The sequence below is a fragment of the Massilia scottii genome, from assembly GCF_030846495.1.
In the GTDB taxonomy this organism is placed as follows: Bacteria; Pseudomonadota; Gammaproteobacteria; order Burkholderiales; family Burkholderiaceae_D; genus Telluria_A; species Telluria_A violaceinigra.
Genome location: NZ_JAVCWM010000010.1, coordinates 55573 through 113243 on the forward strand (window position 1 = coordinate 55573; position 57671 = coordinate 113243).

At 64.8% G+C, this 57671-nt stretch carries 49 protein-coding genes and 1 riboswitch (2 of these 50 only partly in view); of the genes, 26 read left to right on the forward strand and 23 right to left on the reverse strand.

The features are described 5' to 3' along the window. The 7 genes in view from RBA41_RS15810 to RBA41_RS15840 are tightly spaced (at most 11 nt apart) and all read left to right on the forward strand, a layout consistent with a single transcriptional unit that may run on beyond the window. Positions 1-250, forward strand: partial view of a type II secretion system protein M gene (locus RBA41_RS15810; RefSeq protein WP_306625022.1) — the final stretch only. 272 nt of this gene lie to the left of the window's left edge; only the last 250 of its 522 coding nucleotides appear in the window; the start codon falls outside the window, past its left edge; its stop codon occupies positions 248-250. Continuing rightward, positions 247-1026: a type II secretion system protein N gene (gspN, locus tag RBA41_RS15815; RefSeq protein ID WP_306625023.1), complete on the forward strand. Its 780-nt coding sequence runs from the start codon at positions 247-249 to the stop codon at positions 1024-1026. The genes RBA41_RS15810 and gspN overlap by 4 nt, the downstream gene beginning before the upstream one ends. Continuing rightward, positions 1026-3275 (forward strand): type II secretion system secretin GspD, encoded by a 2250-nt coding sequence (gene gspD, locus RBA41_RS15820; protein ID WP_306625025.1) that lies wholly within the window; start codon positions 1026-1028, stop codon positions 3273-3275. Before gspN ends, gspD begins: the two co-directional genes overlap by 1 nt. Positions 3276-3285: 10 nt before the next feature. Beyond that, positions 3286-4731: a type II secretion system ATPase GspE gene (gspE, locus tag RBA41_RS15825; RefSeq protein ID WP_099873683.1), complete on the forward strand. Its 1446-nt coding sequence runs from the start codon at positions 3286-3288 to the stop codon at positions 4729-4731. Between the two features lie 10 nt (positions 4732-4741). After that, positions 4742-5962 (forward strand): type II secretion system inner membrane protein GspF, encoded by a 1221-nt coding sequence (gene gspF / locus RBA41_RS15830; protein WP_306625027.1) that lies wholly within the window; start codon positions 4742-4744, stop codon positions 5960-5962. 11 nt (positions 5963-5973) lie between these two features. Continuing rightward, complete coding sequence (locus RBA41_RS15835) at positions 5974-6573, forward strand: hypothetical protein (RefSeq protein ID WP_306625028.1); 600 nt, start codon at positions 5974-5976, stop codon at positions 6571-6573. A gap of 7 nt (positions 6574-6580) precedes the next feature. Further along, positions 6581-8815: a patatin-like phospholipase family protein gene (locus RBA41_RS15840; RefSeq protein WP_306625029.1), complete on the forward strand. Its 2235-nt coding sequence runs from the start codon at positions 6581-6583 to the stop codon at positions 8813-8815. A 24-nt stretch (positions 8816-8839) separates the two neighbouring features. On the opposite strand, the gene RBA41_RS15845 is transcribed toward RBA41_RS15840, so the two are convergent. Then, a complete protein-coding gene (locus tag RBA41_RS15845) occupies positions 8840-9574 on the reverse strand; it encodes a helix-turn-helix domain-containing protein (RefSeq protein ID WP_306625030.1) in 735 nt (244 codons plus the stop codon). 143 nt (positions 9575-9717) lie between these two features. On the opposite strand from RBA41_RS15845, the gene RBA41_RS15850 reads away from it, so the two are divergent. Continuing rightward, positions 9718-10290: an outer membrane beta-barrel protein gene (locus RBA41_RS15850; RefSeq protein ID WP_306625032.1), complete on the forward strand. Its 573-nt coding sequence runs from the start codon at positions 9718-9720 to the stop codon at positions 10288-10290. Positions 10291-10495: 205 nt separating this feature from the next. After that, on the forward strand, positions 10496-10981 hold the full coding sequence (locus RBA41_RS15855) for a DUF695 domain-containing protein (protein ID WP_306625034.1): 486 nt from the start codon (positions 10496-10498) through the stop codon (positions 10979-10981). A gap of 42 nt (positions 10982-11023) precedes the next feature. On the opposite strand, the gene RBA41_RS15860 is transcribed toward RBA41_RS15855, so the two are convergent. The 10 genes from RBA41_RS15860 to RBA41_RS15905 form a co-directional block, all read right to left on the reverse strand. Next, positions 11024-11224, reverse strand: coding sequence for a hypothetical protein (locus tag RBA41_RS15860; protein ID WP_054265693.1), 201 nt, complete (start codon positions 11222-11224; stop codon positions 11024-11026). Between the two features lie 12 nt (positions 11225-11236). Continuing rightward, the gene (gene hslU, locus RBA41_RS15865) at positions 11237-12577 is read right to left on the reverse strand and encodes an ATP-dependent protease ATPase subunit HslU (protein WP_208640244.1); all 1341 of its coding nucleotides are present in this window, start codon (positions 12575-12577) and stop codon (positions 11237-11239) included. 23 nt (positions 12578-12600) lie between these two features. Then, positions 12601-13137 carry an ATP-dependent protease subunit HslV gene (gene hslV / locus RBA41_RS15870; RefSeq protein WP_306625037.1) on the reverse strand — a complete coding sequence of 179 codons (537 nt, stop codon included), beginning with the start codon at positions 13135-13137 and terminating at the stop codon, positions 12601-12603. Between the two features lie 141 nt (positions 13138-13278). Next, positions 13279-14610, reverse strand: coding sequence for an STAS domain-containing protein (locus RBA41_RS15875; protein WP_306625038.1), 1332 nt, complete (start codon positions 14608-14610; stop codon positions 13279-13281). A gap of 293 nt (positions 14611-14903) precedes the next feature. Next, positions 14904-15353, reverse strand: a complete 450-nt coding sequence (gene dksA / locus RBA41_RS15880) for an RNA polymerase-binding protein DksA (protein ID WP_167076385.1) — start codon at positions 15351-15353, stop codon at positions 14904-14906. 199 nt (positions 15354-15552) lie between these two features. Continuing rightward, a complete protein-coding gene (locus RBA41_RS15885; RefSeq protein WP_306625040.1) occupies positions 15553-16632 on the reverse strand; it encodes a CobW family GTP-binding protein in 1080 nt (359 codons plus the stop codon). 141 nt (positions 16633-16773) lie between these two features. Beyond that, a complete protein-coding gene (locus RBA41_RS15890; protein WP_306625218.1) occupies positions 16774-17721 on the reverse strand; it encodes a tyrosine recombinase XerC in 948 nt (315 codons plus the stop codon). A gap of 1 nt (position 17722) precedes the next feature. After that, entirely contained in the window at positions 17723-18385 is a 663-nt protein-coding gene (locus tag RBA41_RS15895; protein WP_306625042.1) for a DUF484 family protein, read from the reverse strand. Between the two features lie 135 nt (positions 18386-18520). After that, positions 18521-19804 carry a porin gene (locus tag RBA41_RS15900; protein ID WP_306625043.1) on the reverse strand — a complete coding sequence of 428 codons (1284 nt, stop codon included), beginning with the start codon at positions 19802-19804 and terminating at the stop codon, positions 18521-18523. Between the two features lie 276 nt (positions 19805-20080). After that, positions 20081-21142 carry a porin gene (locus tag RBA41_RS15905; RefSeq protein ID WP_306625044.1) on the reverse strand — a complete coding sequence of 354 codons (1062 nt, stop codon included), beginning with the start codon at positions 21140-21142 and terminating at the stop codon, positions 20081-20083. A 444-nt stretch (positions 21143-21586) separates the two neighbouring features. Between RBA41_RS15905 and RBA41_RS15910 the strand changes: the two genes are divergently transcribed. Beyond that, positions 21587-23227 (forward strand): SEL1-like repeat protein, encoded by a 1641-nt coding sequence (locus RBA41_RS15910; RefSeq protein WP_306625045.1) that lies wholly within the window; start codon positions 21587-21589, stop codon positions 23225-23227. 127 nt (positions 23228-23354) lie between these two features. On the opposite strand, the gene dapF is transcribed toward RBA41_RS15910, so the two are convergent. The 3 genes from dapF to RBA41_RS15925 are packed head-to-tail and all read right to left on the reverse strand — an operon-like array spanning position 23355 to position 25960. After that, positions 23355-24215 carry a diaminopimelate epimerase gene (gene dapF / locus RBA41_RS15915; protein WP_306625047.1) on the reverse strand — a complete coding sequence of 287 codons (861 nt, stop codon included), beginning with the start codon at positions 24213-24215 and terminating at the stop codon, positions 23355-23357. Between the two features lie 24 nt (positions 24216-24239). Continuing rightward, positions 24240-25112 (reverse strand): LpxL/LpxP family acyltransferase, encoded by an 873-nt coding sequence (locus tag RBA41_RS15920; RefSeq protein WP_306625048.1) that lies wholly within the window; start codon positions 25110-25112, stop codon positions 24240-24242. After that, the gene (locus RBA41_RS15925; RefSeq protein ID WP_306625049.1) at positions 25109-25960 is read right to left on the reverse strand and encodes a lysophospholipid acyltransferase family protein; all 852 of its coding nucleotides are present in this window, start codon (positions 25958-25960) and stop codon (positions 25109-25111) included. Before RBA41_RS15925 ends, RBA41_RS15920 begins: the two co-directional genes overlap by 4 nt. Before the next feature lie 187 nt (positions 25961-26147). On the opposite strand from RBA41_RS15925, the gene metK reads away from it, so the two are divergent. The 4 genes from metK to metF all read left to right on the forward strand — a co-directional run bounded on the left by metK (position 26148) and on the right by metF (position 30351). Continuing rightward, a complete protein-coding gene (metK, locus tag RBA41_RS15930; protein WP_099873702.1) occupies positions 26148-27314 on the forward strand; it encodes a methionine adenosyltransferase in 1167 nt (388 codons plus the stop codon). 239 nt (positions 27315-27553) lie between these two features. After that, a riboswitch (S-adenosyl-L-homocysteine riboswitch) is annotated at positions 27554-27627 on the forward strand. 26 nt (positions 27628-27653) lie between these two features. Next, positions 27654-29078 carry an adenosylhomocysteinase gene (gene ahcY, locus RBA41_RS15935; RefSeq protein ID WP_306625051.1) on the forward strand — a complete coding sequence of 475 codons (1425 nt, stop codon included), beginning with the start codon at positions 27654-27656 and terminating at the stop codon, positions 29076-29078. Between the two features lie 96 nt (positions 29079-29174). After that, positions 29175-29528 (forward strand): phage holin family protein, encoded by a 354-nt coding sequence (locus RBA41_RS15940; RefSeq protein ID WP_099873704.1) that lies wholly within the window; start codon positions 29175-29177, stop codon positions 29526-29528. Further along, positions 29515-30351, forward strand: coding sequence for a methylenetetrahydrofolate reductase [NAD(P)H] (gene metF, locus RBA41_RS15945; RefSeq protein ID WP_306625053.1), 837 nt, complete (start codon positions 29515-29517; stop codon positions 30349-30351). The genes RBA41_RS15940 and metF overlap by 14 nt, the downstream gene beginning before the upstream one ends. 125 nt (positions 30352-30476) lie before the next feature. Here metF and RBA41_RS15950 read toward each other — a convergent pair whose 3' ends face one another. Then, positions 30477-31103: a 5-formyltetrahydrofolate cyclo-ligase gene (locus RBA41_RS15950; protein ID WP_306625054.1), complete on the reverse strand. Its 627-nt coding sequence runs from the start codon at positions 31101-31103 to the stop codon at positions 30477-30479. An 18-nt stretch (positions 31104-31121) separates the two neighbouring features. Here RBA41_RS15950 and RBA41_RS15955 point away from each other — a divergent pair, with 18 nt between their 5' ends. From RBA41_RS15955 to RBA41_RS15980, 6 genes are read left to right on the forward strand one after another with little or no spacing between them, the layout of a single operon-like run. Next, on the forward strand, positions 31122-33086 hold the full coding sequence (locus tag RBA41_RS15955; RefSeq protein WP_306625056.1) for a lytic transglycosylase domain-containing protein: 1965 nt from the start codon (positions 31122-31124) through the stop codon (positions 33084-33086). Between the two features lie 38 nt (positions 33087-33124). Continuing rightward, a complete protein-coding gene (locus RBA41_RS15960) occupies positions 33125-34087 on the forward strand; it encodes a complex I NDUFA9 subunit family protein (protein ID WP_306625057.1) in 963 nt (320 codons plus the stop codon). Positions 34088-34139: 52 nt separating this feature from the next. After that, entirely contained in the window at positions 34140-34862 is a 723-nt protein-coding gene (locus tag RBA41_RS15965; protein WP_306625059.1) for a glutathione S-transferase family protein, read from the forward strand. Positions 34863-34890: 28 nt separating this feature from the next. Continuing rightward, positions 34891-36174, forward strand: a complete 1284-nt coding sequence (locus RBA41_RS15970; RefSeq protein ID WP_306625060.1) for a multifunctional CCA addition/repair protein — start codon at positions 34891-34893, stop codon at positions 36172-36174. 31 nt (positions 36175-36205) lie between these two features. Then, on the forward strand, positions 36206-37201 hold the full coding sequence (locus RBA41_RS15975; RefSeq protein WP_306625062.1) for a cytochrome-c peroxidase: 996 nt from the start codon (positions 36206-36208) through the stop codon (positions 37199-37201). Then, entirely contained in the window at positions 37198-38766 is a 1569-nt protein-coding gene (locus RBA41_RS15980; RefSeq protein WP_306625063.1) for a DAHL domain-containing protein, read from the forward strand. The genes RBA41_RS15975 and RBA41_RS15980 overlap by 4 nt, the downstream gene beginning before the upstream one ends. Positions 38767-38933: 167 nt before the next feature. On the opposite strand, the gene RBA41_RS15985 is transcribed toward RBA41_RS15980, so the two are convergent. After that, positions 38934-40133, reverse strand: a complete 1200-nt coding sequence (locus RBA41_RS15985; protein WP_306625064.1) for an ATP-binding protein — start codon at positions 40131-40133, stop codon at positions 38934-38936. 379 nt (positions 40134-40512) lie between these two features. Here RBA41_RS15985 and RBA41_RS15990 point away from each other — a divergent pair, with 379 nt between their 5' ends. After that, positions 40513-41175: a GNAT family N-acetyltransferase gene (locus RBA41_RS15990; RefSeq protein ID WP_306625065.1), complete on the forward strand. Its 663-nt coding sequence runs from the start codon at positions 40513-40515 to the stop codon at positions 41173-41175. 7 nt (positions 41176-41182) lie between these two features. On the opposite strand, the gene RBA41_RS15995 is transcribed toward RBA41_RS15990, so the two are convergent. Continuing rightward, the gene (locus RBA41_RS15995; protein WP_306625067.1) at positions 41183-41692 is read right to left on the reverse strand and encodes an Lrp/AsnC family transcriptional regulator; all 510 of its coding nucleotides are present in this window, start codon (positions 41690-41692) and stop codon (positions 41183-41185) included. Positions 41693-41817: 125 nt separating this feature from the next. Between RBA41_RS15995 and hppD the strand changes: the two genes are divergently transcribed. The 3 genes from hppD (at position 41818) to RBA41_RS16010 (ending at position 47037) form a co-directional block, all read left to right on the forward strand. Next, entirely contained in the window at positions 41818-42939 is a 1122-nt protein-coding gene (gene hppD / locus RBA41_RS16000; RefSeq protein WP_306625069.1) for a 4-hydroxyphenylpyruvate dioxygenase, read from the forward strand. A gap of 42 nt (positions 42940-42981) precedes the next feature. After that, positions 42982-46554 carry an indolepyruvate ferredoxin oxidoreductase family protein gene (locus RBA41_RS16005; protein WP_306625071.1) on the forward strand — a complete coding sequence of 1191 codons (3573 nt, stop codon included), beginning with the start codon at positions 42982-42984 and terminating at the stop codon, positions 46552-46554. A gap of 81 nt (positions 46555-46635) precedes the next feature. Further along, positions 46636-47037 (forward strand): DUF3224 domain-containing protein, encoded by a 402-nt coding sequence (locus tag RBA41_RS16010; protein ID WP_306625073.1) that lies wholly within the window; start codon positions 46636-46638, stop codon positions 47035-47037. 26 nt (positions 47038-47063) lie between these two features. On the opposite strand, the gene RBA41_RS16015 is transcribed toward RBA41_RS16010, so the two are convergent. Next, positions 47064-47459, reverse strand: a complete 396-nt coding sequence (locus tag RBA41_RS16015) for an MAPEG family protein (protein ID WP_306625074.1) — start codon at positions 47457-47459, stop codon at positions 47064-47066. Between the two features lie 161 nt (positions 47460-47620). Between RBA41_RS16015 and RBA41_RS16020 the strand changes: the two genes are divergently transcribed. Next, the gene (locus RBA41_RS16020; RefSeq protein ID WP_306625075.1) at positions 47621-51475 is read left to right on the forward strand and encodes a M48 family metallopeptidase; all 3855 of its coding nucleotides are present in this window, start codon (positions 47621-47623) and stop codon (positions 51473-51475) included. 104 nt (positions 51476-51579) lie between these two features. Next, positions 51580-53346, forward strand: a complete 1767-nt coding sequence (locus RBA41_RS16025; RefSeq protein WP_306625076.1) for a M14 family zinc carboxypeptidase — start codon at positions 51580-51582, stop codon at positions 53344-53346. A gap of 25 nt (positions 53347-53371) precedes the next feature. Here the strand turns inward: RBA41_RS16025 and yjjJ are convergent, their stop codons facing one another. The 5 genes from yjjJ to RBA41_RS16050 all read right to left on the reverse strand — a co-directional run. Next, positions 53372-54721, reverse strand: coding sequence for a type II toxin-antitoxin system HipA family toxin YjjJ (gene yjjJ, locus RBA41_RS16030; RefSeq protein WP_306625077.1), 1350 nt, complete (start codon positions 54719-54721; stop codon positions 53372-53374). Positions 54722-54883: 162 nt separating this feature from the next. After that, positions 54884-55786 carry a tRNA 2-thiocytidine(32) synthetase TtcA gene (gene ttcA / locus RBA41_RS16035; RefSeq protein WP_099873722.1) on the reverse strand — a complete coding sequence of 301 codons (903 nt, stop codon included), beginning with the start codon at positions 55784-55786 and terminating at the stop codon, positions 54884-54886. Continuing rightward, complete coding sequence (locus RBA41_RS16040) at positions 55783-56181, reverse strand: dihydroneopterin aldolase (RefSeq protein WP_099873723.1); 399 nt, start codon at positions 56179-56181, stop codon at positions 55783-55785. The genes ttcA and RBA41_RS16040 overlap by 4 nt, the downstream gene beginning before the upstream one ends. Positions 56182-56201: 20 nt before the next feature. After that, positions 56202-56981, reverse strand: coding sequence for an SDR family oxidoreductase (locus RBA41_RS16045; RefSeq protein ID WP_306625079.1), 780 nt, complete (start codon positions 56979-56981; stop codon positions 56202-56204). A gap of 115 nt (positions 56982-57096) precedes the next feature. After that, positions 57097-57671 carry the 3' portion of an ABC transporter ATP-binding protein gene (locus RBA41_RS16050; RefSeq protein ID WP_306625081.1) on the reverse strand. 556 nt of this gene lie beyond the right edge of the window, so only the last 575 of its 1131 coding nucleotides appear in the window; its start codon lies off the right edge, out of view; the stop codon is at positions 57097-57099.

The window sequence follows — 57671 nt, forward strand, 5'->3', positions numbered from 1 at the left end:
GTCGCGCGAGACGCTCTCGGCCAGCCTGACGGCGCGCGGCATCAAGCCCGAGTCGCTCAGCATGACGGGCGAATACGCCAAGCTGCAGGTGTCCGGCGTCGCCTTTTCCAATCTGTTCGCCTGGCTTGAAGCGCAGCGCCTGGAAAACCGCATCAGCGTGCTGGAAGCGGCCATCACGGCCTCGACCCCGGCCGGCCAGGTCGACGCCACAGTCACCTTGCGCCAGAACACGGATGCGAGTTCGCGATGATGCGCGCCGTGCTATGGTTGGGCGCGATCGTGCTGGCCGTGGCCCTCACCGTGCTGGCGTTCGCGCCGGCCTCGTGGCTGGGCGACGTGGTCGAACGCCAGACCGGCGGACGTTTGACTCTGGGGGATGCGCAGGGTACGCTTTGGCGCGGCTCAGCCTTTATCGGCGGGGCGGCCGGGCCGGGCGGGGCGGTCACGCCGCTGCTGCCGGGGCGCTTCGACTGGACCTTGTCGCCGCTGGCGCTGATCGGCCAGGTCGACATGAGCCTGGCCAATCCGCTGGCGCTGACCCAGCCGGTGACATTGAGCGGCAGCTGGTCGCAGTGGCAGGTCAGTCCGTCGGCGCTGCTGCTGCCGGCCGGGGGCCTGGCCGGTTTGGGCGCGCCGCTCAATACGCTGGCGCTCTCGGGCGACATGCGCCTGTCCTGGACCACCCTGGGCCTGGCGCGCGCGCCGGACGCACGCGGGGTGGCGGTGGACGGGGTGACGACCCTGGAATTGAATGACATGGGCTCGCGCATGGCGCCGATCAAGGTGCTGGGCAGCTACAAGATGACCATGGATTGGCAGGGCCAGCAGGCAAAGTTGAATTTGAAGACGGAACGCGGTGCCTTGTTGTTGGCGGGAAAGGGCAGCCTGAACCAGGGCCGCTTCCAGTTTTCCGGCACGGCACAGGCCGCCGATGGATATGAAGAAACGCTGGGCAATCTCCTGAATTTACTGGGCCAGCGCCGAATGGTTGACGGCAAGAAAACTATCGCCTTAGAGTTTAAATGATGAAAAAACAGTCACTGAGCACTTCCACTTCCCCGGCGTTGCGCCGCATTGCCGCCGGCGTCCTGCTGTGCTGCGCGGTCGCGGGGGCGCCAAGCCCCGCGCTGGCGGCCCCGAGCGAGTCGGCCGCCCTCAATTTCGTCGGCGCCGACATCGAATCGGTCATCAAGGCGGTGGGCCATTACACCGGCATGACCTTCATTATCGATCCGCGCGTCAAGGGTACCCTGACCGTGACGTCGGAAAAGCCGGTCACCAAGGCCCAGGCCTTTGGCCTCTTGACCTCGGCGCTGCGCCTGCAGGGCTACGCGGTGGTCACCGGCGACGGTTTCGCCAAGGTGGTGCCGGAAGCGGAAGCGAAGCTGCAATCGTCGCCGACCCAGGTCGGGGTGGGCGGCTCGAGCGTCAAGGGCGACCAGATCGCCACCCAGATTTTCCATCTGAGCCACGAATCGGCGGCCAACCTGACCGCGGTGCTGCGTCCGCTCATTTCGCCGAACAATTCGATCATGGCCAATCCGGGCAATAACAGCCTGGTCATCACCGATTACGCCGACAACCTGCGCCGTCTGGCCAAGATCGTCGCCGCGCTCGACGCCCCGGTGGCGGCCGACCTCGACGTCATTCCCGTGCGCCACGCGATTGCGTCGGACCTGGCGACCATGGTCAACAAGCTGATGGAACCGAGCGCCGGCGGCGATTCGGGCCGCATCTCGGTGGTGGCCGATCCGCGCACCAACGCGGTGGTGCTGCGCGCGCCATCGCCGGCGCGCGCCAACCTGGCCAAGTCGCTCATTTCCAAGCTGGACCAGCCGACCTCGCAGGCCGGCAACGTCCATGTGGTCTACCTGAAAAACGCCGACGCCACCAAGCTGGCGCAGACCTTGCGCGCGGTGGTCTCGTCCGACTCTTCGTCCCTGCCCCAGCAGCAGCAGGGCACCTCCGGCGGCAGCATAGCCAGCGGCGGCGGCGCGTCCAACAGCAATATGAACAGCAATAACCAGAACAGCGGCGCCGGCAACAGCATGGCCCAGCAAAGCCAGACCAGCGGCGGCAGCGGCGGCAGCGGGGCCGGCTTCATCCAGGCCGACGCCTCCACCAACACCCTGATCATCACCGCCCCGGACGCGGTCTACCGCAACCTGCGCGCCGTCATCGACCAGCTCGACGTGCGCCGCGCCCAGGTCTACATCGAGTCCCTGATCGTCGAAGTCAATTCCGACAACGCGGCCGAATTCGGGGTGCAGTGGCTCGGCCTGTCGGGTACGGAGAACAGCAAGTACCGGGTCGGCGCGATCCAGCATTCGACCGGTGTGGCCAAGGCCAACAACCTGCTGGAGCTGGCTGGTGCCGGCGTTGCCGCCAGGCCAGGTGCCGGGCTGACCATCGGCCTGTTCAAGCAGGTCGCGGGCGAACTTGGCCTCGGTGCGCTCGCGCATGCGATGCAAAACACGGGCAACGCCAACATCCTGTCGACGCCGAACATGCTCACGCTCGACAATGAACTGTCGACCATCAAGGTCGGCCAGAACGTGCCGATCATCACCGGCAGCTTCACCACCAACACCGGCGGCGCCGCCGGCGGCAACCCTTTCCAGACCATCGAACGCAAGGATGTCGGCCTCACGCTCAAGGTGCGTCCGCAGATTTCCGAAGGCGGCACCATCAAGATGGCGATTTACCACGAGACCTCGAACGTGGCAAGCAACTCGGCCGCGGGCGTGATCACCAACGTGCGCTTCATCGAAAACAATGTCATTGCCGACGATGGCCAGATCATTGTGATTGGCGGCCTGATCAAGGACGATACGACTGAAGACGAAGAGCGCGTGCGCGGCCTGGCCGATATTCCAATTCTCGGCAACCTGTTCAAATACCGCAGCCGCAAGCGCAACAAGACCAACCTGATGGTGTTCCTGCGCCCGGTGATCGTGCGCAGCAAGGAAGACAGCAACGCCATCGCCAGCGACCGCTACGACTTCATGCGCTCGGCAGGCCAGGCTACGGGCGGACCGAAGGACAGCATTGTGATGCCCGACTACGGCACCCCGGTGCTGCCGCCGCTGAGCAACGGCCAGCCGCCGGCCGGCGGCGCCATGGCGCCGATGCCGCCGCGCCCGGTTCCGGCACCGGCCACCCCGGCCCCGGCCCCGGGCAGCACGACCGAGCGTCCCTTGAGCGCCCCGGCCACGATCAACCCGGCCGACGTGAATATGTACCGCCCGGCCAAGCCGGTCCCGGCGACCAAGTGATGACAGAGCGATGAGCAATCTTTTACCTTACGCTTTCGCGCGCGATTTCGGCGTGCTGGCGCGCTCGCCCGACAATGGCGAGCATCCGATCGAAGTGTGGGTCTCGGGCGCCACCGCGCCGGCGGCGATCGCCGAAGTGTCGCGCCGGTTCGGGCGCATCGCGCTGCGCTCGATGGACCGCGCCGACCTGGAAGCGGCCATTGCCAGCGCCTACGCCGGCGCCGGCGGCGACGCTTCGCAGGTGGCCGACGAATTCGATGCCGACCTCGACCTGACCAAGCTGCTGCAGGACGTGCCGGCCATCGAAGACTTGCTCGAATCGTCCGACGACGCGCCGGTGATCCGCATGATCAACGCGCTGCTCACCCAGTCGCTGCGCGAAGGCGCTTCCGACATCCACATCGAGCCGTTCGAGCAAACCTCCGTGGTGCGCTTTCGCATCGACGGCTCCCTGCGCGACGTGGTGCGTCCGCGCAAGGCCATCCACGCCTCGCTGATCTCGCGTATCAAGATCATGGCGCAGCTCGACATCGCCGAAAAGCGCTTGCCGCAGGATGGCCGCATCACCCTGCGCGTGGGCGGCAAGCCGGTCGACGTGCGCGTCTCGACCCTGCCGACCGGCCATGGCGAGCGCGCCGTATTGCGTTTGCTCGACAAGGAAGCCGGCCGCCTCGACCTGTCGCACCTGGGCATGAACGCCGCCCTGCTGCCGCAATTCGATGAACTGATCAACCAGCCGCACGGCATCGTGCTGGTCACCGGGCCGACCGGTTCCGGCAAGACCACCACCCTGTACGCGGCCCTGACCCGCCTGAACGCGTCGACCACCAACATCCTGACCGTGGAAGACCCGATCGAGTACGACCTGATCGGGGTCGGCCAGACCCAGGTCAACGCCCGCATCGACATGAGCTTTTCCAAGGCCCTGCGCGCGATCCTGCGCCAGGATCCGGACGTGATCATGATCGGCGAGATCCGCGACCTGGAAACGGCGCAGATCGCGGTCCAGGCCTCGCTCACGGGCCACCTGGTGCTGGCCACCCTGCACACCAACGATGCCGCCGCCGCCGTCACGCGCTTGCTCGACATGGGGATCGAACCGTTCCTGCTGTCGTCGTCGCTGCTGGGCGTGATGGCGCAGCGCCTGGTGCGAAAACTGTGCGAGCACTGCAAGGTGCGCGACGAGGTCGAAACGCCGCAGGGCCGCACGGTGCAGTGGAAAGCGGTCGGTTGCGACAAGTGCGGCCAGACCGGTTACCACGGCCGGGTCGGCGTGTACGAGCTGCTGGAAACGAACGACAAGATCAGCGCCCAGATCCACAACCGCGCTTCCGAAGCCGAGATCCGCACCGCGGCCCAGGCCAGCGGCATGAAGACCATGCGCGAAGATGGCCAGCGCTGGCTCGACAACGGTACCACCACGCAGGCTGAATTGCTGCGCGTGACCAAGGACTAGGCCGACCACGATGCCCGCATTCCGTTATGAAGCCGTCGATGGCGACGGCGCCACCCGCAAGGGCGTGGTCAACGCCGACAGCGCCCGTTCGGCGCGGGCCGACCTGCGCCTGCAGGGCCTGACCCCGCTCACGGTCGACGCCATCGCCGCCCAGCTCGATGCCGCCGGCGTCGAGAAAAGCCGCGGCTTCGGCGAGCGCCTGTCGCAGGTCGAACTGGCGCTGTTCACGCGCCAGCTGGCCAGCCTGCTGGAGGCCGGCCTGCCGCTCGAACAGGCGTTTACCGCGCTGCTGGAACAGGCCGAGCGCCCGTATGTGCGCGACCTGGTGGCCTCGATCCGCTCGGAAGTGATGGGCGGCGCCTCGTTTTCCGACGCCCTGTCGCGCCACCCGCGCGACTTTGCCGAGATCTACCGGGCGCTGGTCGCCTCGGGCGAGCAGATCGGCCACCTGGCGCGCGTGCTCTCGCGCCTGGCCGACTACATCGAACGGCGCAACGCGCTGGTGCAGAAGGTGCGCCTGGCGTTCACCTACCCGGCCATCGTCACCGTGGTGGCGTTCGCGATCGTGATCTTCCTGCTCACCTACGTGGTGCCGCAGATCGTCTCGGTGTTCGCCAACACCAAGCAAAAGCTGCCGCTGCTGACCGTCATGATGCTGGCCGTGTCCAATTTCGTGCGCGCCTACGGCATTGTCGTCGGCATCCTGCTGGTGGCCGCCTTCTGGCTGTGGCGGCGCGCGCTGCGCAATCCCGTGCTCAAGCGCCAGTGGCACACCTGGCTGCTGACGGCCCCGGTGTACGGCAAGTTCGAGCGCAGCCTGAACACGGCGCGCTTCGCCAGTACCCTGGCCATTACCACCGGTTCGGGCGTGCCGATCCTGCGCGCGCTCGACACCAGCCGCGACACCTTGTCGAACGTGGCGATGAAGGAACTGGTCGAGCAGGCCAGCGCCAGCGTGCGCGAAGGCGTCAGCCTGGCGCGCGCGCTGTCGGCCCAGAAGCACTTTCCGCCGATGCTGATCCACATGATCCGCGCCGGCGAGATCACCGGCGAACTGCCCGCCATGCTGGAACGGGCCGCCAATTCGCAGCAGCAGGACCTTGAGCGGCGCACGCTGACCATCGCCGGCCTGCTCGAACCGGTGCTCATCCTGGCCATGGGCGTGGTGGTGCTGCTGATCGTGCTCGCGGTGCTGATGCCTATTATTGAAATCAATCAGCTGGTGCGGTAAAAAGGAATGTAATGAAGCGTTTGCCAATAGTTGTTAGCCTGATTGCCGTGGTCTTCCTGTCGGCCTCGATCGCGTACTGGGCCATGCAGTTCTTCCGGGGCGAGCAGCGTCCGATCGTGGCCGTGGCCAGCGCGCCCGACCCGGTGCCGGCGCCCGACGCCGCCGCCACCCTGTTCGGCGGCCAGGCCGCCACCGTGGTGGTCAGCAATTATCAGCTGACCGGCGTGGTCTCGGCCGGGCGCGACAGCGTCGCCATCCTGGTGTCCGACGGCCAGCCGCCGCGCGCGCTCAAGGTGGGCAAGGAGATCGCCCCGGGCGTGACCGTCACCTCGGTGTTCCCGCGCTATATCACCCTGTCCGAAGGCGGGATCGAGAAACGCATCGAGCTGGCCACCGACCCCAAACCTGGTGCCGAGATGGCGCCGCCGATGCCGATGCCGCAGGGCGAGAACGACGTCCAGGGCCAGCAGCCGCCGCCGTCCGAACCGCCCCAGGCCCCCGGACTGAGCCCGGAACCGCCGCAGAACGCGCCGCCGTCGGCGCCGCCGCCGCAGATGCCGGCCCCGACCCGCACCATGGTCGGCCCCGGCAACCAACCCGCCACCCAATAAGCGGCGCATGAAGCGTTTGCGCATCCTGGCCGCGGCCTGCGCCCTGGGCTGGCACGCCGGCGCGGCGCTGGCCCAGTCCGTCGCTCCGGCCACGCCGGCCGGCGCCGCGGTGCCTGCCCGTCCGAAAGTGGCGCTGGTGCTCTCGGGCGGCGGCGCGCGCGGCTTTGCCCACATCGGCGTGCTGCGCGTGCTGCGCGAACTGCACGTGCCGGTCGACATCGTGGTCGGCACCAGCATGGGCAGCGTGATCGGCGGCGCCTTTGCGGCCGGCTCCTCCGTGTCCGACCTCGAACAGATGGCGCGCCTGACCGACTGGGACCGCGTGGTGGCCGACCGCCCGGCGCGCGAAGACCTCGAATTCCGGCGCCGCGAAGAAGACGTGCTGCTGCCGTCGCGCATCGAGTTCGGCGTGCACCGCGACGGCATTTCGCTGCCGCCGGCCGCCGCCGGCAATGCCGCGCTCGAACTTGCCCTGGCGCGCCTGCTGCCGGCCGGCACGCGCGACCGCCCCGTCAATCAACTCAGCTTGCCGTTTCGCTCGGTCGCCTCCGACCTGGTCACCGGCGAGCTGGTCGACCTGGTCGACACCCCGCTGTTCCTGACCATGCGCGCCTCGCTCGCCGTGCCGGGCGTGTTCGCGCCGGTGCGCGTGGACCAGCGTCTGGTGGTCGACGGCGGCCTGGTGCGCAACCTGCCGATCGACCTGGCGCGCAAGATGGGCGCCGACATCATCATCGCCGTCAACGTCGGCACCCCGCTCGCGCCCGAGAAAAACCTCGGCAGCGCGCTCGGCGTGGCGCAGCAGATGATCAATATCCTGACCGAACAGAACGTGCAGCGCTCGATCCGCGAACTCGGTCCCAATGACGTGCTCATTTCGCCCGAGCTGAGCGGCATCAGCTTCCTGGATTTCCGCAATATCGACAGCACCATCAAGGGCGGCGAGCTGGCCACGCGCGAACTGTCGCAGCGCCTGGCGGCGCTGGCGCTGCCGGCCGGCGAGTATGCGCTGTTCGAAAACAACCGGCTGGCCACGCCGCCGCTGTCGGACACGGCGTTGCCGCTGGCCGAGGTCAAGGTCGAGAGCAGCGGGCGCATCAATCCGAAAATCCTGCAGGTGCAGTCGGGCCTGGCGCAGGGACAGACGCGCACGCGCGAGCAGGTGCGGCGCGCCGCCAACAGCCTGTACGGGCGCGGCGACCTGGAGCGGGTCGAAACCGACATCGAGGATGAGGGCGGCCAGCGCGCCGTCGCCATCCGCGCCACCGAATCGAGCTGGACCAACAGCCGCCTGCGCGTGGGCCTGGAACTGGCCAGCGACTTCGACGACGCCAACCGCTTCGCCCTGAAGGTGATGCACGTGCGTTCGTCGATGAATCCGTGGGGCGGGGAATTGCGCACCAGCGCCCAGATCGGCGACGAGCGCGGCATCGGCGTGCAGTTCCACCAGCCGCTCGGCGCCGGCTCGCCCTGGTATGTGGCGCCCGAGGCCCAGTACAGTTCGAGTTCGTTCGACCTGTTCAAGGAAGGCCGGCGCCAGAGCCGCTACGCCTATTCGCAGCGCTCGGTGCGCTTCGTGGTGGGGCGCGAGCTGGGCACCTGGGGCGACGTGCAGGGCGGCATGGTGCGCCAGCACCTGGGCGCGCGCGCCGTGATCCCCGAGCAAGAGAACGGCGAGCTCGCGGCCAGCACCTATCACTACCTGCGCTACCGGGTCGACACGCTCGATTCGCTCGGCTTTCCCAGCCGCGGCTACCTGCTCGACGCCCAGCTGGCGGGCAGGGGCAGCGGGGCCGATGGCGCCGGCGCAATGGCGCAGTTTTCCCTGCTCGGGCTGGGCGCCTTCCGCACGCGCGACTGGGCCGGCCACGTGTACGGCGAATACGCGATTTCCAGCAGCGGCGCCGCGCCGCTCAGCCTGGGCGGCTTCTTGCGTCTGTCCGGCTCGCTGCCGGAATCGCTCGAAGGCAACCGCATCGCCTTCGGGCGGCTGGTCATGGCGCGCCGCATCGGCGCCTTGCCCGTGACCCTGGGCGGCACCGTGCGCGCCGGCTTTTCGCTGGAAGCCGGCGGCGCCTTCGACCGCTCGGAACAGGAAGCGGCGCAGAGCGGCGCGGCCTTCAAGCAAGCCGTCAGCGGCTTCCTGTCGGTCGATACGCGCTTCGGGCCGGTGTATGTGGGCGCCGGCAAGACCGTGCGCGGCGGCGGCACCGCCTACCTGTTTCTCGGGCCGATCTGGTAGGCACGGGCCGGCCCGGGCACAGGCCTAGGTGCGGCGCAGGGCGGTGAAGGCGCTCGACTCCCACGATTGAAAGCCGAGCAGCAGGGTTACGCCATTGCGCTCCTCGCTGGCCAGGCGGCGGTCGGCCTGGTGCAGGCGCGCCAGTTCGGCCGCCAGCTGCTGGATTTTCACCAGCAGTTCGCGCGAACTGCCCAGCGACAGGCGCGCGGGCAGGCACATCAGCGTTTCGCCGGCGCCATCGAAATGGCCGCGGAAGTAATCCTCCACCACATGCTCGCGGAAATACTGCTGCACCGGCCCGTCCGGCAGCCAGCGGAAGGTGGTCGACACGCGCATGCTGTAGCGGTTCAGGGGCTTGAGTTCGATCAGGCCGAGGCGGTCCAGTTCCACCATCAGGCCGATGCATTCCGGTTCGCTGACATTGTAGGTTTCGACGATCTGGTCGAGCGTCCAGTTGCCCAGGCAGCAGATGGCGACCAGCAGCAGGCGCGGATTGGCCATCAGCGACTTTTCCTGGGTCGGGGTGAGGGTATCGGCCTGGGGACGGGCGTCGGCGGCGCGGCGCAGCACGTCTTCGAGCGGCACCCCGGCCGCCTTGCAGATTTGCGCCAGGCGCGACAAGGCCATATCCTTCTGGCCGAACATGCGTTTGACGCTCGACTCGCTCATGCCGATGCGCGCGGCCAGCGCCTTGTAGGTGATGCCCGCCGCGCGCAACTCCGCGCGCAACACTTGTATGACCAGCTCAGGTGAGCTCATGCGATTCCTTTGAGGGCGAAATGTACAGTTATCCGATACTCAATGTACCGAATTTCAGTGCTTCGCACAAGCAGATAGGACTTTTTGAGGAAAAGCAGGACACTGTATTCATACCAGAAACGCCCACGCCTGAAAGTGAACCGATGCCGAAAACCCCGCTGCTTGCCGCCCTCCTGCTGACTGTGTTCAGCGGTGCCGCCAGCGGCGCCAGCTACGGCGACACCAGCCCGATCTATGCGGGCGGCGGGGCAGGGCGGATGCAGTTCAATGCGGACTGTGGCGGCCCTCGGCAATGCAAGGGGCAGGACAATGGCAGCGGCAAGCTGTTCGCCGGCTTCAACTTTGCGCCGTTCAGCGTGTGGCAGGGTTCCGAGCTGACCAGTTCAGTTGAACTGGTGGGCTACCGCGGCGGCAAGGCGGGCCTGGGGCGGCGCGGCGCGGCCTCGTTTGGCGGTGCCGGGCTGTCGTACCGGATCAGTTCGCGCGAGACCGATACGGTGTCGGTGCATGCAAGGGCAGGGCTGACGCGGCTGTCGGGCAAGTTCGACGGCGCCTCCAGCGCATCGACGGGTGTGACGGGCGGGGTGGGGATGGCGTATGCGCTCGACAAGCATCTGTCGCTGACCGCCGACTATGATTTGCTCAGGGCCGGTTTTGGCGCCTTGGCACGCACGCATGTGCATTTATTGACGTTAGGCGCCGCCTACAAGTTCTAGGCGGCGCGCACACAAGGATGGCCTGATCGCGGGCGCCCGCCGGGGCGCCCGCTGGCGGCCCCTGAATTCGTTCAACAATCATGAGAGGACGGCCGCGCCGTCATCGCTGCGCTGTACCGTGCCGGCTTCGAGCAAGCCTGGGCGTGCATTGCGGTCGGGCCCATTTCGCTGCCCATCCAGGGCGGAATTTCCGAGGGACTTTGCTATGGAACAAGTAACGACATATTTGCCGGTCACCTGTTTGGCGGAAGCTGGCGAAAGCTGGTACCGCGGTCTCGATTCCAACACGTCCGAATACCTGCTGGCCAGGGTCAACCTGGCGGCAGAGCGATGGGCGGCACATCCCTTGCTCGATATCAGGCTCAATGTCGCCACATTATTTAACCAGGCTAACCCTGGCGGTCAGCCGGACGAGCAGGAAAATAGCGAAGTAGAGATGATCGGCCAGAAAATCTATGCTTATCTCAAGGACGCCGGTCCAGTCCTGCATGTGGCGACGTTTACTACCGGAATACTCAAGGAATGGGTTTTTTACCTGGGTAATCGTCAAGCGGTCCCGGCAATCCATGAAAAAATTCAGTCCGAGATCAGTTCGCACGACGTGGAATGCGCGGGGCAGTCCGATCCCGCGTGGAAGGAATTTGCGGCTATTCTGAGCAAATGCCATATCCGCAAGAACGTGCATTCATAGGGGACCGGGCATGCGCCCGCTGGCATGAAAGCGCGCGCCCGGTTAATCCGGCTCCGGTTCCAGCTTGGCCTTCTTGAGCGCGCGCTTGGCCGCCTGGCGCTCCTGCGCCGGACCCTTGGCATGCGGTCCGGCGGCGCGCAGCTTGGCGGCCACGGCCACCGGATTGCGCACCTTGGCAACCTGCTGCGTCGGCTTGACCGTGATGCGCATCTTTTGCCGCGTCGCCAGTGCCTTGTTTGCCATCGCGCGCCCTCCTTACAGCACGTAGCGCGACAAGTCTTCGTTGTCGGCCAGTTTGTCCAGACGCTCGTTCACATACGCGGCGTCGATCGCCACCACGCTGCCGCCGGTCTCGCTGGCGGTGAACGAGACTTCCTCGAGCAGCTTTTCCATCACCGTGTACAGGCGGCGCGCGCCGATGTTCTCGGTGCGCTCGTTGACCGAAAACGCAATCTCGGCCAGCCGCGTGATGCCGCCCGGCGCGAATTCGACCTTGACGTCTTCGGTGGCCAGCAGCGCTTCGTACTGCTTGGTCAGGCAGGCATCGGTGCTCGTCAAGATGCACTCGAAATCGGCGATCGACAGCGATTCGAGCTCGACCCGGATCGGAAAGCGGCCCTGCAGTTCGGGAATCAGGTCCGAGGGCTTGGCCAGGTGGAACGCGCCCGAGGCGATGAACAGAATATGATCGGTGCGGATCATGCCGTACTTGGTGTTGACCGTGGTGCCCTCGACCAGCGGCAGCAGGTCGCGCTGCACGCCGGCGCGCGACACATCGGCCCCGCCCATTTCGGAGCGCGAGGCGATCTTGTCGATCTCGTCCAGGAACACGATGCCGTTCTGCTCGACGTTGGCGATCGCCTTCTGCTTCAACTCGTCGTCGTTGACCAGCTTGGCCGCTTCTTCATCGATCAGGATCTTCATCGCTTCGCGGATCTTGATCTTGCGCGGCTTCTTGCGCGCCGCGCCGATGCCGGAAAACATGGACTTGATCTGCTCGGTCATTTCTTCCATGCCGGGCGGGGCCATGATTTCCATCTGCGGACCGGCCTCGGCCAGTTCCAGCTCGATTTCGCGGTCGTCCAGCTCGCCTTCGCGCAAGCGCTTGCGGAAGGTCTGGCGCGTGCCTTCGCCTTCCTTGGTTTCAAGCGGCGGCGGGGTGACGTTAAAGCCGAAGTCGCGCGCCGGCGGCACCAGGATGTCGATGATGCGGTCTTCGGCCGCGTCCTCGGCGCGCTGGCGCACCTTTTTCATTTCGCTCGCGCGCGTCTGCTTGATGCCGATGTCGATCAGGTCGCGGATGATGGTGTCGACATCGCGTCCCACGTAGCCGACCTCGGTGAACTTGGTCGCTTCGATCTTGATGAACGGCGCGTCGGCCAGCCTGGCCAGGCGCCGCGCGATCTCGGTCTTGCCCACGCCCGTGGGCCCGATCATCAGAATGTTCTTGGGCGTGATCTCGTGGCGCAGCGGCTCGGCCACCTGCTGGCGGCGCCAGCGGTTGCGCAGGGCGATGGCGACCGCGCGCTTGGCCTTGCCCTGGCCGACCACGTGCTTGTCGAGTTCCGAAACGATTTCACGGGGCGTCATATTCATGGTGCTTGGCATGGTGCTTCCCCTTAATCCAGTGTTTCGATGATGTGCGACATATTGGTGTAGATGCATAGCTGGCCGGCGATGGTCAGCGATTTTGTCACGATCTCGGCCGGCGACAAATCGGTATTTTCCTGCAGGGCCTTGGCGGCCGACTGGGCATAGGTGCCGCCGGAACCGATGGCGCCCACGCCGTCTTCGGGTTCGAGCACGTCGCCGTTGCCCGTGATGACCAGGGTCGACTCATGGTCGGCCACCAGCAGCATGGCTTCGAGGCGGCGCAGCACGCGGTCGGTGCGCCAGTCCTTGGCCAGTTCCACCGAGGCGCGCAGCAGGTTGCCCTGGTGCTTTTCGAGCTTGCCTTCGAAGCGGTCGAGCAGGGTGAAGGCGTCGGCGGTGCCGCCGGCGAAGCCGCACAGCACCTTGCCCTGGTACAGCTTGCGCACCTTGCGGGCCGTGCCCTTCATGATGATGTTGCCGAGCGTGACCTGGCCATCGCCGCCGATGGCGACCTGCTTGCCGCGCCGTACGCACAGGATGGTGGTGCCGTGAAATTGTTCCATTATCGTTGCCTCTCAGTTAGTGAGCCGCCGCCAGGCCAGGAGGTCACTCCCGGGCCGGGCCGGCTGCTTGCATCCCAGAAATGGGGATGCTAAACGAAATTGCAAGATAGCTGCCGGCACCCGCACTGGCGCCGGCGAGGGTCAGTACTTGTGGGGGAACAGCTTGGCCACTTCCGTGAAGCCCAGTAGTTTGAACAGTGCGGCGACCAAATGGTTCAATTCGCGCAGCTCGATTTTTTTGCCGGCCGCGATCGGGCGCAAACGGTTGAGGAGGGCGGCGGCGGCCGAATAGTCGACCCGCGCCAGGCGCGAGCAGTCCAGCAGCACCGTCTCGTCGCAGGTCGCGGCGTAGGCGTCGATGGCATCGAACAGGGCCGCGGTGCTGCCTTCGATGACCGAGGGCAGCATGAAGCGTTCGGTGGCCGGCGCCGCATGCAGGATGCTGACCGCGGTGGCCACTTTCGAGGGCGGCTCGAACGAGGGCGGCGACACCTCGTAGGTGACGCAGTAATCCATCGCCGTTTCCTCGAAATCCTTTTCGCGGTCGAGCAGCTGGAACAGCGCCAGCAGCAGCAGCCACGGCGCTTCGCTGGCATCGCGCTTGCCGATTTCGATGGTCGAGTGAACCAGCTCGGCCAGTTCGGCGGCGCCGGCCACGATCAGTTCGCGTTCGCTGGCGCGCAGGCGCTTGATGGTTTCGAGCAGCAGGGCGCAGCCGTCCGGGGTCACGGTCTGGATGCGCGCAAATTCAAGGCGCAGCACCGGGTTTTCGCCGGCGCGCTGCAGCAGCCGTTCCAGGCGCGGGGCCACTTCGCCGTCGAGCACGCCGGAAAACACTTCGGTCGGGGTGACGCCGGAAAAGGTGCGCTCTTCCATGCCGTGCGGCAGCAGCGGCGGCGACCAGGACGGCGGCGAGGTTTCGAACTGGCTGGCGTAATCGATGGCGATATTGTCGAAGTCGTCCTGGCGCCCGCCCACCTGGTACAGGTCGAACAGCATCCACCAGATGGTGCGGTCGTCCTTGCCCAGCTCGGCCAGGCTGTCGAGCAGCATGTGCTCGGTCACGGCCATCTGGTCGTTGGCGAACATGATGGCGATTTCTTCGATGACGGGGGCGGTCTGGGGCGACACCGGCGCGTCCGGCAAGTCTTCGTCGGCCAGCAGCTCGGTGGTGGCCAGTTCCAGCATCGGCAGGGTGGCGGTCGGGGCGCCATCGGCCACGGGCGGCTTGGCCTTGCGCGGACCGCTGCCCCAGGCCGGTTCCGGCGTGTTGAAGATGTCGTTCGACATGGCCGACTCGATCGCATCGATCTTGGCGGCCGTGGCGCGGGCGATTTCGCGCTGGCGCGCGCGGTCGGCGTCGGTGTCTTGCGCCAGGCGCGACGGTTCGCCGACGCGCAGGCGCGAGTCCGGCGCCGCCTTGGCGCCGGGCTGATCAGTTTTCTTCTTGTTGAAGATGGAGAAGATACCCACGTCGTTCCCTGTCTCGTTCTAAGCTGCGCACTGCGCCGACCATACCGGGCGCCCGACCGCGGCGGGCGCCCTCATTGAACCAACCGCGGCACCCGCCCGCGCCAAAGCGCACGGTAGCATGCCGACCCGCACCGCGTCACCCACCGCCATGCCGCGCATTTCCGGCCGCACTGGACATCCAAGCATAGTGTAGCCGATAGGCAAGCTTCGAGTCGGTTTGGCAGGAGCGGCAAAACAAAAAAGCATGCGGGGGCGAACCCGCATGCTTCTTCGGAGGTGGCGTGCAGCGATGATCAATCGCCGTACAGTTTTTGTTTCAGCTCGCGCCGCTGCTGCGCTTCGAGCGACAGGGTAGCGGTCGGGCGCGCGATCAGGCGCGGAATGCCGATCGGCTCGCCCGTTTCTTCGCACCAGCCGTAGTCGCCCCCGTCGATGGCGGCGATCGACTGCTGCACCTTCTTGAGCAGCTTGCGCTCGCGGTCGCGCGTGCGCAGTTCGAGCGCGTGCTCTTCTTCGATGGTGGCGCGGTCGGCCGGGTCCGGCACGAGCACGGTTTCGCGCAGGTGCTCGGTGGTCTCGCCTGCATTCTTGAGCAAGTCTTTTTCGAGCTGCTGCAGGCGGGCCTTGAAAAACGCCAGCTGCGCCGGATTCATATAGTCCTTCTCGCCCATGGCCCGAATTTCGTCTTCGGAGATGAGATGGCCTTCTGTATTGACGGCGGTCGATTTAGTTGTTTTAGTCATGACTTCACTTACCTTCGATACGACAGTGGTTTTCATTTTATCAGCTAACTCGGCCGCGGCACCGGTAAAGCGGCGGTGCCTGCGCCCGAAGCGCCTACCTTGACGGCTTGCTGAACTGCCGCCTTGTTCGTGTCTTCCCGCACCTGGATGACTTTTTACTGCCGGTGCGATAAAGCGGGCATCTTAAAACCCGGATAGTTTATACCAAACATTGTTCCAAACCGCTGACAAAGACATCTTTCGGTAAATTTTTGCCAATAAAAACCATTTTGCTGCCACGTTCCTCGTTTTCACCCCATTTTGCACCCAGATCGCTGCCCATCATCTGGTGCACGCCCTGAAATACCACCTTGCGCTCGGCCCCCTGCATCAGCAGCACGCCCTTGTAGCGCAGCATGCGCGGACCGAATACATTGACCAGGCTGGCCAGGAATTCGTCCAGCTTGGCCGGATCGAAGGCACGCTTGCTCTTGAAGACGAAGGCGGCGATGTCGTCGCTGTGGTGGCCGTGATGGTGATTATGCTCGTGGTCGTGGTCGTGCCCGTGTTCGTGGCGGCAGGCGTCGGTGTGCACGTGCCCGTGCTCATGTTCATGCCCATGGTCGTGCCCGTGCGCTTCTTCGGCCTTGAGGAAGTCCGGGTCGATCTCGAGCTTGTCGTTCAGGTTGAAGCCGCGGATGTCGAGCACCTCGGCCAGCGGGGCGCGCCCGAAGTCGACCTGGCTGATCGGCGCGCGCGGGTTGATGCGCATCAGGCGCGCCTTGAGCGCATCGAGCTGGGCCGGCTCGACCAGGTCGGTCTTGGAAATGAGCAGCTTGTCGGCGAAACCGACCTGGCGCTGGGCTTCCTCGTACTCGTCGAGCTGGGTCATGGCATGGCGCGCGTCGACCACGGTCAGCACGGCGTCGAGCATGTAGTGCACGCCGACTTCCTCGTCCATGAAGAAGGTCTGCGCCACCGGGCCCGGATTGGCCAGGCCCGTCGTCTCGATGATGATGCGGTCGAAGTGCAGTTCGCCGGCTTCGCGTTTTTTGGCCAGCGCCGACAGCGCCACGATCAGGTCGCCGCGCACGGTGCAGCAGATGCAGCCATTGTTCATTTCGACGATCTGTTCGCTGCTGTCCTGCACCAGGATCTCGTTGTCGATGTTTTCCTGGCCGAATTCATTCTCGATGACGGCAATCTTCAGCCCGTGGTCTTCCTGCAGGATGCGGTTCAGGAGCGTGGTTTTGCCTGCGCCGAGGAAGCCGGTCAGGATGGTGCTGGGTATCAGGGCCATGTTTGTCATCAGTCAGTGTGGCGCCCGGGCCGGGCGAATAATCGAGCGATTATGCCGGATTTCGCCATTTGCTTCCAACTACCGCCACATCGCTTGATGCGGATCATGCCGCAAGCGGCACGAAACGGGTGTTTGGTGTGCTTATTTGGCCTTGGCGCGCGGGTGCGCCTGGTCGTACACGGCCGCCAGGTGCTGGAAGTCGAGCGCCGTGTAGACCTGGGTCGAGGTGATGCTGGCGTGGCCGAGCATGTCCTGCACGGCGCGCAGGTCGCCCGACGATTGCAGCACGTGCGAGGCGAACGAGTGGCGCAGCATGTGCGGATGCACGTGCACCGGGGTGCCGGCCGCGATCGCGTGCTGTTTCAGGCGCAGCTGCACCACGCGCGGCGACACCCGGCTGCCGCGTTCGGACAGGAACAGGGCGCCGCTGCCGTCGGCCGGCGGCGGGCGCACCGCCAGCCAGGCCGCCAGCGCGGCGCGCGCATGGCTGCCGATCGGCACCGTGCGCATCTTGTTGCCCTTGCCGGTGACCAGCACATCGCCCGAGGCCAGGTCGATCCAGCCGAGCGAGGCGGGTTCGCCGTCGCGGCCCTTGCTGTAGAGTACATCGAGCCCGGCCAGTTCCGCCACCCGCAAGCCGCTCGAATAGAGCAGCTCGAACATGGCGCGGTTGCACAGCTCGGCGCAGGTGAGGGTGGCGCGCCCGGGCGGTGCGCTCGAGACCAGCTGCACCGCGTCGTCCACCGCCAGCGCTTTGGGCAGCGGGCGCGGACGCTTGGGCGCGCGCACGCCGTCGGTGGGGTTGGCCGCCAGGCTCACCTGGTGCGACAGCCAGCCGAAAAAGCCGCGCCAGCTCGACAGCTTGCGCGCGATCGAGCGCGGTCCCAGTTCCTGCCCGTGCAGGATCGAGGTCAGGCGGCGGATGTCGGCCTGGCGCACCTGCTGCCATGGCATGCCCTTGGCGAGGGTGTGCAATTGCCGCAGGTCGCGCCGGTAGGCGCTGATGGTGTGCGGCGAGAGCTGGCGCTGGGTTTCGAGCTGGGCCAGGTAGCGTTCGACCCAGTCCGGTTCAGCGGCGCCGCTATCCATTTCAGGCACGCAGCGCCGCCAGCGCGGCGCTGGCGGTGTCGCCGATGTGGACCAGGAAATCGGTGCCCATGCTGGCGGTGAAGCGTTCCGGATCGGGCGAACCCAGGATCAGCAGGCCGAAGGCGCTGCCGTTGCTGCGCAGCGGCAGGATCACGGTCGACTGCACCGCGGCGGCGTCGGCCAGCCAGCGCACCGCTTCGAAGTCGTGGTTGCTGCCGCAGTAGGGCGCCAGCAGGCTGTTGGCGAACAGGCGCGCATCTTCCGACACGCCGTTCACATACCAGCTGCCCGCATGCGCCGGCGCCAGCTGCCACAGGCGCAGGGTGGCCTGGGGCACGCCGAAATGGCTGGCCAGGCCCTCGACCAGGGCGCGCGGCATGTCGCTGTCGTGGCGCGTCTTGAGCAGGGTCTGGGTCCAGCCGTGGAATTTGTTGGCGATGGCGGCGTTCGCTTCGGCCAGGCGCACCAGGTCCGACATGCGCAGTTCGAGCGCCTTGTATTTATCGCGCATCACTTCCATCTGGCGTTCCTGCAGCGAGACGGCCTTGCCGGTCAGGGGGCTGGACAGCTTGACTTCGCCCAGCAGCTTGGCGTGTTCCTGGAAAAAGTGCGGATGGTCGGCCAGGTAGTCGGCGACGGCGGTGGAATCCAGTGTGGCGGTCATTGAAGTCTTTACGTGAAGTCTTGGTGCGGGTGAAAAACGTCCCGCAATTCTAACCTAAGCGACCGCTTGCGCGCGCCCATGCAAAAAGACGCCCGCAGGCGTCTTTTTTGCAGAGCTGCCAGTGCGGCGCCGTGCTTAGAAGCGGTGACGCACGCCGATCTGGATGGCGTGGCTGTCTTCGCCAGCGACTTTGGTGAAGCCGCCCGGCGAACCGGCCGCGCCCGGCGTGTACTGGCCGTCGTTCTGGTTCTTGATGTGCGACAGCACGCTGTAGACGTCGGTACGGGCCGAGATGTTGTAGTCGTAACCGACGGCCACCAGGGTGGCATCGCTGTTCGATACGGTACGGTCGTTCTGGCGCGCTGCCGAGGCCATCAGACGGCCCTGGCCCAGGCGGTAGTGCATGCCGAGCTGGTAGCTGCTGGCATCGACCTGGCTGTTGCGGGTGATGTTGTCGTTGTAGATCTTGTTCAGGGCGGCGATGTTGGCAGCCGGAACGCCAGCGGCGCGCAAGCCCGGCGCGACCGAGCCGGTGAACACGTTGAAGTAGTCGGCCAGCAGGGCCGAATTGCGGTTGACCTGGTCGTGGTAGCCGGCGAACAGCTTGAAGTCGCCCATTTTCACCGAACCGCCCACGGTGGTGGTGGTCAGGCTCTTGCGGCCTTGCAGGTCTTCACCCTGGTTGTGGCCGACGCCGAGGTCGAAGTTACCCTTCTTGTAGGTGACCGCTGCGCCCAGGAACTTGTTGTAGCGGCCCAGGTAGCCGGAATTCTTGGTGCCGTACATCAGCGAGCCGCCGAAGCCGGACTGGGTGGCGATGCGGTACTGGATCGATTTTTGCGAACGGATATCGGCGCCCAGTGCGGTAAAGCCGGCGGTGCCGCCGGTGATGCCGCCCCAGGTGCCGCCGGTGCCGGTCTCGAACGCGTCAGCCGCGGCGAACACTTCATAGCCCGGGGTGTACATGCGGCCGATCATGATGGCGCCCACTGGCGTGACCAGGCCGACCATGGCGGTGCGGTCGAACAGGGCTTTCTCGGAATTGACGGCCACGGCTGGCTGCAGGCCGGCGCGCAGGCTGGCCAGGGTCGATGCCAGAGCCGGGCTCTTGAAGGCATCCATGCCTTTGGTCAGGTAGTAACCTTGGTTCGCGGTGACCAGGCCAGGACTCTGGGTGCCGGTGTCGAGTTCGACGCGCGCTTCCAGATTGAAGATGGCCTTGAAACCACCGCCGATGTCTTCGGTACCTTTGAGACCGATGCGCGAACCGTCGGCGATGCCACTGACGAGTTTGGCCGATTCACCCTTGGTTTTCATAAAACCAGCATCGGCGATACCGTAAATGGTCACGCTGGACTGGGCCAGGACCGGGGCTGCGAAACAGGTAGCGATTACACCAGCGATTAATTTTGTTTTCATTGTGTCTCCAGGAGATTATTTTGTCTAAAAACGAACGTGCGTACTAATTCGTTTTAACCAATATGCCATCGTTTTTTAGCCTTGTACAGAAAGCCGGGACCGCACGCAAGTACTGGTTGCGAAAAAGACACAGACGAGGCAAAAACGTCAATACCGTCTTATCTTAAACACCACAGCATCACGCGGATGCGACAAGGGCGTCGATGGTTACCCATTCGCCGCCCTTTGTTTTATCTGACCGACTTATGTCGGGCGCGGTGTACACCGCACCTTATATCAGAAAGCGTGATTCACGCCCAGTGCATAGATATTCATGCTCGACGGAACGGTCGGGCCTTTCTTGTTGGACGCGTCGGCATACACATAGGTGCGTGGCGACAGGCTGTACTCGTAGCCGATCGACATTTGCTTGGTCTTCTGCATGCCCTGGTTCAGTGCGCCCTGGTTCTTCTGGCCGTAACCGGCGAGAATCTTGCCTGAGCCCATCTTGTAATTGGCGCCGACCACCCACGAACGGGCTTCCTCGCTGTTAAAGAAGGTGTGGCCGCGGTCTTGCTGGACGCGCGTGGCCATCAGTTTCAGCTGCGGCGTGGCCATGACGTAGCCGGCGATCGACAGCAGGCGCGATTCGACCGCGTTGCGTTCGGCGGCCAGCATCAGCGAGCCGGCGGCGCCGGTGTAGGTGGCCGAGACCGAGTACGGATTGGCCGACGCTTCCGAGCCAGGACGGTATTGCGGATTGGCCAGGGTACCGCGGCCGACGATGGCTGCCGAACCCGAGCTCGCTTCCTTGGTGCCGACCGTGGCATTGATCTGGAAGCCGTTGATCACGTTCGAGTTATAGAACACGGCGTTGGAGAAGCGGTTGGTCGAATTGCCTACCAGGCCGAGCGGGTCCGAGGTATAGCCGGCGACCATCAGGTCGGTCTGGAAACCGGCAGGGCTAGGCACGCCGTGGAAGGGCTCGAACTGGGTGCTGCTTTCCTGGAATGCGGTCAGGCCGCGGCCGATGCGCACCATGCCGAAGCCGCCTTGCAGGCCGACCCGGCTCTGGCCCTGGAACAGCGGACGCTGGACGCCGCCGCCGCCCTGCTCGATGGTGCCCGAATCCGGTTCATAGCGAATTTCCAGCTGGAACAAGGCTTTCAGGCCGCTGCCGAGGTCTTCGACGCCTTTGAAACCGAGCGTGTTATTGGCGCGCTTGCCGATGGCCAGCGATTGGTCGGTACGCTTGATCATGCCGGCATCAACCGTGCCGTAGATGACCACAGACGATTGCGCTTGTGCAAAGCCGGCGCTTGCGCCGAGAAGTGCCAGAGCGACCAGTGATTTTTTCATGTACACGTCCTTAAAAAGTGAATCCGTCGAATCCGACAGTGCGTTGAGTTTTCAATTGTCTGAACACTCGGATTAAGAAACCTTAATTGCTTGGCCTTCTGCTAATGGCCGTCGTGGTTGATTATGAGGGGTAGAATTGGTTGAAAGCCAATGATTCCAGCAGTGTTGTTGTATTTATGAAACGTGGCACTGTATTGATACAGGCAAGTGACCGTGCATTTAAATGAAAAGCTTTCATGCGGTATTCCACCTATTCTTACTAACAAGCTTTGTGCGAAATCAAGGAAGTGGCCATCAGCGTCCCCCCGCCTGCGCGCCTGACGTAGACTTTAAAACGTCGGCTGCCCCCGCATCAGCCAAGCAAATGTTGTATATTGGCAACCAAACCGGTGCCATGCAGGCTCAGCGGATTGATCTCCTCCAATCAACGTGATGGCATGAACCATGGCAAACCGTGAAGAACTAGCGCTCATCCGTGGCGCGCGGGCCGGACGCGCTCCGGCCCAGCTCGAACTGGGCACGCTCTATCTGTTCGGCAGCGCGGGCTTGCCCAAAAGCTTGCCGACGGCGCTGCACTGGCTCGACCGCGCCGCCCAGCAGGGCTGCGCCACCGCCTGCCAGCTGATGGGCACCCATATTCCGTTCGACGTCGCAGTGCAGAGCCAGCGCCCGGTGGCGTGCTGGTTCGGGCAAGCCTTCGCCGAGGGCAACCTGCGCGCCGGCCTGGTGCTGGCCCAGCTGATCCTGGGCGGGCATGGCGGCGAGGTGCCGGCTCCCGCGCGGCGCGAACAAGCCTTCGCCGCGCTCGAGGCGGGCGCGGCGGGCGGGCTGGCCGAGGCCCAGTGGCTGCTGGCGCAGCACCGGCGGCTGAGCGGCACGCTCGCGGAAGCGGGGGCGCCGGCCGCGGGCGCAGCGGCCGCAACCCCTGTGCGGGCGGCGCCGGCGCCGCTCGCGGCCGCCTTGGCGCCGCGCGCGGCCGACCCGCGCTGGCTGCAGCGCGCCGCCGACAGCGGCATGCCGCAGGCCCAGCTCTCGCAGCTCGACAATGACTGGGAAGACGGCCTGATGGACGCCTACGCCAGCCGCGCCCTGCCGCTGGCCAGGGCCTTGGCGCGGCAACTGGGCGCCAGTCCGCGCTTGGGCGGCCAGCTCAGTGCGGCCGACGTCACCCTGCTGTCGCGCTGCGCCCGGGCCCTGGCCGCCGGCGCGGTCGCGGGCGAAGGGGGGAGCGGCGCCGACGAAGCGGAAATCCGCCATTTCTTCGAACTGGCCGCGGCCGAGCACGATGCCCACGCCCAGATGGCGGTCGGCTTGTGGTGCGCGCGCATGCAGGTCGACGGCAAGCGCATCGTGGTCGGCGAAGGGTCGGCCAACTTCAAGAAGGCGATCCGCTGGCTGACCCTGGCCGGCAACCAGGGGCTGGCCGAAGCCTGGTATGCACTCTCGCGTATCTATATCAAGCCGGAATTTTCCCAGCGCAATGTGCTCGACGCCCAGCGCTATCTGGAGCGCGCCGCCGAAATGGGATACCGCGACGCCCAGCTCGAATGCGGCAACAGCGCCTGGCGTGCGCGCCGCGAAAACGAAAGCAACGATGTGCGGGCCGTGTACTGGCTGCAAAAGGCGGCGCTGCAGGGTTGCCCGCAGGCGGCTGCGGCATTGCACAAGATCGCCCCGCGCTGCGAGGGTGCGGCCTACAGCGAAACCGGAGCCCTGAGCGCGTATGGCCTGGGCAGCACGCATCCGCTGCTGGCGGCGCGCCTGGAGCTGGCGGCCTTGTTCGGGCTTACGCGCGCCGAGGCGCTGCTGCTCGACGTCACGGCGGCCGACCAGGGGCATTGCCTGGTGGTCGATATTCGCGGCAGTTACGGGCGCAGCAAACGGCGCCTGGTAGTGATCGATTCGATGCACGAGCGCCACGCGCTGGACCGCATCGTGCGCCTGTTCGATGGCATCGATTGTGGTCCGGGCGGTCCGGAGGGCAATTACCGGCAGCGGCTGTACCGCCTCAAGACGCTGGTGCCGGAGTCCGAGAGCGGGCATGCGGAGCACGGTGAGGCGGAAGCTTACGAAATGGCGGCGTGAGCTGAAAGCTAGCCAATGCCGTTGACCTGAGAGCAACTGCGGGCCCAAGGGCGCGGCCCAAGGGCGCGGCCCAAGGGCGGGGCCCAAGGGCAAGACCGCATGTCGCGGCCGGTGCTAAGGCGGCAGGCTAGACCGTGATTTCCCCGTCAAACACCGTCACGGCCGGACCGCTGAGCATCACCGGCTGGCCATCGCCTTCCCAGGCGATCGACAATTCGCCGCCGCGCGCGCTCACGCGCACGGGCGAATCGAGCAGGCCGCGGCGGATGCCGGCCACCACGGCGGCGCAGGCGCCGGTGCCGCAGGCCAGCGTTTCGCCGGCGCCGCGTTCGTACACGCGCAGCCGCACATGCTGCCGGTCCACCACCTGCATGAAGCCCGCATTGACCTTGTTCGGAAAGCGCGCATGCGCTTCGATCAGCGGCCCGGTCTCCTGCACCGGCGCCAGGTCGACATCGTCCACCACCTGCACCGCGTGCGGATTGCCCATTGATACGACCGACACGAACACCGTCTTGCCGCCCTGATACTTAATCGGCAGCGGCCACAAGGTATCCCGGCCCTCGGCCCAGCCGCCCAGGCCGGCCGCGTCGAACGGCACCAGGGCCGTTTCCAGCACCGGCGCGCCCATGTCGACCGTGATCGTGCCATCGGTTTCCAGGCGCGGGGTGATGACCCCCTTCATGGTTTCCACGCGGATGCTGCTCTGGCGCGTCATGCCCTTGTCGGTCACGAACTTGACGAAAGCGCGCGCGCCATTGCCGCACTGCTCGACTTCGCCGCCATCGTTATTAAAGATCCGATAACGGAAATCGCATTCCGCATTCTGTGCTCTTTCCACCACCAGAATCTGGTCGGCGCCGATGCCGAAACGCCGGTCCGCCAGGCGTTGCCACTGGGCGGGGCTGAAATCGACCTGCTGGCTGATCGCATCGATCACGATGAAATCATTGCCGGCGCCATGCATCTTGGTAAATTTGAGTTTCATATTGTCAGTATATTCCTGGCGCTATTATTTTTTCAGGTAAGGCGAAGGCTCGCCGGGCGGACGGGTCTTGAAACGCTTGTGCGTCCAGAAATACTCGGCCGGCGCCTCGCGCACCCGCTCCTCGATAAACGCATTCATGCGGCGCGCCGACTCGACCATGTCGTCGCCCGGATAATTCTCCCAGGCCGGGTAAAACGTCACTTTCCAGCCCGTGTAATTGGGCAAGAACGTCGCCACCACCGGAATCACTTGCGCGCCGGTGGCGGCCGCGATGCGCCCGGGAGCGGTCAGGGTGGCGGCGGGAATGCCGAAAAACGGCACGAATTCGGCATCCTTGTCGCCGAAATCCATATCCGGCAGCATGAAATAGGGCAGATGCTCGCGCATGGCGCGGATGATCGGCTTGACGCCCTCCTTACGCGAAAACAACTGCACCGGGCGGAAGCGCGACCGTCCCTTGCGCAGCACCTCGTCGAAAGCGGCATTTTTCTGCGGCACGTACATCGAGCACAAGCTCGTTTCCAGCATGACCGCCACGCCGGCCACGTCCAGGCTCACGAAGTGCGGGCACAGCAAGATGGTCGGGCTGGCCGCGATCTGCGCCAGCGGCACACAAGGCTCGACCTGGATCAGGCGCCGCAGGCGCGCTTCCGGCGCCCACCACAGGATGCCGCGTTCCCACACGCTGCGCGAATACGACTGGAAATGCTGGCGCGCCAGCACCACCCGTTGCGCCTCCGTCAGTTCCGGCATGCACATGCGCAGATTGGTCAGGGCGATATGGCGGCGCGTCTTGAGCACCATGAACAGCAGGCTGCCCACGCCCGTGCCGACCCGCCCCAGCAGGGGCAGCGGCAACCAGTGCATCAGCCACATCAGGCCCAGCAGGAACTTCATGCGTCCACCTGGGCATCTGGCGCGGCCACGCCGCCGGGCTGCTTGTAGCGGTTATAACTCCAGAAATACTGGGCCGGGCAGCGCGCGATCAACTGCTCCATGGCGCGGTTGATCGTCGTCGCCTGCCCGGCGGCGCTGCCGTCGAGCGGCTGGTCGAAGGGCACGAAGCGCACGATGAAACCCTTGCCCCGCGCTCGCCGCTCGGCGTACACCAGGATGATCTCGGCATTGCCCATCTGTGCCAGCTTGGCCGGCAAGGTCATGCTGTAGGCCGGGCGTCCGAAAAACGGCGCCCACACGCCTTCGCCTTCCTGCGGCACCTGGTCCGGCAGCACGCCGATCGGCTCGCCGCGCTTGAGGCATTTGGCCAGGATGCGCACGCCCGACAGATTGGCCGGCGCCAGATGCAGATTGTGGCGCGCGCGGGCGCCCTCGATCAGCGGCTTGAGGGCGGCCTGCTTGGGCGGGCGGTACATCACGGTCAGCTTGGTGCGCAGCGCGATCTGCTGGGCGGTGATCTCGAAGCAGCCCAGGTGTGGCGTGAGGAACACGATGCCGCGGCCGGCGTCGAGGACCGACTGGACATAGTCCCAGTTCTCGTCGGTGGCCAGGCGCGCCACTTTGTCGGGCGGCGCGCACCACACGAAGGCCAGTTCGATGATCGACTTGCCGGACTCGGCGATAGCGGCCGACAGGTGCTGGCCGAAGCCGGCCGTGCGCAGATTGGTGCGCATCAGCTTGCGGTAGGAAGGGGAAGCGAGATACACGAACCAGCCCAGCGCGGCGCCCATGACATGCAGGACCGGCAGCGGCAGCTTCGATAAGGTACGGAAAAGGGGAACTAACATGATTTTTGACGGTCGTTCAACAAACGGCTAGTTGCTTAGCCAAAATTTCTCAAGGAGCGTAAAATACCACGTATGCAGGATCCGCCGAGTTAATAGACAACTTGCGAAGCGGAATATAAATGTCGCTAAAGCGTCGCAGGCAACCCGGTTACTGCGACTTCAATTTCAACAGTAACAGGAGCATTGCATGTCAAACGACTATCTCTTCACGTCCGAATCCGTCTCCGAAGGCCATCCAGACAAGGTTGCCGACCAGATTTCCGACGCCATCCTCGACGCCATCCTTGAGCAAGACCCGAAAGCACGCGTTGCCGCCGAGACTTTATGCAATACGGGTCTGGTGGTGCTGGCCGGTGAAATCACCACCCACGCCAACGTCGATTATATTCAGGTCGCGCGCGAAACGATCAAGCGCATCGGCTACGACAATACCGACTACGGCATCGACTACCGCGGCTGCGCCGTGATGGTCTGCTACGACAAGCAGTCGCCCGACATCGCCCAGGGCGTGGACGAAGGCGCCGGGCTCGACCTGGACCAGGGCGCCGGCGACCAGGGCCTGATGTTCGGCTACGCCTGCGATGAAACGGCCGAGCTGATGCCAGCCGCCATCCATTATGCGCACCGCCTGGTCGAGCGCCAGTCGCAGCTGCGCAAGGATGGCCGCCTGCCGTGGCTGCGTCCGGATGCCAAGTCGCAAGTCACCCTGCGCTACGTCGACGGCCGCCCGGTTGGGGTCGACACCGTGGTGCTCTCGACCCAGCACGCGCCGGAAGTGACGCACGCCCAGATCGAAGAAGCGGTGATTGAAGAAATCATCAAGAAAGTGCTGCCGGCCGAGTGGCTGCACGGCACGCGCTACCTGGTCAACCCGACCGGGCGCTTCGTCATTGGCGGCCCGCAGGGCGATTGCGGCCTGACCGGGCGCAAGATCATCGTCGACACCTACGGCGGCGCCGCTCCCCACGGTGGCGGTGCGTTTTCGGGCAAGGATCCCTCCAAAGTCGACCGTTCCGCGGCCTACGCGGCGCGTTACGTGGCCAAGAACGTGGTTGCGGCCGGACTGGCGCGCCAGTGCCAGGTGCAGGTCAGCTACGCCATTGGCGTGGCCAAGCCGATCAACATCACGGTCTATACCGAAGGCACGGGCGTGATTCCCGACGAAAAAATCGCCGCCCTGGTGATGGAGCACTTCGACCTGCGTCCGAAAGGCATCGTCCAGATGCTCGACCTGCTGCGTCCGATCTACCAGAAGAGTGCGGCGTACGGCCACTTCGGCCGTGAAGAGCCGGAATTCACGTGGGAGCGCACCGACAAGGTCGCGTTGCTGCGCGCCGAAGCCGGCCTGTCCTGATCGACGCCCTGCAAACCGCCCCGCGCGGTTTGCAACCCTCAACCGGGGTCAGACCTCCGAATCGAAACTTTTTTGTTTCTTAACCGGGGTCAGACCTCCGAATCGAAACTTTTTTGTTTCTAATCGGAGGTCTGACCCCGGTTAGGAAATTTTCTGAATGCATAATTTTGCGCTGCGGTGTTTTTGCCGCACGTGTGAAATTTGGCTGGCGCAACTTGGCGTTAGCGGCTAAACTTCTCTGTTCCGAGGAGCGTTGCGACGAAATTCCCATTTCGCCAGGCTCGGAAATCCACCGCAACCGCGCTCACGTTACTTTTTTCTAACTGAAAGGAGGGCGTGATGAACGCCGTACTCAAATCTTCGCAAGACTTCCACATCGCCGATATTTCCCTCGCTGCCTGGGGCAACAAGGAAATCAAGATCGCTGAAACCGAAATGCCGGGCCTGATGGCTATCCGCGAGGAATTCGCCGCGGCCCAGCCCCTCAAGGGCGCGCGCATCACCGGTTCGCTGCACATGACCATCCAGACCGCCGTGCTGATCCAGACCCTGGAAGCCCTCGGCGCCAAGGTCCGTTGGGCATCGTGCAACATCTACTCGACCCAGGACCACGCCGCCGCCGCCATCGCCGCCGCCGGCACGCCCGTGTTCGCCGTCAAGGGCGAAACCCTGGACGAATACTGGGATTACACCCACCGCATCTTCGAGTGGCCAAGCGAAGCCGGCCAGCCGGTGTATTCGAACATGATCCTCGACGATGGCGGCGATGCCACCTTGCTGCTGCACCTGGGCACGCGCGCCGAAACCGATCTGTCGGTGCTGGCCAACCCGGGTTCGGAAGAGGAAATCTGCCTGTTCAACTCGATCAAGGCGCATCTGGCCAAGGATGCCACCTGGTACTCCAAGCGCCTGCCGCACATCCTCGGCGTGACCGAGGAAACCACCACCGGCGTGCACCGCCTGTACCAGATGCACAAGGAGGGCAAGCTGGCCTTCCCGGCAATTAACGTCAACGATTCGGTCACCAAGTCGAAGTTCGACAATCTGTACGGTTGCCGCGAATCGCTGGTCGATGGCATCAAGCGCGCCACCGATGTGATGATCGCCGGCAAAGTGGCCGTCATCGCCGGCTACGGCGACGTGGGCAAGGGCTCGGCCCAGGCCATGCGCGCCCTGTCGGCCCAGGTGTGGGTCACCGAAATCGATCCGATCTGCGCACTGCAGGCGGCGATGGAAGGCTACCGCGTCGTGACCATGGATTACGCCGCCGAACACGGCGATATCTTCGTCACCTGCACCGGCAACTACCATATCCTGACCGAACAGCACATGCTGGCCATGAAGGACCAGGCCATCGTCTGCAACATCGGCCACTTCGATAACGAAATCGATGTCGCATCGATCAAGAAATACGAGTGGGACAACATCAAGCCGCAGGTCGATCACATCATCTTCCCGAGCGGCAAGCGCATCATCCTGCTGGCGGAAGGCCGCCTGGTCAACCTCGGTTGCGGTACCGGTCACCCGTCGTACGTGATGAGCTCCTCGTTCGCGAACCAGACCATCGCCCAGATCGAACTGTTCGCCAACACCGACAAGTACCCGGTCGGCGTGTATGTGCTGCCCAAGCATCTGGACGAGAAAGTGGCGCGCCTGCAGCTCAAAAAGCTCAACGCGCAACTGACCGTGCTGACCGACGAGCAAGCGGCGTACATCACCGTCAGCAAGGAAGGCCCTTACAAGCCTGACCACTACCGCTATTAATCAGTAGCACCGGCGCGCGGCCTGCACGGCAGCGCGCGCGCCGGCTTGCGTGCCTGACGTTGTCTATTTCTTATCAACCGGACTTTCGCTTCCCTTATGCGCTTACTTTTGACGTGGTTGATTAACGCAGCGGCGCTATTCGCGCTGCCATTCCTGATGAGTTCAGTTGAAGTCACGAACATGGGGACGGCCCTGGTTGCCGCGCTCGTGCTCGGACTGGTCAATACCCTGATCCGTCCGGTGCTGGTGCTGCTGACCCTGCCCGTAACCCTGCTATCCATGGGGTTGTTCATCCTCGTGATCAATGCGCTGCTGTTCTGGGCAGTCGCGAACCTGGTCGGTGGATTCCAAGTGGCAGGCTTCTGGTCGGCTTTTATTGCCGCCATCCTGTACAGCATCATTTCGTGGGCGCTGTCTACCTTACTCCTCAAAAAAGATGGCAACTCCTGACTTCAGCATCGAATTCTATCCGCCCAAGACGCCTGACGGGGCGGACAAGCTACGCGTGGCGCGCGCCAAACTGGCGCTGCTGCAACCTAAATATTTCTCGGTAACCTTCGGCGCCGGCGGCAGCACGCAGCAGGGCACGCTCGACACGGTGGTCGAGATCCTCGGCGAGGGCCACGAGGCCGCACCCCACCTGTCGTGCGTGGGCGCATCGCGCGAATCGATCCGCACGATCTTGAAACAGTTCCAGTCGCACGGTATCCGGCGTCTGGTGGCCTTGCGCGGCGACTTGCCGAGCGGCTACGGCGGCGCGGGCGAGCTGCGCTATGCCAGCGAGCTGATCGAGTTCATCCGGGCAGAGACGGGCGACTGGTTTCATATCGAAGTGGCGGCCTATCCCGAGGTGCATCCGCAGGCCAGGTCGCCGCAGGATGATTTGCAAAACTTCGCGCGCAAGGTGCAGGCCGGGGCAAATTCCGCGATCACCCAGTATTTTTACAACGCCGACGCGTATTTTGCGTTCATGGACCAGACCCGCAAGCTGGGTATCGATATCCCGGTGGTGGCTGGCATCATGCCGATTACCAATTACACGCAGCTGATGCGGTTTTCGGACATGTGCGGGGCGGAAATTCCGCGCTGGGTGCGCCTGAAGCTGGCCAGTTTCGGGGATGACAGTGCCTCGATCAAGGCCTTCGGGCTCGATGTGGTGAGCCAGTTGTGCGAGCGCTTGCTGGCCGGCGGCGCACCGGGCTTGCATTTTTACAGCATGAACCAGGCGGTCGCGACGACGGCCTTGTGGGAGCGCTTGACTGCCGGGAAATAAGACGGCGTGTCCCGCGTCTGCGCCGCCGGTCAGTCGCTGGCGATAGCACGACGCCGGCTGGCATATCAGCCGTCGTTCCTGCCACCGGCAGAAACGACGGTGCGCATATGCGTGGTGAAAGCAATTCACGCCTCCGTAATCACCACATCGAGCGCCACATCATGCTGCGCGCCGGCAAACGCCACCTGATCCCCCGCATACGCGATCCCCACCGTGTACGGCCGCGGCAGCGCCTCCAGGGTGCGGTCGTAATACCCCCCGCCATACCCCAGCCGATACCGTTCGGCGGTAAATCCCAGGCACGGCACCAGCAGCACCGGCGGCCGCTCCAGCACCCGCTGCACAGCCGGCACCGCCACCCCCATCCTGTCGCTCAGCATGTCTTCGCCCGGCACCCACTCCACGAACGCCAGCGCGGTGTCGGGCGCCACCACCAGCGGCAGCGCCAGCCGCACGCCCGCGCTGGCCAGTTCGGCGTAGACCGGATGCAGATCGGGTTCGCCCCGCAGCGGCCAGTACACTCCCAGCACCGCAGCCGCGCCGCCAGCCGTGCGACCCTGCCACCACGCCAGCACGCGCGCCGCGATCGCCGCATCGCGTTGCGCCTTTTGCAAGGGATCGAGCGCACGCCGGGCCGCCTTCAGCACGGCGCGCAGCGCCGCCTTGTCCGCCCCATGTGCGAATGCAGCATCTGAGTTCGCCGATGCTGGCAGGGCGGCATGCCCGCATGGTATTCTAGGTTCGCTGGTCATGTGTTAAATGAAGTATCCATGGAGAGTCGCATACTGATGTACCTGCCGAAATTGTTTGCCGTCGCGATTGTCGCCGGAGCCTGCCTGATTCCCGCCTACGCCCAGGCGCCAGTGCCCCCGTACGACCCGCGCGCCGACGACGATACCTTCCTGCTGCTGCGCGAGGCCGCGCGCCAGGACGACGCGGCCAAGGCCAACGCCTACGCCTCGCGCCTGCAGAACTATCCGATCCCGTCGTATGTCGATTATTATCGGCTCAAAACCCGGATGCGGGTCGCATCCAGCGATGAATTCCGCGATTTCCTCACCCGCTACCAGGGCCTGGCCATCGCCGACCGCCTGCGCAACGACTGGCTGCTGGAACTGGGCCGCGCGCGCGACTGGGCCAATTTCGACCAGCAACTGCCCCTGTTCGTGCTCAACGACGATACCCAGGTCAAGTGCTACGCCCTCATGTCGCGCGTGGCGCGCGGCGAAAAAGTGGCGGACGACGCCCGTGCGCTGCTGACCAATCCGCCCGGTTACGGCGAGGCGTGCGGCGCCCTGATCTCCACCCTGGCCCAGTCCGGCCAGTTCGATGCCAGCGACCTGCTGGCCCAACTGCGCCTGGCCGGCGAGTTCAAGGCCACCGGCCCGGCGCGCCGCATCGCCGCGCTGCTCGGCGTGTCCGAACTGCACGCCTCGCAAGCGGTCGACCTGCCGGCGCTGGCCATGGCACGCGGCATCGGCGACACGCGCGCCGACCACGAAGTCTATTTAATGGCAGTGAGCCGCATGGCGCGCACCACCCAGAAGCTGGCTGTGGTCGCCCTGGAAAAGAACGCGCCGCGCCTGTCGCCCCAGGAGCAAGCCATCGGCTGGGCCGGCATTGCGCACGCCGCCTCGCTCACGCTCGCGCCCGAAGCCTACGACTACTGGCGCAAGAGCGCCGGCGCGCCGCTCACGGCCGAACAGATTCAATGGAAAACCCGCATCGCCCTGCGCCGCGCCGACTGGAAAACCGTCAAGGCCACCATCGAATCGATGCCGGCCCCGCTGCGCGCCCAACCCGGCTGGACTTACTGGCTGGGCCGCGCGCTGCAGGCCGAACACGGCGCGCACGACGCGGCCGTCGCCCTGTACCAGCGCATCGCCGACCAGAACAGTTTTTATGGCCAGCTGGCGCTGGAAGAACTGGGCCAGCTCATTTCGATTCCGCCTCCCGGTCCCGCCCTCACGCCCGAGGAAATGGCGCCCATGGCCAGCAACCCGGGCCTGCGCCGCGCACTCAAGTTCTTCAGCCTGCGCCTGCGCCCCGAAGGCACGCGCGAGTGGAACTGGGAACTGCGCAAGTTCAGCGAACGCGAACTGCTGGCCGCGGCCGAATTCGCGCGCATGAACCAGATCCTCGACCGCATGGTCAATACCTCGGACCGCACCCGCACCCAGTTCGACTACACCCAGCGCTTCCCGTCGCCGCACAACGACATCCTGCATCCGACCGCGCAGCAGCTCGGCCTGGACCGGGCCTGGGTGTATGGCCTGATCCGCCAGGAATCGCGCTTCATCATGGATGCGCGGTCGAGCGTGGGCGCCTCCGGCCTGATGCAGGTCATGCCCGCCACCGGCGCCTACGTGGCGCGCAAGATCGGCCTGGGCGACTACGTCAAGAACAAGCTGACCGACGTGCGCACCAATATCCTGCTCGGCGCGAACTACATGAGCATGGTGCTGGCCAACGCCGACGGCTCGCAGACCCTGGCCACGGCCGCCTACAATGCCGGACCGGGACGCATGCGCAACTGGCGCGGCAAGCTCGACGAGCCGATGGAAGGAGCCATCTTCGCCGAGTCGATCCCGTACATGGAAACCCGGATCTATGTGAAGAATGTGATGTCCAACGCGACCAACTATGCCGCGCTGTTCGAGAACAAGCCGCAGTCGCTCAAGGCGCGCCTTGGCAAAATCACGCCGCGCAGCGCCCAGGGCAACGACCTGCCCTGATGCGCCGGCCGCGGCGCCATCATTGAGGAGCGTGCACGATGAAAGAGATGACGGTAGTGGTGTTCGGCGGTTCCGGCTTCATCGGCAGCCACCTGGTGGCGCGCCTGTCGCAGGAGGGCGCGCGCGTGATCGTGCCGACCCGGCGCGCCGAACGCGCCAGGCACCTGATCTTTTTGCCGCGCGTGGACGTGGTCGGCGCCAATGTCGGCGACGACGCCACCCTGCGCCGCCTGCTGGCCGGGGCCGACGCCGCCATCAACCTGGTGGGCGTGCTGCATTCGCGCCGCGGCCAGCCGTACGGTCCCGATTTCAAGCGCGCCCACGTCGAACTGCCGCGCCGTATCGTCGCCGCCTGCGCCGCCACCGGGGTCACGCGCTACCTGCACATGAGCGCCCTGGGCGCGGCCGCCGACGGCCCGTCGATGTACCAGCGCTCCAAGGCCGACGGCGAAGTGGCCGCGCGCGCCGAAGCGTCGGTGGCGGCCACGATCTTTCGCCCGTCGGTGGTGTTCGGCCCGGGCGACAGCTTTCTCAATACCTTCGCGCGCATGCAGAAGTGGCTGCCGTTTATTCCGCTGGCCGGCGCCGCCAGCGACTTCCAGCCGATCTACGTGGGCGACGTGGCCGACGCCCTCACTCATGCGCTGGCCGACCTGAAAACGCGCCACCAGGTGTACTCCCTGGGCGGGCCGCAAATCTATTCGCTGGCCGAACTGGTGCGCCTGGCCGGCCGCTACGCGGGTCACCGGCGCCCTGTGTTCGGCATTCCCGACCCCTTGGCGCGTCTTCAAGCCTTGCTGTTCGAACTGCTGCCGGGCGAGCCGGTCATCAGCCGCGACAACCTCGATTCGATGAAGGTCGATAACGTGGTCGATCCGGCCATCCAGGCCACCACCGCCGCCGCCCTCGGCCTGCAACTGCGCTCGCTGGAAGCGGTGGCGCCGCGCTACCTGGCGCCGCACGAGCGCTTCGACGATTACCGCGCACGCGCGGGACGCTGACGAGGCGCTCGCGCCGGGCGCTTATTTTTTACTTTTCTCCGGGACCGTAACAATGCAAACCACCGAACTCGATCCGACCCTCTCGCAGACCCTGGACGAGGCCCGCAAGGCCGGCCTGACGCTCATCATCGGCAACAAGAACTATTCGTCCTGGTCGATGCGGCCGTGGGTGGCGGCCACCGCCTTCGGCATTCCGTTCAACGAAGTGCGGGTGCTGCTCGACCAGCCCGACACCTCGGCGCGCATCGCCGAGTATTCGGGCGCCGGGCGGGTGCCGGTGCTGGTCGCCGGCGAGATGACGATCTGGGACAGCCTGTCGATCTGCGAATACCTGGCCGAGCAGTTCCCGGAAAAGCACATGTGGCCGCGGGACGTGGCGGCGCGCGCCATGGCGCGTTCGGTCACGGCCGAAATGCATAGCGGCTTTGCCGACCTGCGCACCGCCATGTCGATGAATATCCGCATGAGCCTTCCGGGGCGCGGGCGCACCCCGGGCGCCCAGGGCGACATCGGCCGCATCAGCGAGATCTGGGAAGAGTGCCTGTCGCGTTTCGGCCACCACCAGTTCCTGTTCGGCGACTTTTCGATCGCGGACGCGTTTTTCGCGCCGGTGGTGATGCGCTTTAAGATTTACGGCGTGGCGCTGGCGCCGGCCCTGCAAGCGTATTGCGAGCGTGTCCAGGCCCACCCGGCCGTGGCGCGCTGGGTGCGCGAAGCGCTGGCCGAAACCGAAATCGCCGCCCACCACGACGAAGAAATCCGCGGCAAGCCATAATAGCGTTTCAGTCAACACCATCTTCAGCATGAAAACATACATCGTTGGCGGCGCCGTGCGCGACGGCCTTCTGGGCCTGCCGGTGCAGGACCGCGACTGGATCGTGGTCGGCGCCACCCCCGAAGACATGCTGGCCGAAGGCTTTCGCCCGGTCGGCAAGGACTTCCCCGTCTTCCTGCATCCCAGGACGCAGGAAGAGTATGCGCTCGCCCGCACCGAGCGCAAGACCGCGCCCGGCTACCGCGGCTTCGTGTTCCACACCTCGCCCGACGTCACGCTCGAAGAAGACCTGGTGCGGCGCGACCTGACCATCAACGCCATCGCGCGCGACGCCGACGGCGGCATCACCGATCCGTTCGGCGGCCAGCGCGACCTGGAAGCGAAAATCTTCCGCCACGTCTCCGATGCCTTTGCCGAAGACCCGGTGCGCATCCTGCGCCTGGCGCGCTTCGCGGCGCGCTTTCCCGACTTTACCGTGGCCCCCGAAACGCTGGCGCTGATGCGCAGCATGGTGGCGGCGGGCGAGGTCGATGCGCTGGTGGCCGAGCGGGTCTGGCAGGAAGTGGCGCGCGGCCTGATGGAGCAAAAACCGTCGCGCATGCTGGCCGTGCTGCGCGAGTGCGGCGCGCTGGCGCGCATCATGCCGGAACTGGACGCCCTGTGGGGCGTGCCGCAGCCGCCGCTGCACCACCCCGAAATCGATACCGGCGCCCACATGATGCTGGTGATCGACTACGCGGCCGAACGCGGTTTCGATTTGCCGGTGCGCTTTGCCGCCCTGATGCACGACCTGGGCAAGGGCGCCACGCCGGCCGGGCACTGGCCGCGCCACCACGGCCACGAGCAGCTTGGCCTGGCGCTGATCGACGCCGTCTGTGCGCGCCTGAAGGTGCCGGGCGAGTGCCGCGACCTGGCCGTGATGACTGCGCGCGAGCACGGTAACCTCAGCCGCGCCCGGGAACTGCGCGCCAATACCCTGGTCACCCTGTTCGAGCGCTGCGACGCCTTCCGCAAGCCGGTGCGTTTCGAACAGATGCTGCTGGCCGCCGAATGCGATTTTCGCGGGCGCGGCGGCGAGGGCGACGATTTCCGCACCCGGCCGTATCCGCAAGGCCCGTACCTGCTCGGCGCCCTGGCCGCCGCGCGCTCGATCAACGCCGGCGAAGTGGCGCTGCGCTGCGGCGAGAACAAGCAGCAAATTCCCCACGCCGTGCATACGGCGCGGGTCTCGGCGGTCAAGGCGGCGCTGCGCCTCGGCGACGAGCCAGGTCAGGCGGACGACAGTGTCGGTGCGAATCCTGCTATTCTTTGATCCGATATTGGCATTGACACGGAGAAACGGGATGCTGTCCACCTTGCGCCGGTCCCTGGGTCGGGCCCTTGCCGCGCTCGCCTCCTGCTGGGCAGGCGTCGCCGCGGCCCAGGCGCTTGTCAATGAGCCAATCCGTCCGCTGCCCATGAAGGCGGTGGGCGACCCCGCGCGCATCGCGCTGGGCGCGCGCCTGTTCCAGGACCTGCGGTTTTCGCGCGACAGCACGCACAGCTGCGCCACCTGCCACCAGCTGCGCCGCGGCGGCGCCGACGGCAAGGCGATTTCCACGGGCGCGGACGGCAAGCCGGCGCTGTTCAACACCCCCACTGTCTATAACAGCAGTTTCAACTTCCGCCAGACCTGGACGGGACGCTACAGCGGCGCCGAGCAGCTGCTCGACCACGTCATCACCAGGCCCAAGGCGTTTGCCGACAGCTGGGATCTGATGGCCGAGCGCCTGGCCAAGGACGAGGCGCTGTCGGCCCAGTTCATGGAAGTCTACGGCGACGCCCTGCGCCCGGCCTATGTGCGCGACGCGCTCGACCAGTTTCTGCGCTCGCTGGTGACGCCATCGCGCTTCGACCGCTACCTGCGCGGCGACGCCGGCGCCATCACGGCCGAGGAAGAACGCGGCTACCTGCGCTTCAAGAGCTTTGGCTGCGCGGCCTGCCACCAGGGCATCAACGTGGGCGGCAACCTGTTCCAGAAAATGGGCGCCATGCGCGAGATGCCGGGACTGGAAACGAGCGGCGCGGACCTGGGCCGCTATCAGGAGACCAAGCGCAACGTCGACCGCCACGTGTTCCGCGTGCCGGGCCTGCGCAATGTCGCGCTGACGGCGCCGTACTTCCATGACGGCTCGGTCAGCACGCTCGATCAGGCGGTGGAGCTGATGTTCAAATACCAGCTGGGACGCACCGCCTCGCAGCAGGACAAGGAACTGATCGTGCGCTTCCTGCACACCCTGAGCGGCGAGAAGCTGGTGCCGGCAGCGCCGCCTGCAGCGCCGCCGGGAGTGACGCCGTGAGCGGCGCCCTGGGCAGCTGGCGCCGTGTCGCCGCGCTGCTGCTGCTGATCGCGCTGATGGGGGTACTCGGCGTGCTGTTCAACCGCACCCAGGCCGTCGACATCGAAGCGCAGAACCGGGTCATGCTCAACCTGCGCGAGCTGGAAAAGCTCGATTCGGAGTGGAACGTCAACATCCTGCGCTCGCACATCGGCTTGAACACCAATTACGATCCGCTGTCGGCGCCCCTGCCGCGCATGCGCGAACTGCAGCTGCGTCTGGCCGCGGCGCTGCCCATGACCGGCAATCCCAAGGCGGAGGAAGCGCTTGACCAGGTCAAGCGCGCGCTGGTGAAGAAGGAAGAACTGGTCGAGCAGTTCAAGACCCAGAACGCGATCCTGCGCAATTCGCTGATCTTTTTTCCGCCCGCGATCACCGATCTGAAGACCGAGTTGAATGGCATCGAAGGCGCGATCGTTCAGGCGCGCACGGTGCTGGCGCTCGACAGCGCCCTCAATAACCTCCTGAGCGACATCCTGCGCTACAACCTGGCGCCGTCGCCGGCGCTGGCGGCGCAGATCGAACGCACGATCACCTCGATGCAGCCGCTGCGCGGCGATTTTTCGGACAGCGTGAGCGACACCATCGACGAACTGGGTCGCCACGCGCACGCCATCCTGCGCTACCGCCAGATGGAAAACGAACTCGAAATGCATATCGCGAACAGCCGCACGGCCGAAGCGATGGAAAAGCTGGGTAACCTGTTCGACACCTCGTTCGACCAGGTGCTGATCGAAAAGCAGCGCTACCGGACGTATCTGTTCGCCTATTCGGGCTTGCTGCTGCTGCTGTTGATGTACGTGGCGCGGCGCCTGCTGCGCAGCTACAGCATCATCGGCGAGGTCAATCGCAGTTTGCAGGCCGCTAACGAGACGCTGGAGCATCGGGTGGCCGAGCGCACGGCGGCGCTGGAAGCGCAGTCGGAACGCCTGAAGCAATTGGCCCAGCATGACAGTCTGACGGGCCTGATCAATTACGGGGAGCTCACGCGCCTGCTGGCGCACGCGCTGGTGCGGGCCGGCCGGCGCGGCGACGTGGTGGTGGCCATGTTCATCGACCTCGATGGCTTCAAGGCGGTCAACGACACCTACGGACACGCGACCGGGGACCTGGTACTGTGCGAGGTGGCCAGGCGGGTGCAGGAGAAACTGCGCAAGGAAGACGCGCTGGCGCGCCTGGGCGGGGACGAATTCGTGATCTTGCTGGAAGAGGTCAGCGGCCGCGAGGGCGCGCTGCGGGTGGCGCAGCAGACGCTCGAAGCGATCCGCTCGATCACCGAGGCGGGCGGCTGCCCGGTGCGGATTTCGGCCAGTATCGGCGTGGCCAGCGCCAAGGGCAAGGAAGGCTTCATGCGCGGCGCGCCGGCGTTGCTGGCCGATGCCGACCAGGCCATGTACCAGGCCAAGCAGGGCGGCAAGAACGGGATTTCGTTCAGTTCGCAGGCGCAGTGGAATGAGACGGCGCCGGCCGAGGTGCCCATGGCGGGCAGCGCGCAAGCGAAAACCGTGGTGCCCGCACAGGACTAACGTTTTGAACTGAAGGCCGGAGGCAGGGCTCGCCAGGCGCCTATCCGTTCCAGCCGGTAGCGCATTTCCGCAGCGATTCCTTCATTGAGAGAAAATGCGCGTTCCCGCATCAGCGCAAGCGATTCGGGATTGCCGCACATTGCCCGTCGCATTGCCGACATACGCGGTCAGACCTCGCCAGTGATCCAGGCATCGCCTGGCATGATGCGTCGCATAAATTCATCAAAAAGCGGGACCGTAAATGCTGTGTCACCATGCGTCGGGCTCCAGATCATCCCCTTGACAATGAGGTTGCTACGAATAGGCGCCAACGATGTACTATCCCGACTCAATACGGCGGCAATATCGCCCGAACGATGCGGACCTGGACCTAATTTTGCCATTGCACGCAAATAGCGCTTTTCGGTAGGTGTGAGTCGATCGAAACGTACCCGGAAAAAGCTCTCATCCAAAGCGGCAATGGCTACAGTCGACGCTTCAGCTACATCAGCCTTGGTAATGGGACTTTGCGATGCAATGTCCCAGGCATGTTTACCCCATTCCTGTAAGAAATACGGATATCCTTGGGTATGTGAAATGATGAGGTCGACTGCGTCAGCGTCAATTTGGACACCTTCTTGCTGAACAGGTTTTTCGATAGCGTCCCGGGCTTCTGCCGGCAGCAGCGGACCCACGGAGGGGAACTCGAACAGTCTTTCAGCGTAGGATTTCGCTTCACCCATTCGCCCACGAAGCTGCGGGAGGCCGGCGCCCACGACAGTGACGGGAAGTTGTAACTGGGAGCATCGATGCAGTGCCGATATGAGTGCCGCCATCTGCGGTTCTTCTACATACTGAAGTTCGTCGATATAGATGGCAACCAGTGTATTGGCTGCCGCCGCCGCATACCCAACTTGCTCCAGAAGAGTAGTCAGATCTCCCTCCAGGTCACCGTTATCGGCCAAACCTGGCTCTGCCTCATAATCAAGCCCAACTTCGATATCGTTGTATGTCACTTTGAGTTTGCTGGCGAAACCTGCTAATGCACGCAAACCACGCACAGCAAGGTCTTTAGCCGCTTCCACTTTACTTAACTTCAGTAAGCCAAGCCTCAGTTGTGGAGCTAGCATTGCAGGTAAAGAACGCCCCTCAGGCGCTTCGATGCGGATCGTAATAACGCCATCTGCTTGCGCATCCTTCATCATTTGATCCAATAATACCGTCTTCCCTACCCCGCGTAGACCCACGAGCATCATACTCTTGGCAGGACGACCTTTCCGGAGACGCTGAATGCATACAGTTATTTGTTTGCGCACGGCATCTCTGCCAGCCAGCTCGGGCGGAGGGCTCCCCGCCCCAGGCGCAAACGGATTGTCTACAGGATTCATAGTCGTACCCTTTAGGGAGTTTATGAGAAAAAGATAAATTACCTAAACTTAGTAGCTCCGTCAAGTTCCCTCTGGCGCCCGTACACTTACATGTTTCTGTAGCAAGGCCTCGATGGCTGACTGTGGTTTGAGTCGTTACGTCCATGCGTCAGTAACGCAAGCTCACTGTATGCATTCTTGCTCCTCCTTGGCGAAACCTGACACACTGAAGCGCGGGATCGCCGCCGTCGTGTTTATACTTGGAGCAGCTTCGTCCTGCCAATGGCATGTACGGCGGCGTCCACGGGCACGGCTCGCAGAGAGGACACTAGCGCCAAATGAGCTACAATGGCTAAATTGGTGCACTGCACAATCGACGTAACGGATAACGGCCGCAATCATGTTCACAAACCCATTCAGCAGCTGGCTCAACGCCCGCAGCGGCCGCAAGACCCGCCGTACGGTGCTGGTCAAGCAGCTCCACGAACGCGACCGCCGCCGTGTGCTCAAGCATTTCCTCGCGCTCGACGACAGTGACCGCTTACTTCGATTCGGCACCAGGCTGCCCGACGAGCTGGTGGAAGCCTACGTCGCCAAGATCGATTTCGCCCACGACACCGTCTACGGCGTCTACAACCCGGTCTTCAAGCTGGTTGCCGTCGGCCACCTGGCGTTCGGGCCCAGGGAAGCCTCGACCCACGCGCTGAGCAGCACCACCAAGGACATCGTGGCCGAATTCGGCGTGTCGGTGTCGGCGTCGGCGCGCGGGCTGGGTATCGGCTCCAAGCTGTTCGAGCGCGCCGCCATCCGCTGCCGCAACCTCGATGTCGACACTTTATATATGCACTGCCTCTCGTCCAACCAGACCATGATGCACATCGCTAAAAAGGCCGGCATGGAGATCCAGCGCGATTATGGCGAAGCCGACGCCTACCTGCGCCTGCTGCCGCCCGACCCGGCCAGCATGCTCAGGGAAGCCATCGACGAGCAGTTCGCCACCATCGACTACACCCTCAAGGCCAACACCCGCGCCGCCGTCAAGTTCTTCGTGCCGAAGAAGTAGGCCGGCCTTACATCAGCGGCAGCGCGGTCGTATCCTTGATCCGCTGCAGCGCGAAGCTCGACTTCACGTCGGCCACCGCCGGGTGGCTGAGCAGGGTCTGCATCATGAAGCGCGAGAAGTGGTCCATGTCTTCCACGTGCACGCGCAGCAGGTAATCCATTTCCCCCGTCATCGCATAGCAGGCCACCACTTCCGGCCAATGCTCGACCGACAGCGCAAAGTCGGCATGGGGCGAGCTGGTGGCGCGGCGCGCCCCGGCCGCGTTGCTGGACCCCTCGCTGTGCTTTTCCAGGCGCACGTTCACATACGCCAGCAAACCGAGGCCGATCTGGGCCGGGTCGAGCAGCGCCACGTACTGGCGGATCACGCCCGCTTCCTCCAGCCGCTTGATGCGGCGCAGGCAGGGCGAGGGCGACAGGCTGACCCGGTCGGCCACGTCCTGGTTCGACAGGCGCCCGTCCGCCTGCAGAATCGCCAGAATCTTCCGATCTGTTTTATCGAGCACAATTTTTGGCATATTTTCTCCGAAAGCCGCATTCCAACGCAATATTATTGCTCAAATCGTCGGACACGGGGCAGTGTTTGAAATTTAATGCTGGTGTCGCAGGACTATACTGTGCCCTATTAAAATAGGAGACTGTCATGCAATTTACGCCTTGGGAAAACCCGATGGGGACCGATGGATTCGAGTTCGTGGAGTACGCGGCGCCGGATCCGAAAGCGCTCGGCGCCCTGTTCGAGCAGATGGGCTTCACCGCCATCGCGCGCCACCGCCACAAGGACGTGACCTTGTACCGCCAGGGCGACATCAACTTCATCATCAACGCCGAAAAAGACTCGTTCGCGCAGCGCTTCGCGCGCACCCACGGCCCGTCCGTGTGCGCCATCGCGATCCGCGTCGACGACGCCGCCATGGCCTACCGCCGCGCGCTCGAACTGGGCGCCTGGGGTTTCGACAACAAGACCGGCCCGATGGAACTGAACATCCCCGCCATCAAGGGCGTGGGCGATTCGCTCCTGTATTTCGTCGACCGCTGGCGCGGCAAGGGCGCCAACGCCGGTTCCGCGCCGGGCACCATCGGCGACATCAGCATCTATGACGTCGACTTCGTGGCCATCCCGGGCGCCATCGCCAACCCGATCGGCAACGGCCTGACCTACATCGACCACCTGACCCACAACGTGCACCGCGGCCGCATGAAGGAATGGGCCGAATTCTACGAGAACCTGTTCAACTTCCGCGAAGTGCGCTACTTCGACATCGAAGGCAAATTGACGGGCCTGAAGTCGAAAGCCATGACTTCCCCGTGCGGCAAGATCCGCATTCCGATCAATGAATCGTCGGACGACAAATCGCAGATCGCCGAATACCTCGACGCCTACCACGGCGAAGGCATCCAGCACATTGCGCTCGGCACCGACCATATCTATACCTCGGTCCAGGGCCTGCGCAACAGCGGCATCGTGTTCCAGGACACGATCGAAACCTACTATGAGCTGATCAACCGCCGCCTGCCGGGCCACGGTGAGAACCTCGAGGAACTGCGCCGCCTGCGCATCCTGATCGATGGCCACAGCAACGAGACCGAGCGCGAACTGCTGCTGCAGATTTTCACGCAGACGGTGATCGGCCCGATCTTCTTCGAGATCATCCAGCGCAAGGGCGACCAGGGTTTCGGCGAAGGCAATTTCCGCGCGCTGTTCGAGTCGATTGAACTCGACCAGATCAAGCGCGGCGTGCTGCAGGATACGACCGCGGCTTAAGCCCGGCGCAGCGACGCACAAGAACATACGGAGACAAAGACAATGAACGCACCGCTAGACCGGGCACAGCTCGACGCTGAGCCGTCGCACGAGATTTCGCTCGACGACAAATGGACGCTGGAGCGCGGCCGCGCCTTCATGACCGGCACCCAGGCGCTGATCCGCCTGCCGATGATGCAGCGCGAACGCGACCTCAAGGCCGGCCTGAACACCGCCGGCTACATCACCGGCTACCGCGGCTCGCCCGTGACCTCGGTCGACATGACCGCGGTGAAGGCCAAGAAGCACCTCGACGCCCACCACGTCAAGTTCCATCCCGGGATGAACGAAGACCTGGCCGCCACCGCGGTCTGGGGCACCCAGCAGACGAACCTGTTCAAGGACGCCAAGTACGACGGCGTGTTCTCGATGTGGTACGGCAAAGGCCCCGGCGTGGACCGCTGCGGCGACGTCTTCAAGCACGCCAACAATGCCGGCAGCGCCAAGCATGGCGGCGTGCTGGTCCTGGCCGGCGACGATCACGCGGCCAAATCGTCGTCCACCGCGCACCAGTCGGACCATATCCTGAACGCCTGCGGCATTCCGGTGCTGTACCCGGCCTCGGTGCAGGAATACATCGACTACGGCCTGCACGCCTGGGCCATGAGCCGCTACACCGGCCTGTGGGTATCGATGAAGTGCGTCACCGACATCATCGAGTCCGGCGCCGTGGTCGACTTCGACCCGGACCGCGTCAAGATCGAACTGCCGACCGACTTCGTGCTGCCCGAGGGTGGCCTCAATATCCGCTGGCCCGACACCGTGCTCGATATGGAAGTGCGGATGAACAGCTTCAAGTGGTACGCCGCGCTGGCTTACGCGCGCGCCAACAAGCTCAATAAAATCATCTGGGACAGCCCGAAGCCGAAGATCGGCATCATCACCGCCGGCAAATCCTACCTCGACACGCGCCAGGCGCTGGCCGACCTGGGCATCGACGAGCAGGCCGCCAGCGACATCGGCATCCGCCTGTATAAGATCGGCATGACCTGGCCGCTCGAAGCGGAAGGCGTGCACGAATTCGCCAAGGGCCTCGACGAAATCCTGGTGGTCGAAGAGAAGCGCCAGATCCTCGAATACGCGCTCAAGGAAGAACTGTACAACCTGCCGGACGGCCAGCGTCCGCGCGTGGTCGGCAAATTCGACGATACCGGCGAATGGTCGAACAAGGGCGGCACCGGCCACGGCGACTGGCTGCTGCCGGCCACCTATGAGCTCAACCCGGCCCAGATCGCGCGCGCGATCGCCAGCCGCATTTCGCACTACTGCGCCGGCCATCCGGTCGAGCAGCGCGTGAAGGAACGCATCGCCTACCTCGAAGCGAAGGAACTGGTGCTCAAGAACGTGAGCACCAAGCCCAATCCCGACACCGACCGCACCCCGTATTTCTGCTCCGGCTGCCCGCACAACTCGTCGACCAAGGTGCCCGAAGGCTCGCGCGCGCTGGCCGGCATCGGCTGCCACTACATGGTGCTGTGGATGGACCGCGAAACCTCGACCTTCACCCACATGGGCGCCGAAGGCGTGACCTGGGTCGGCCAGGCGCCGTTCACCAACGAGAAGCACGTCTTCACCAACCTTGGCGACGGCACCTACTTCCACTCGGGGATCCTGGCGATCCGCGCGGCGGTGTCGGCCAAGGTCAACATCACCTATAAAATCCTGTTCAACGACGCGGTGGCCATGACCGGCGGCCAGGAATTCGACGGCCCGCTCGACCCGGGCATGATCAGCCGCCAGATCGCGGCCGAAGGCGTCACGCCAATCATCGTCGTCACCGACGAACCGGAAAAATACCCGTCCGACTACAAGTGGGCCGAAGGCGTGACCGTGCGCCACCGCAGCGAATTGATGGACGTGCAGCGCGAACTGCGCGACAAGCCGGGCGTGTCGGCCATGATCTACGACCAGACCTGTGCGTCCGAAAAGCGGCGCCGCCGCAAGCGCAACGAGTACCCGGATCCAGCCAAGCGCGCCGTCATCAACGAGGCCGTGTGCGAAGGCTGCGGCGACTGCTCGGTGCAGTCGAACTGCCTGTCGGTCGAACCGCTGGAAACGGAACTGGGCCGCAAGCGCCAGATCAACCAGTCGTCCTGTAACAAGGACTTCTCGTGCGTGACGGGCTTCTGCCCGAGTTTTGTCACGGTCGAAGGCGGTTCGCTCAAGAAGCCGAAAAAAGCCGCCACCGGCGAGGCGGCCCCGCCGCAGCTGCCGACGCCTGTGCTCAAGGGCACGGCCGCGCCGTACGGCATCCTGATCACCGGGATCGGCGGCACCGGCGTGGTCACCGTCGGCCAGATCCTGGCGATGGCGGCCCACGTCGAAGGCAAGGGCGCCATTGTGCTCGACATGAGCGGACTGGCCCAGAAGGGCGGCCCGGTGATGTCGCACGTGCGCCTGGCCGACAAGCAGGCCGATTTGCATTCGACCCGCGTGGGCACAGGCAGCGCCGACCTCGTGATCGGCTGCGACCTGATCGTCACCGCCAGCCGCGATGCGTTGTCGCGCATGGGCGAAGGCCGCACGTATGCTGCGATCAACTCGACCGGTTCCTCGACGGCGGCATTCGTCAAGAACCCGGACTGGCAGTTCCCTGGCGCGTCGTCGCAGGCCGAGATCGTCAAGGCCTGCGGCGCCGAGCGCGTGGACTTTGTCGATGCCGGCCAGATCGCCACCGCGCTGATGGGCGACTCGATCGCCACTAATATGTTCATGCTCGGCTACGCGTGGCAAAAAGGCCAGGTGCCCTTGACCGAAGCGTCGATCATGAAGGCGATTGAACTGAACAACGTATCGGTGGGCTTTAACAAGAGCGCCTTTACCTGGGGCCGCACGGCGGCGCACGATTTGCAGTCGCTGGTGAAGATGACCACGCCGGCCAAGGTGATCGAATTCAAGCGCACGCAAAGCCTGGACGAGATCATCAACAAGCGCGTGGAACTGCTGACCGCTTACCAGGACGCCGCCTACGCCAACCAGTACAAGACCTTCGTCGACCAGGTGCGCGCCGAGGAAGCGAAGCTGGGCAAGGGCACGCGCCTGGCCGAAGCGGTCGCGCGCTACTACTACAAGCTGATGGCGTACAAGGACGAGTATGAAGTCGCGCGCCTGTACACCAACGGCGCGTTCCAGGAAAAGATCGCGGGCATGTTCGAGGGCGACATCAAGCTCAAGTTCCACCTGGCGCCGCCGCTGTTCGCCAAGCACGACTCCAAGGGCCAGCTGATCAAGCAGGAATTCGGTCCGTGGATGATGAAGGCGTTCGGCCTGATGGCCAAGATGAAGGGCCTGCGTGGCGGCGCGCTCGATATCTTCGGCTACACGGCGGAGCGCAAGATGGAGCGCGCGCTCATTACCGAGTACCGCAACACGGTCGGCGGCCTGCTGCCGAAACTGAACGCGGAGACCCTGTCGCAAGCGGTGGCCATTGCCAGCATCCCTGAAGATATTCGCGGGTACGGGCACGTGAAGGAGCGTCACCTGAAGGCAGCCAAGGAGAAGGAAGCCGCGCTGCTGGCGGCCTTCGGCAAGCCGGCGTCGCCGGACGGCGTGATCCAGATTCATCGGGTCGCGTAAGATGAATGGCCCGCCTTGCAGCGGGCCATTTTTTTATCCGGGGTATCATGGGGGCTTCGCAATTGACGAGGCCAGACGACCATGTTCATCACCGCCAAGGGAACCTTCGAGATCACCATGCAGGCACCGCCTTCGGGAGAGGGCGCGGGCCGCGTTTCGCTCGGCCGCATGCTGATCGATAAATACTACAGCGGCGATTTGATCGGCATCGGCCAGGGCGAGATGCTCTCGGCCGGCAATCCCGCCGCCGGTTCGGCAGGGTACGTGGCCATCGAACACGTGACCGGCACGCTCGACGGCATGAGCGGCAGCTTCGCGCTGCAGCACGCCGGCACCATGCATGCGGGCGCCAGCCATCTGTCGATCAGCATCGTGCCCGGGTCGGGGACCGAGGGACTGGCCGGCATCCAGGGAAAATTCAAGCTCGATATCATCGACAGCAAGCATTACTACGAACTTGAGTACACGATGGATCTGGTGTAAAGCCGCAGGCTGGCGACACAGGGGCACTACGGCAGCAAAATCGCCGCCAGAATCATCCCCAGCCCCACCAGCGACACCATCCACACAATCGAGCGCACCACCGGAATACCGGCCGCGTACAGCGGCACGTACACCACGCGCGCGATCAGATACGCCCACGCGCCCCACAAGGTCAGGTCGCCCTCGCGCCCGCCCACATGCGCAATGAGCACGGCCGCCGCGAACAGCGGCAGCGTCTCGAACAGATTGGCCTGCGCCCGCTGCAGGCGCGCCGTCACGGGGCGCGGCGGCGGCGCCCCGCCGTCGCGCGGCCCCATGTTGTACTCGGTCCCGGTTTCCTTGGTCCGGAACGCCCCGGTCACCATGATCTGCACCAGCGTCAGCACCAGGGTCCATCCCAGGATCATCAATTCGGTTGTCATCGCATGTTTCCCTGTGTACGCCAGCGGCTGCCGGCAATGTAGTCAGATTAACAAAATAGAACGCAAAGCCGTGTACGCTTGGCGTTGCTTTCTGTGCATATATATTGCGTTTAGATAAAACCCTCCAGCGTTTGTCCCTTAAAATTGAACGTTTTGCATCTTTGCACCTTCCTCAACGCCAGGAGACCGCCATCAACGCCCCGACCAACGCCCCGTCCCCGGAACTGGCAGCCCGCCTGACCGCCCCGAGCCGCGCCTACAAAAACAGCGCGCGCATCGCGGTCGCCGGCCTGCTGCTGTTCGTGGCGCTGTACTGCGGCCTGGCCGGCTGGTTCCTGTACACCCCCTGGCAGGTCTTCGTCGACGGCGCCGGCAGCGACATCGGCATTTTCGCCTACATCATGGCTGCCTGTTCGCTGTTCATTGGCGTGCTGATGCTCAAGGCGATCTTCTCGGTGCGCAACTCCAAGTTCGAGGACTTGCACGAGGTCACCGCCAGTGACCAGCCGCGCCTGTTCGCCTATCTGTTCGAGCTGGCCGATGCCGCCGGCGCGCCGCGTCCGCACAAGGTATTCCTGTCGGCCAGGGTGAATGCCGCCGTGTTCTACGACCTGTCGCTGTTCAACCTGATTTTCCCGTCCAAGAAGAATCTGGAAATCGGCCTGCCGCTGGTGAACACGCTCTCGCGCGGCGAACTGCGCGCCGTGCTGGCGCACGAATTCGGCCATTTCGCGCAACGCTCGATGGCGGTCGGGCGCTGGGTCTACGTGGCCCAGCAGATCGCCGGCCATATGGTCACGCGGCGCGACAAGTTCGACGAGTTCCTGGTCGGCGTGGGCAGGATCGATTTGCGCCTGACCATGGCGGTGGGCGTGCTGCAGGTGATCATCTGGTCGATCCGTTCGCTGATCGACAGCCTGTTCCGGGTCGTGGTGATGATGCAGCGCGCCCTGTCGCGCGAGATGGAAATGCAGGCCGACCTGGTGGCCGTGTCGCTCACCGGCAGCGACGCCCTGATCCACGCGCTGCACCGCACCCGTGGCGCGGACGACGCGTGGGAGCGCGCGCTGGCCTTCATCACCGACGAACATGCCGCCGGCCGCGCCACGCGCGACGCCTTCGCGGTACAGACCCACATGCTGCAGCGGATGAGCAACATCCTCAACGACCGCACCTATGCCGACGTGCCGCCGCTGCCAGAGAAGGGAAAGGACCAGCACCGCGTATTCAAGGCCGAACTGGCGCAGCCTTCCAAAATGTGGCTCTCGCACCCGCTCAATCACGAACGCGAAGCGAACGCCAAGCGCATTTACGTGGTGGCCCCGATCGACCCGGCCAGTGCCTGGTCGATCTTCGAGCAGCCGTCGGCACTGCGCGAGCAGATGACCCGGAGCCTGCTGGGCGAGGGCGAGTCCACCCCGATCGAACTGGAAGAGTCGCTCAAGCTGCTGGCCCGTCCGTTCAAGCGCGAACAGTACAACCGCCGCTACTGCGGCGTGTATTTCGCCCGGCCGCTGACCCGCCATGCGGAGTCGCTGGCGCAGCTGCGCGAGGGCCACTACCCGGCGGCGCCGGAAGCACTGGGAACGCTGTACCCGGCCTCGCTGACGGCCGACGTGCAACTGCTGCGCACCCTGCAGGATGAACGCGCCCAGCTCGACGCGCTGATCGCCGGCGTGCTGACGGCGCCGGGCGGGGTGGTACGCCTGCGCGGGGAAGAATTCAGCAAGAAGCAGCTGCCCGCCGCGCTGGAGCGGGTGCGCGGAGAAATCGACGCGGTCAACGCGCGCCTGCAGCGGCACGACTGGATGTGCCGCAGCTGGCACCAGAACATGGCGCGCCAGCTCGGTGGCGGCTGGGAAGCCTATCTCGACGGCTTGCTGGCGATGGTGCATTACGCCGAACACCGCCTGGCCGACCTGAAGGATGCGCAAGGCATGCTCAATAACGCGGCGGCGGTGGTCACGGCGGTGCGCCGCGTGACCGACGAAGGCGTGTCGCGCGTGGTCGGCCAGGCCAACGAACTGCATTACGTCATAGAGCAGATATACAAGGAAGCAGGAGCGGTGCACCTGGACGCGCGCCTCGCCGCGCGCATGGAGCTCAATACCGACTGGCGCCAGGCGCTGGGCGAATTCAACCTGCCGCTGGCCTACTCCGACAACATCAACGACTGGATGCGGGCTTCCGAGGGCTGGGTCAGGAGCCTGACGAACGCGCTCGACGCGCTGCGTCTGGACGCCCTTGAAGAGCTCTTGATCACCGAAACCATGATCGCGCGCTGCTCGCGCGGGGGCGAAGCGATGTCGGTCGCGCCGGCGCCATCGAAAGCGCCGCCGTCATACCCGGTGCTGCTGCCGGGCGCCGAACGCAAGCGCCAGCAGCAGCTTGGCTGGCGGGCGCGCTTCGAGCGTGCCGACGGCTTCGTGCCGGGCGCCGCGCGCCTGCTGGTGGCGGCGTCGATCGTGCTTGCGGTCCTGAGCGCCGGTTCCTTTACCCGCGGCGGCGTGTCGGCCTTCGGCAGCGATCCGGTCATCATTGTGTACAACGGCCTCGGTACGCCGGTGAACGTGAACATCGATGGCAAAACCGTGAGCGTACCCGCACATATGAACCGGGAACTGAGCGTGCCGGCACTGGGCAAGCACCATGTCGAGACGCGCAGTGGTGACGGCCGGCTGATCGAAGCGTTCGACGCCGAGTCCACGCGCGGCGGGCATCCGGTCTACAACGTGGCCTCGGCCACGGCGCTGGTGCACTGGTGGGCCAATTATGGCAAGGTCAAGCCGAGAGCGGAACAGATGCTGGGCGCGCCGCGCTGGACCGACAGCGATGTCGACTTCCGCTTTACGGCACCGCCCAAGAGTATCTCCAGCAAGGGCGATGGCGGCTATCGCAGCGTGCTTGACGGCCTGGCCGACGAAGCCCCGGAGACCCAACTCGGAATGCTGCCCGACGAGGCGCAGAAAAAACACCTGGGCCTGATGCATGCGCGCTGGGACGCTACCACCTTGGCGTACAGCGAAAGCTGGTTCACGTATGCCGCCACGTTCCCTGAATATGCGGCCGTGCTGGAGGAACGCTTGCGGCGCGAGCCGCGCGACGTGTTCCTGCGGCGCGCCGAAATGGACCTGGCCAGCGAGGCGCGCAAGCCGGTGCTGTGCGCGGAACTGGGCGCGCAAGCGGCCGCGCAGCCCGACGACGGCGATGCGGTCTACCTCGCGCTGCGTTGCCGCCACGATAATCCGAACGTGAAGCGCCTGATGCTCAAGGCGCGCGCACGCTGGCCCGAGAACGTCTGGCTGGCACGCTGGTCCGCGCACGACAAGCTGCACTCGAAAGACTTCAGCGCTGCGGCCCCCGATCTCGAACAGATCGTGCGCGCCACGCCCGGCGGGACTAATTACGCGGGCCTGGACCTGGCACGTGTACGGCGCTTCCTCGCGCCGGACGCCGATCTCGGCGATCTGTTAAAAGGTTCACGCCGTCTGCAGGAGCTGGTGACGATCGAGAAAGGGCCGCTGTCCAACGATTCGCCGCTGCGCGCCTATTTCGCCCTCTCGACCGGACGCCTGAACGAGGCGCACCAGATTGCGCAAGACGATTCAACCCGCGCGGCGCACGTGCTGCGCCTGGCCGCAGCTTCCGACGGCGCCGATGCGGACATGATCAAACGCGCCATGGCGCTGCCGTTCGCGGCCGGCACCGACAGCGCGACCACCTGGGTCGGACTCGCGCTGGCGCAAAAGCACGGCTACGATACCGCGCCGTTCCGTAAAACGACGCTGGAGGCGTCGGGACCATATCAGCAGCAGATGCTGGCCTTCTTCGACAGCATCGCCGCCGGCAAGGACCCGCGCGCGGCTGAACGGCTGATCGAGGCTGTCCCGCCTTCGGTGCGCGCGCATGCGTACAGCGCGGCGCTGGTGCTGCTTGGGCAAAAGGCGCCGGCCGAATGGCGCGTGACGGTCAAGCGCCTGCTGTTCATCTCCGAGCGGCCGTATTTCAAGGCATAAGCACTGCGGCGACATTGCCGATACGGGGCGCGCAAAGCGGACTATAATTTCCGGTTCGCGCGCACCATGCGCCCCGTATTGACACCTTTGCCGGAGCTTTACCGATGATTCGTTCTGCGCTGCTGCTTGCCCTGCTGTCCGCCATTCCCTTCTCCCACACCCACGCCGCGCCCGACCTGAGCACCGTCGCCGAGCGCTCGCAGTTCCAGAAAACCGGCCGCTACGACGAAGTCATCGCGCTCTGCTCCGCGTTCCAGAAAGCCTATCCGAAGCAGGTCAGGTGCATCGAGTTCGGACGCACGCCGGAAGGGCGGCCGATGCAGGCGCTGGTGGTCACGCGCACCGGCGCATTGACGGCGCAGGCCGCGGCGGCGCGCGCCATCCCCGTGGTGCTGGTCCAGGGCGGTATCCACGCCGGCGAGATCGACGGCAAGGATGCCGGCTTCCTGGCGCTGCGCGAGGTGCTGGAAAACCGCGCCGCGCCCGGTGCGCTGGACAAGCAGGTGCTGCTGTTCGTCCCGGTCTTCAACGTCGATGGCCACGAGCGCTTCAAGCAGTGGAACCGCCCCAACCAGCGCGGCCCGGTCGAAATGGGCTGGCGCACCACCGGCCAGAACTTCAACCTGAACCGCGATTACGCCAAGGCCGACTCCATCGAAATGCAGTCCATGCTGGCGCTGGTGAACGCCTGGGACCCGCTGGTCTACGTCGACCTGCACGTGACCAACGGCGCCAAGTTCGAGCACGATATCTCGATCCAGGTGGAGCCTGTGCATTCGGCCGACGTGGAGTTTCGCAAGGCCGGGCTGGCACTGCGCAGCGGCGTGCTGGCCGATATCGCCAGACAGGGCTCGCTGCCGCAGCCGTTCTACATGTCGTTCGCGGAAGAAGACAATCCAGCCTCGGGCTTTGCCGACGGCGTATCGGACCCGCGTTTTTCGACCGGCTATTTTGCCTTGCGCAACCGGCTTGGCATGCTGGTCGAGACCCATGCGTGGAAGGATTACCCGACCCGCGTGCGCATCACGCGCAACTCGGTGGTGTCGGTGCTCGAACAGGTGGCGCAGCATGGCAAGACGTGGCAGACGGCGGCGCGTGACGCCGATGCGCGCGCGGCGCGGCTGGGCGGCACCGAACTGCCGTTGACCTATAAGGCGACCGACAAGGCGCGCATGATCGACTTCCGTGGCTACGCGTACGCGCGCACGCAGTCGGACGTGTCGGGCGCCTTGATGACGCGTTACGACGAAACGAAACCGCAAATCTGGACCGTGCCGCTGCGCGACGAGATCGTGCCGGACGTGATGGCCAACGCGCCCAAGGCCGGCTACATCGTGCCGGCGGCGCATGCGGCCATGGTTGCGCGCAAGCTGGGCCAGCACGGCATCGCCTACCGCACCCTGGGTACGGCGCAGGCCAAGGCCGATGTCGAGACCTTCCGCGCCGATAAGGTGACATTCGCACCGGGCTCGCTCGAATCGCACCATCGCGTGACCTTGCAGGGCGCGTGGAAGGCCGAGCCGCGCGCGTTGGAGAAGGGCGCGCTGTTCGTCCCCGTGGCGCAGGCCAAGGCGCGGCTGGTAATCGCCCTGTTCGAGCCGGCCGCCCCGGATTCGCTGCTGCAGTGGGGTATGTTCAACACCGCGTTCGAGCGCAAGGAATACATGGAAGACTATGTGGCCGAGGAGGTCGCGCGCGAGATGATGGCGGCCGATCCGGCGCTGGCGGCCGCATTCAAGGCCAAGGTCGACAACGATCCGGCGTTCGCCAAGAACCCGGACGCGCGCCTGGAGTTTTTCGCGAAGCGCCACACCTCGTATGACGAGCGCCTGAACCTGTATCCGGTGCTGCGCACGGCGGTAGCGCCGTAAGGTCGATCCGGGCCCCCATGCTGGTTTACGTGGGGTCCAATTGACGTACTGTGTTTAAGTGCGGGCGGGCGACGTCCATTTTGAATTCTTCGGAAATGCGAGGATCACTCATGACGTCTTCCCAGAATTCGAGCGCCATGCGACAGCAAGCCCCGAGATGGCGTAAATCGAGCCGGGCTCCCAGATTCGGCACCCATTCGCGCTCGGTCACTTCGCCGTGTGCACTCGGGCGGTACAGCATCGGCAACATGTCGTAGGCGGCGCCCAGGTGGCGCTTGCTGTCCGCTGTCCACGACACGGCGATATTCCCGTGATGCCTGTCCGTATTGCCGATGAGCGCCCCGTACAGATCGAGTATCGCCACCGTGGCTACATCCTCGTCGGCCAGGTCGCCCATGCGCCCCAGTTCGCGCGCCACGGTGGTCCAGTTTTGATCGAGCATGCCCAACTCGCCATCGAGTGCCTCGAACGTCGCCATCGGCCGGCGTCCTTCGAGTCCCACCCGGTCGATACGCACCACTTCAAGAAATACCCGCTCTCCGCTTTCGAGTAGCGAGGTAGTCGCGGCAGCGATGTTGTGGCGCGCGAGGACCGCCAGCGCCAGATGCTCGCAGACCAGCAAGTCGCCCCAGCGGCGTCCGCCCGGTGTACCGACAGGTGGCGAAAACTTCACCATCACATGCTCGACCAGCCCCTGTTCGCTGCGTTCGACCGCTGCCGTGAATTTCGGCTGCTCACCGCCGGCCGAGGAGCCGGGCGGCTCTCCCTGCATCACCTGCTCCGCCATCACCGGATACCTGGCGGTGCGGTTGGCCTGCGGGATAAGCCACTCCCGCATCTGTTTCAGATCGCCGACAAATCTGGCATACGATTCGTTCCCGAGAATGAGGTTGCCGGCCGCGTGTTCGCTGCGCCGCGCAACGTACTGGAACACATGCTCATCGGTCCACATGCGGATATCGTCCGGCAGGTCGAGGTCGCGGTGTTTGCGCGGCTCGAACCGGCCGAGAAAACCGTGCGGCCGCAAGTCCCTGAGAAACCACGGCATACCTTCGTACAGGGTGTAAGCCCCCGTGTCTGGCCGGGTCAGCACGTAAAACCCTCCCCGAAGCGGAGTCAGGTTGCCGATGGCGGTCACCGAGCCCTCCTCGGAGACGCAAAACACGGGTACCGGGGCTGTAACCCCGGGCACCTGGCGTTGCAGCGCGTATTGGCGCGCTTTGCCCGCGCCCAGCGCCACGCCATCCGGTATGGCTTGCCACAGGCGCGACAGCGTCGACTGGCTGACGGCTAACGCATCCATGATCGTCGATGGGTTGGCCGGCCCGCGCAGCAACAGCCGTCTTAACTTGTCAATATGCTCATGTTTAGCCATCGTACCGGCGTTCAGTGAATAGATTCGTTTGCACCCCTGTCATAGGGAGGAACCATCCAAATGAATAGAATAGTGAGTAGATTCGTGAATAGATCATACCCCTGGCCGCGGCAGTCGTAAAAAAGCCCGCATCAGCGGGCTTTTCAGTCAAAACCGCCAGCCTCACATCGGCTGCAGCGGAATCGTCCCCATGGTCGGCGTCGAACACGGCTCTTCATCGAACGCGATATCGCCCAGCGGGCTGGCCACGCCATCGGCCTTGATCTCCTTGAACCCGAACAGCTCCTGGTCCATCAGATGCGACGGCACGACGGTGGACAGCGACGAGAAGATGCTCTCGACCCGGCCCGGATATTTTTTCTCCCACTCGCGCATCAGGTTCTTGATCTGCTTGCGCTGCAGGTTCTCCTGCGAGCCGCACAGGTCGCACGGGATGATCGGGAATTGCTTGACCTCGGCGTAGCGCTCCGAATCGGCTTCCTTCACGTAGGCCATCGGGCGGATCACCATGTGCTTGCCGTCGTCGGACACCAGCTTGGCCGGCATGGCCTTGAGCTTCCCGCCGAAGAACATATTCAGGAAGAAGGTCTCGAGGATGTCGTCGCGGTGGTGGCCCAGGGCGATCTTGTTGCAGCCCAGTTCATCGGCCACCCGGTACAGAATCCCGCGCCGCAGGCGCGAGCACAGCGAGCAGGTAGTCTTCCCTTCGGGGATCAGGCGCTTGACGATGCTGTAGGTATCCTGGTTCTCGATGTGGAACGGCACGCCCAGCTTGGTCAGATAGGCCGGCAGGATATCGGCCGGGAAGTTCGGCTGCTTCTGGTCCAGATTGACGGCGATGATCTCGAAGTGGATCGGCGCGCGTTCGCGAAGCGTCAGCAAAATATCGAGCAGCGCGTAGCTGTCCTTGCCGCCCGACAGGCACACCATCACCTTGTCGCCGTCTTCGATCATGTTGAAGTCGCCGATGGCCTGGCCGACCTGGCGGCACAGGCGCTTGTGCAGCTTCTGGTTTTCGTGGGCGACCTTGTCGTCGCTGCGCTCGATCACGGCCGCGTCGCTCATGCTTCTTCCTTGATCTGGAATACTTCCACGCCAACGCCTTCGCAGTCCGGATACACGTCCGGCTTCATGGTCGACACGCGCACCGCGCGCACGTTCGGGTGCGCCAGCATCGAGCGCACCACGTCGTCGCACAGGGTCTCCTGCAGGTGCACGTGGCCCTGCGCCATGCGGCGCGCGATGGTTTCGCGCATGAAGTCGTAGTCGACCACTTCCTGCAACTGGTCGTCCTTGGGCGTGGACAGCGCCAGCGGAATGTACAGGTCGACGTTGATCAGGACGCGCTGCTCGCCCTTTTTCTCGAAGTCGTGCACGCCGATGTTGATCATCACTTCGTAATTGCGCAGGAACAGGCGGCGGCAGGCGCTCAGCTTGGGGTGGGACAGGGCGGACAGCATAGGGAGTCTTTCAGGTTGTTTTATTTGGTAAGGAACATCACGTCGCGCTCCAGCGGCATCAGGTGCTGGCCGCCGTCGACCACCAGGGTGGTGCCGGTGACGGCGCGCGCGCCCGCCAGGTAGCACACCGCATCGACGATGTCGTCCGGCGTGCTCGATTGTCCCAGCGGCGTGGCCCGGTGGGCCTGGGCGAAACCGGCCTCGGTCTGATCGCCCGACAGCATGGTGATCCCGGGCGCCACGCCGACCACGCGCACCGTGGGCGCCAACGCTTGCGCGAGCATGCTGGTGGCGGTGTGCAGGGCGGCCTTGGACAGGGTGTACGACAGAAAATCGGGATTGAGGTTGTACAGCTTCTGGTCGAGCAGGTTGATGACGACCGCCTGCTCACCGGCTTGTGTGGCCGCGTGCAGGGCCTGGGCCAGCAGGATGGGCGCGGCCACGTTGGTCTGCATGTGGCGCGCCAGCAGCGCCGGCGAAAAATCGGCCGCGCTGTCGTAGTCGAATTGCGAGGCGTTGTTGACGATGCAGCCGAGCGGGCCCAGTTCGGCCACCGCGCGCGGCACCAGGGCGCGCACGCCGGCTTCGTCGGCCAGGTCGCATTGCAGCAGCGCGGCCCGCCGTCCCAGTGCGCGTACGGCGTCGGCGACCTCGCGCGCGTCCGCTTCCGAGCTGCGGTAGTGCAGCGCCACGTCCCAGCCGGCGCGCGCAAGGCCAAGCGCGATGGCGCGGCCGATGCGGCGTGCGGCGCCGGTCACAAGGGCGACCGGTTGACGTGGGGTGGATGCGGGTTGTTGCATAAATGAGCAGACTAATAGGCAGAAAAGCAGGCGGATCGGACGCCGTGCCGGCGCGAGCCGCTATTATCGCCTAAAGTTCGCTCAAGGTCCCCAAACGGGACCGTTTATGCTTCCTTTATGCCCCCATCCGTTGTTCCGTCGCCGGATCGAACAGAATCGCCTTGGACAGGTCGAAGGCGAGGTTGATGCGCTCACCCGGCATCGCGTGCGCGCGCGGGTGCGTGCGGCAGGTGGCGCGCACGCCGCCCACCCAGGTAAATACCAGCGTATCGGGACCGGTCGGCTCGGTCATCTCGACCAGGCAGGTCACTTCGGTCGGCTCGTAGCCGTCGTGGGCGCCCGACTGGCGCGCGCTCAGGGCGTCGGTCACGTGCTCGGGACGGATGCCGAGAATGACTTCGCGTCCGTGCCAGGCACCGTATTCCTTGCCGCCGGCCGGCAGCGGCAGCAGGGCGATGTCGCCATCGACATCGAGCGTGAAGGCGGTGCCGCCGTTGTGCTGCACCAGTTTGCCCTTCAAGAAATTCATCGACGGCGAGCCGATGAAACCGGCCACGTACAGGTTGTCCGGGCGGTCGTAGATCTCTTGCGGGCTGCCGTACTGCTGCACCACGCCGTCGCGCATGACGGCGATCTTGTCGCCCAGGGTCATCGCCTCGATCTGGTCGTGGGTGACGTAGACGATGGTGG

Excerpts from the sequence above, each read along its gene's own strand:
- hppD (WP_306625069.1), top strand. The coding sequence starts at position 41,818 with ATGCAATTTACGCCTTGGGAAAACCCGATGGGGACCGATGGATTCGAG.
- RBA41_RS15900 (WP_306625043.1), bottom strand. The coding sequence starts at position 19,804 with ATGAAAACAAAATTAATCGCTGGTGTAATCGCTACCTGTTTCGCAGCC.
- RBA41_RS16015 (WP_306625074.1), bottom strand. The coding sequence starts at position 47,459 with ATGACAACCGAATTGATGATCCTGGGATGGACCCTGGTGCTGACGCTG.
- RBA41_RS15905 (WP_306625044.1), bottom strand. The coding sequence starts at position 21,142 with ATGAAAAAATCACTGGTCGCTCTGGCACTTCTCGGCGCAAGCGCCGGC.
- RBA41_RS15985 (WP_306625064.1), bottom strand. The coding sequence starts at position 40,133 with ATGAATCCTGTAGACAATCCGTTTGCGCCTGGGGCGGGGAGCCCTCCG.
- RBA41_RS15970 (WP_306625060.1), top strand. The coding sequence starts at position 34,891 with ATGAAAACATACATCGTTGGCGGCGCCGTGCGCGACGGCCTTCTGGGC.
- RBA41_RS15975 (WP_306625062.1), top strand. The coding sequence starts at position 36,206 with ATGCTGTCCACCTTGCGCCGGTCCCTGGGTCGGGCCCTTGCCGCGCTC.
- RBA41_RS15895 (WP_306625042.1), bottom strand. The coding sequence starts at position 18,385 with ATGACCGCCACACTGGATTCCACCGCCGTCGCCGACTACCTGGCCGAC.
- RBA41_RS15910 (WP_306625045.1), top strand. The coding sequence starts at position 21,587 with ATGGCAAACCGTGAAGAACTAGCGCTCATCCGTGGCGCGCGGGCCGGA.
- gspE (WP_099873683.1), top strand. The coding sequence starts at position 3,286 with ATGAGCAATCTTTTACCTTACGCTTTCGCGCGCGATTTCGGCGTGCTG.
- RBA41_RS15960 (WP_306625057.1), top strand. The coding sequence starts at position 33,125 with ATGAAAGAGATGACGGTAGTGGTGTTCGGCGGTTCCGGCTTCATCGGC.
- hslV (WP_306625037.1), bottom strand. The coding sequence starts at position 13,137 with ATGGAACAATTTCACGGCACCACCATCCTGTGCGTACGGCGCGGCAAG.
- RBA41_RS15885 (WP_306625040.1), bottom strand. The coding sequence starts at position 16,632 with ATGGCCCTGATACCCAGCACCATCCTGACCGGCTTCCTCGGCGCAGGC.
- RBA41_RS16005 (WP_306625071.1), top strand. The coding sequence starts at position 42,982 with ATGAACGCACCGCTAGACCGGGCACAGCTCGACGCTGAGCCGTCGCAC.
- RBA41_RS15860 (WP_054265693.1), bottom strand. The coding sequence starts at position 11,224 with ATGGCAAACAAGGCACTGGCGACGCGGCAAAAGATGCGCATCACGGTC.
- RBA41_RS15965 (WP_306625059.1), top strand. The coding sequence starts at position 34,140 with ATGCAAACCACCGAACTCGATCCGACCCTCTCGCAGACCCTGGACGAG.
- metF (WP_306625053.1), top strand. The coding sequence starts at position 29,515 with ATGGCAACTCCTGACTTCAGCATCGAATTCTATCCGCCCAAGACGCCT.
- ahcY (WP_306625051.1), top strand. The coding sequence starts at position 27,654 with ATGAACGCCGTACTCAAATCTTCGCAAGACTTCCACATCGCCGATATT.
- metK (WP_099873702.1), top strand. The coding sequence starts at position 26,148 with ATGTCAAACGACTATCTCTTCACGTCCGAATCCGTCTCCGAAGGCCAT.
- RBA41_RS15990 (WP_306625065.1), top strand. The coding sequence starts at position 40,513 with ATGTTCACAAACCCATTCAGCAGCTGGCTCAACGCCCGCAGCGGCCGC.
- RBA41_RS16040 (WP_099873723.1), bottom strand. The coding sequence starts at position 56,181 with ATGCTGTCCGCCCTGTCCCACCCCAAGCTGAGCGCCTGCCGCCGCCTG.
- yjjJ (WP_306625077.1), bottom strand. The coding sequence starts at position 54,721 with ATGGCTAAACATGAGCATATTGACAAGTTAAGACGGCTGTTGCTGCGC.
- RBA41_RS15855 (WP_306625034.1), top strand. The coding sequence starts at position 10,496 with ATGGAACAAGTAACGACATATTTGCCGGTCACCTGTTTGGCGGAAGCT.
- RBA41_RS16045 (WP_306625079.1), bottom strand. The coding sequence starts at position 56,981 with ATGCAACAACCCGCATCCACCCCACGTCAACCGGTCGCCCTTGTGACC.
- RBA41_RS15840 (WP_306625029.1), top strand. The coding sequence starts at position 6,581 with ATGAAGCGTTTGCGCATCCTGGCCGCGGCCTGCGCCCTGGGCTGGCAC.
- RBA41_RS15955 (WP_306625056.1), top strand. The coding sequence starts at position 31,122 with ATGGAGAGTCGCATACTGATGTACCTGCCGAAATTGTTTGCCGTCGCG.
- gspD (WP_306625025.1), top strand. The coding sequence starts at position 1,026 with ATGAAAAAACAGTCACTGAGCACTTCCACTTCCCCGGCGTTGCGCCGC.
- RBA41_RS15890 (WP_306625218.1), bottom strand. The coding sequence starts at position 17,721 with ATGGATAGCGGCGCCGCTGAACCGGACTGGGTCGAACGCTACCTGGCC.
- gspF (WP_306625027.1), top strand. The coding sequence starts at position 4,742 with ATGCCCGCATTCCGTTATGAAGCCGTCGATGGCGACGGCGCCACCCGC.
- RBA41_RS15835 (WP_306625028.1), top strand. The coding sequence starts at position 5,974 with ATGAAGCGTTTGCCAATAGTTGTTAGCCTGATTGCCGTGGTCTTCCTG.
- RBA41_RS15925 (WP_306625049.1), bottom strand. The coding sequence starts at position 25,960 with ATGTTAGTTCCCCTTTTCCGTACCTTATCGAAGCTGCCGCTGCCGGTC.
- RBA41_RS15920 (WP_306625048.1), bottom strand. The coding sequence starts at position 25,112 with ATGAAGTTCCTGCTGGGCCTGATGTGGCTGATGCACTGGTTGCCGCTG.
- ttcA (WP_099873722.1), bottom strand. The coding sequence starts at position 55,786 with ATGAGCGACGCGGCCGTGATCGAGCGCAGCGACGACAAGGTCGCCCAC.
- RBA41_RS15950 (WP_306625054.1), bottom strand. The coding sequence starts at position 31,103 with ATGACCAGCGAACCTAGAATACCATGCGGGCATGCCGCCCTGCCAGCA.
- RBA41_RS15850 (WP_306625032.1), top strand. The coding sequence starts at position 9,718 with ATGCCGAAAACCCCGCTGCTTGCCGCCCTCCTGCTGACTGTGTTCAGC.
- gspN (WP_306625023.1), top strand. The coding sequence starts at position 247 with ATGATGCGCGCCGTGCTATGGTTGGGCGCGATCGTGCTGGCCGTGGCC.
- dksA (WP_167076385.1), bottom strand. The coding sequence starts at position 15,353 with ATGACTAAAACAACTAAATCGACCGCCGTCAATACAGAAGGCCATCTC.
- RBA41_RS16025 (WP_306625076.1), top strand. The coding sequence starts at position 51,580 with ATGATTCGTTCTGCGCTGCTGCTTGCCCTGCTGTCCGCCATTCCCTTC.
- hslU (WP_208640244.1), bottom strand. The coding sequence starts at position 12,577 with ATGAATATGACGCCCCGTGAAATCGTTTCGGAACTCGACAAGCACGTG.
- RBA41_RS16010 (WP_306625073.1), top strand. The coding sequence starts at position 46,636 with ATGTTCATCACCGCCAAGGGAACCTTCGAGATCACCATGCAGGCACCG.
- RBA41_RS15940 (WP_099873704.1), top strand. The coding sequence starts at position 29,175 with ATGCGCTTACTTTTGACGTGGTTGATTAACGCAGCGGCGCTATTCGCG.
- dapF (WP_306625047.1), bottom strand. The coding sequence starts at position 24,215 with ATGAAACTCAAATTTACCAAGATGCATGGCGCCGGCAATGATTTCATC.
- RBA41_RS15995 (WP_306625067.1), bottom strand. The coding sequence starts at position 41,692 with ATGCCAAAAATTGTGCTCGATAAAACAGATCGGAAGATTCTGGCGATT.
- RBA41_RS15845 (WP_306625030.1), bottom strand. The coding sequence starts at position 9,574 with ATGAGCTCACCTGAGCTGGTCATACAAGTGTTGCGCGCGGAGTTGCGC.